The sequence below is a fragment of the Chryseobacterium sp. sg2396 genome, from assembly GCF_042610505.1.
In the GTDB taxonomy this organism is placed as follows: domain Bacteria; phylum Bacteroidota; class Bacteroidia; order Flavobacteriales; family Weeksellaceae; genus Chryseobacterium.
Genome location: NZ_JBHGAQ010000025.1, coordinates 1 through 44,669, shown reverse-complemented (window position 1 = coordinate 44,669; position 44,669 = coordinate 1). Strand labels below are relative to the sequence as shown.

20 protein-coding genes, 1 pseudogene and 1 CRISPR repeat array are annotated in these 44,669 nt (G+C 38.4%); of the genes and pseudogenes, 15 read left to right on the top strand and 6 right to left on the bottom strand.

Translation table 11 applies throughout. The features are described 5' to 3' along the window. Window positions 1-80: 80 nt before the first annotated feature. Window positions 81-2,204, bottom strand: a complete 2,124-nt coding sequence (locus tag ACED20_RS19335; RefSeq protein WP_378106404.1) for a Tex family protein — start codon at window positions 2,202-2,204, stop codon at window positions 81-83. 38 nt (window positions 2,205-2,242) lie between these two features. On the opposite strand from ACED20_RS19335, the gene ACED20_RS19330 reads away from it, so the two are divergent. The 7 genes and pseudogenes from ACED20_RS19330 (at window position 2,243) to cas2 (ending at window position 10,990) form a co-directional block, all read left to right on the top strand. Then, complete coding sequence (locus tag ACED20_RS19330; protein WP_378106402.1) at window positions 2,243-2,455, top strand: hypothetical protein; 213 nt, start codon at window positions 2,243-2,245, stop codon at window positions 2,453-2,455. A 233-nt stretch (window positions 2,456-2,688) separates the two neighbouring features. Then, window positions 2,689-3,366, top strand: coding sequence for a YceI family protein (locus ACED20_RS19325; protein ID WP_294239030.1), 678 nt, complete (start codon window positions 2,689-2,691; stop codon window positions 3,364-3,366). A 464-nt stretch (window positions 3,367-3,830) separates the two neighbouring features. After that, on the top strand, window positions 3,831-8,810 hold the full coding sequence (cas9, locus tag ACED20_RS19320) for a type II CRISPR RNA-guided endonuclease Cas9 (protein ID WP_378106399.1): 4,980 nt from the start codon (window positions 3,831-3,833) through the stop codon (window positions 8,808-8,810). A 13-nt stretch (window positions 8,811-8,823) separates the two neighbouring features. Further along, window positions 8,824-9,087 (top strand): annotated as a pseudogene (locus tag ACED20_RS19315) (type II CRISPR-associated endonuclease Cas1); the annotation flags it as partial. A gap of 81 nt (window positions 9,088-9,168) precedes the next feature. Further along, complete coding sequence (locus ACED20_RS19310; protein WP_345765852.1) at window positions 9,169-9,687, top strand: DUF6155 family protein; 519 nt, start codon at window positions 9,169-9,171, stop codon at window positions 9,685-9,687. A 19-nt stretch (window positions 9,688-9,706) separates the two neighbouring features. Beyond that, complete coding sequence (cas1, locus tag ACED20_RS19305; protein ID WP_378106397.1) at window positions 9,707-10,600, top strand: type II CRISPR-associated endonuclease Cas1; 894 nt, start codon at window positions 9,707-9,709, stop codon at window positions 10,598-10,600. A gap of 51 nt (window positions 10,601-10,651) precedes the next feature. Beyond that, on the top strand, window positions 10,652-10,990 hold the full coding sequence (gene cas2 / locus ACED20_RS19300; RefSeq protein ID WP_294231888.1) for a CRISPR-associated endonuclease Cas2: 339 nt from the start codon (window positions 10,652-10,654) through the stop codon (window positions 10,988-10,990). A gap of 986 nt (window positions 10,991-11,976) precedes the next feature. Then, window positions 11,977-25,876: direct repeats of the CRISPR family, unit length 27 nt; unit sequence TACGGATAAATGAAAGCAATTCACAAC. Window positions 25,877-25,965: 89 nt separating this feature from the next. On the opposite strand, the gene ACED20_RS19295 is transcribed toward cas2, so the two are convergent. Beyond that, on the bottom strand, window positions 25,966-27,285 hold the full coding sequence (locus tag ACED20_RS19295; protein ID WP_378106394.1) for a hypothetical protein: 1,320 nt from the start codon (window positions 27,283-27,285) through the stop codon (window positions 25,966-25,968). Between the two features lie 404 nt (window positions 27,286-27,689). On the opposite strand from ACED20_RS19295, the gene ACED20_RS19290 reads away from it, so the two are divergent. Further along, window positions 27,690-28,085, top strand: a complete 396-nt coding sequence (locus ACED20_RS19290) for a GIY-YIG nuclease family protein (protein ID WP_345765850.1) — start codon at window positions 27,690-27,692, stop codon at window positions 28,083-28,085. Between the two features lie 134 nt (window positions 28,086-28,219). Here the strand turns inward: ACED20_RS19290 and ACED20_RS19285 are convergent, their stop codons facing one another. Further along, window positions 28,220-30,328: an alpha-L-fucosidase gene (locus ACED20_RS19285; protein ID WP_378106392.1), complete on the bottom strand. Its 2,109-nt coding sequence runs from the start codon at window positions 30,326-30,328 to the stop codon at window positions 28,220-28,222. Beyond that, the gene (locus ACED20_RS19280) at window positions 30,325-32,166 is read right to left on the bottom strand and encodes a beta-galactosidase family protein (RefSeq protein ID WP_378106390.1); all 1,842 of its coding nucleotides are present in this window, start codon (window positions 32,164-32,166) and stop codon (window positions 30,325-30,327) included. Before ACED20_RS19280 ends, ACED20_RS19285 begins: the two co-directional genes overlap by 4 nt. Window positions 32,167-32,760: 594 nt before the next feature. Between ACED20_RS19280 and ACED20_RS19275 the strand changes: the two genes are divergently transcribed. Genes ACED20_RS19275 through ACED20_RS19255 form a run of 5 tightly spaced genes read left to right on the top strand, consistent with a single transcriptional unit; the run spans window position 32,761 to window position 41,965 of the window. Then, on the top strand, window positions 32,761-35,217 hold the full coding sequence (locus tag ACED20_RS19275) for a hypothetical protein (RefSeq protein ID WP_378106388.1): 2,457 nt from the start codon (window positions 32,761-32,763) through the stop codon (window positions 35,215-35,217). Continuing rightward, a complete protein-coding gene (locus ACED20_RS19270; protein WP_378106386.1) occupies window positions 35,217-37,841 on the top strand; it encodes a hypothetical protein in 2,625 nt (874 codons plus the stop codon). Before ACED20_RS19275 ends, ACED20_RS19270 begins: the two co-directional genes overlap by 1 nt. 19 nt (window positions 37,842-37,860) lie before the next feature. Continuing rightward, window positions 37,861-39,819 carry an AAA family ATPase gene (locus tag ACED20_RS19265; protein ID WP_378106384.1) on the top strand — a complete coding sequence of 653 codons (1,959 nt, stop codon included), beginning with the start codon at window positions 37,861-37,863 and terminating at the stop codon, window positions 39,817-39,819. Continuing rightward, window positions 39,809-41,194 carry a restriction endonuclease gene (locus ACED20_RS19260; RefSeq protein ID WP_378106382.1) on the top strand — a complete coding sequence of 462 codons (1,386 nt, stop codon included), beginning with the start codon at window positions 39,809-39,811 and terminating at the stop codon, window positions 41,192-41,194. Before ACED20_RS19265 ends, ACED20_RS19260 begins: the two co-directional genes overlap by 11 nt. Window positions 41,195-41,203: 9 nt before the next feature. Next, the gene (locus ACED20_RS19255) at window positions 41,204-41,965 is read left to right on the top strand and encodes a LytR/AlgR family response regulator transcription factor (RefSeq protein ID WP_378106380.1); all 762 of its coding nucleotides are present in this window, start codon (window positions 41,204-41,206) and stop codon (window positions 41,963-41,965) included. Here ACED20_RS19255 and ACED20_RS19250 read toward each other — a convergent pair. Then, window positions 41,946-42,281, bottom strand: coding sequence for a hypothetical protein (locus ACED20_RS19250; protein WP_294323928.1), 336 nt, complete (start codon window positions 42,279-42,281; stop codon window positions 41,946-41,948). The genes ACED20_RS19255 and ACED20_RS19250 overlap by 20 nt on opposite strands. A 14-nt stretch (window positions 42,282-42,295) precedes the next feature. On the opposite strand from ACED20_RS19250, the gene ACED20_RS19245 reads away from it, so the two are divergent. Next, window positions 42,296-42,436, top strand: coding sequence for a hypothetical protein (locus tag ACED20_RS19245; RefSeq protein ID WP_378106378.1), 141 nt, complete (start codon window positions 42,296-42,298; stop codon window positions 42,434-42,436). Window positions 42,437-42,472: 36 nt separating this feature from the next. Here ACED20_RS19245 and ACED20_RS19240 read toward each other — a convergent pair whose 3' ends face one another. Then, a complete protein-coding gene (locus tag ACED20_RS19240) occupies window positions 42,473-42,877 on the bottom strand; it encodes a helix-turn-helix transcriptional regulator (RefSeq protein WP_294323930.1) in 405 nt (134 codons plus the stop codon). Window positions 42,878-43,045: 168 nt separating this feature from the next. Between ACED20_RS19240 and ACED20_RS19235 the strand changes: the two genes are divergently transcribed. Then, on the top strand, window positions 43,046-43,570 hold the full coding sequence (locus tag ACED20_RS19235) for a hypothetical protein (protein ID WP_294323931.1): 525 nt from the start codon (window positions 43,046-43,048) through the stop codon (window positions 43,568-43,570). Window positions 43,571-44,669: the final 1,099 nt, after the last annotated feature.

Here is a 44,669-nt window from a genome sequence, read left to right as displayed (position 1 = left end):
ATAGTGAATTTTGCTACGCAAGTCAATGGTGAATTAAGTAAAATTGAAAAGCGCAGCGAATTGACCATTCACCATTCACTTTAAATGATCATGCTCAGCTGAACCCTTTTCCTCGCTTCATCCACATCCGTTACTTTTACCTGTACGTGCTGGTGCAGTTTCACCACTTCATTCACATCGGAAACAAAGCCTTCTTTAAGCTGGGAGATATGGACCAGTCCGCTTTCTTTGATGCCCAGGTCTACGAAACATCCGAAAGCCGTGATATTGTTTACTATTCCCGGGAGAATCATACCGGTTTTGAGGTCTTTGATGCTTTTTACTTTCGGATCGAACTCGAATACCTTCGCCGCTTTTCTCGGGTCCAGTCCCGGCTTTTCCAGCTCTTTCAGGATATCTTTAATGGATAAGATTCCGATTTCCCCGGTAATGTACTGTTCCGGGCGGATCAGTGCGATCTTCTCTTTGTTGGCAATAAGTTCGTTGGTTTTTATTCCGAGGTCCTTTGCCATTTTCTCTACAATGCCATAAGCTTCAGGGTGAACGGCGGAATTGTCCAGCGGATTCTTAGCATGGTGGATCCTGACGAATGCCGCTGCCTGCTGAAAAGCTTTCTCTCCTAACCTGGGAACTTTCTTCAGCTGCTTCCGGTCTTCAAAAGCGCCGTTTTCCGCGCGGTAATTCACGATATTTTCTGCCATCTTTTCACCGATCCCCGAAACGTAGCTCAGCAAAGCTTTGCTGGCTGTGTTGAGGTTGATGCCTACTGAATTCACGCATTTCATCACCGTTGTATCGAGTTCGTTTTTCAGTTGAGTCTGGTCGACATCATGCTGGTACTGTCCGACTCCGATGGATTTCGGGTCTATTTTTACAAGCTCAGCCAGCGGATCCGCCAGCCTTCTTCCGATCGAGACGGCACCTCGGACGGTTACATCATAATTCGGGAATTCGTCGCGGGCCATTTTACTTGCCGAATATACCGAGGCTCCGGCTTCCGACACCACGAAAACCTGGAGGGGTTTGTCAAAGGCAATTTTCTTGATGAAAAACTCCGTTTCGCGGCTGGCGGTTCCGTTCCCGATGGAAATCGCTTCAATAGTATAGGCATTGACCATTGAGCGGATCTTTTTCATCGCCATTCCGCTTTCGTTCTGCGGCGCATGAGGGTAAATGGTTTCGTTGTGAAGAAGATCGCCTTTTTCATCAAGGCAAACTATTTTACAGCCGCTTCTGTACCCCGGATCGATGGCCAGGATCCGCTTTTCGCCCAAGGGTGGGGCGAGCAGAAGCTGTGATAAGTTTTCAGAGAAGATCTCAATGGCTTTTTTATCCGCTTTTTCTTTGGCTTCCTGCAAAGCTTCGTTGGAAATGGCAGGTTCCAGCAGCCTTTTATAGCTGTCTTTAATAGCAAGTGAAATCTGTTCCGCCGAATCGTTATTTGATTTGATGATGGCTTTTTCAATAAATTCAATGGCTTCTTCCTTATCGATCCCGATGTTCGTTTTTACGAAGCCTTCCGCCTCTGCCCTCAGCATGGCCAACAGCCGGTGGGAAGGTGCCCTGTTCAGGCTTTCTTCCCATTCAAAATACTGCGAGAATTTCTGCGCCTCCTCTTCTTCCTTTTTAGCCTTTACGGCTTTGGAGGTAATCACCGCTTTCCGTTGAAACAGCCGCCGCAGGTTTTTCCGGACGTACATATTCTCATTGATCCATTCCGCCATGATGTCGCGCGCGCCCTGCAAGGCTTCTTCTTCGGATGAGACCTGATCGTTCAGGTATTTTGAAGCCGTAAACCGGATATCCTGTGCTTTCTGGCTCATGATGATCCTGGCCAGAGGTTCCAGTCCTTTTTCCTTTGCGGCATCGGCTTTCGTCTTTTTTCTTTTTTTGAAAGGGAGATATAGATCTTCCAGTTCCTGAAGATCGAAGCTTTCCTGTATTCTTTGGTGCAGCTCCGGGGTGAGCGCCTGTTGCTCTTCAATCGATTTTAAAATGCTTTCCTTTCGTTTTACCAGGTCCTCAAACTGCTTGCTGAGTTTAGCAATCTGTTCGATCTGCGTTTCATCGAGGTTTCCGGTCCGGTCTTTTCGGTAGCGGGAAATAAAAGGAATGGTGCAGTCTTCCGCCAGCAGGTCCAGCGTGGCGCTGATGCTTTTTTCGGATATATTGAGGGATTGTTGGATATACTTGATCGTGTTCATATGAAATTTTAAACGGCTAAAATACATTCTTTTTGGAAATGGCGGCGGTATTCCGTAAAAAAACAACAGATCATTGTATTGTTTCTTTTGATGATAAAACGTTACCTGATGGGGGTGAAGATGTCTTTCGGGAATATTGGAAATTTCGCAAAGACGCAGGAAATCGGACAGATACATTGCTTAATCAAGACGCAAATAATTTGGCGTTGTCAAATTTGTATGACGTTTGTACAATAATTATAGATAAATAAGCAGCTTTCAATTTAATCAAAGATAAAATCATTGCGCTTTTAAAACAGCATCTTTTAAGGTTTTGCGTCTTCGCGCTTTCCACCTTACAAAATCATACAGTTTTTAATTTATTGATGTAGGTCAAGATAAGAGAATGGGGAAGGTACTATCTTTGGTTTTTAAATGAAAACTCTTGCGGGATCTTTCATTTTGCTTATATTTAACGGAGAAACTTTTTAATAAAATAAATAATATGAAAAAACTTAGTGTTATTGCATTGGTAGCTGTAGGAATGCTTGCGGCATCTTGTAACAAAGACAAATCGGCTGAAAATGCAGCAACGTCTACCGAGAAAACCGTAGCGGAAAGCAAAGGGGAAGTATTGCCGGTAGATGTTACAGGATCGGTCGTAAACTGGAAAGCTTTCCACAAAGGAGGAATGGCGCCACGTTGGGGAACTTTAATGGTAAAATCCGGAGACCTGAGTATTGAAAACGGAAACGTAACCGCCGGTAACTTCGTGATCGATATGAACTCCCTGAAAGTAGACCCGGCTTCCGTAACCGAAAAAGACAAAAAATACACGGATCTTGAAGCTCACCTGAAGAATCCTGATTTCTTCGATACGGCTAAAAACCCAACCGCAGACTTCAAAATCACCAGCGTGACCGATCTTAAGGATCCTTCCAAAGACGCTGTAGCCGGAGCCAACAAAACCGTAAGCGGAAACCTTACCCTATCCGGAAAAACAATGAACGTTACCTTCCCGGCTAAAGTAGACGTGATGGAAAATGCAGCATCCGTACAGGCTAAATTTACCGTAAACAGAGCCGACTGGGGCATCAAGTTCGGAACTTCCGAAACCGATCCTGCAGAATGGATGATCAGCAAAGACATCGAAATCGCCGTAGACGTAAAAGCGAAAAAATAATATTGTTAGATCTAATCTTGTAGGCCGCTCCTTTTAGGGGTGGCTTTTTTGTTTAAGTCTTTAATAATAAAATAAAAAAAGCGACTTGCGCCGCTTTGAATGTTTTCACAACATTAAATATTTATTGTGAATTGCTTGATACAAATGTAAATAATATTTTTTTAATGAAAATATGGGAAACCGTAATTTATTGAAATACTTTCTTTTTATATTTAAAAAATAAAAACAAATGACAGAAATAAGTGAAAAAAAAAGCAATTCACAACTTGTTTCTCAAATTCTCTTAAATAAAATTTGAATAACTAATGATTTCTGTCATCTGACGAACAAGTTGTTAGTTTTGTTATCTGATGAGAATAATAAAACTCAACCATTTGATAAATGAGTTAGATAAATTGTTAACTTTGCTTAATGCAAATGTATAGAAAATATTTGAGAAACAACACTTCGATAAAACTATTATTATGGAAATAAAAAAAATTCTTGGATTAGACATTGGAACCACCAGCATTGGCTATTCCATTATTGAAATTAGTGACGAAAAAAATAAAAATTTTATTTCTGATAAACTAGCTGTTACGGATATTAATAATGACCGAATTGGAATTTTTAAAGATGCAGTAGGCGTCAGAATTATCAATCAAGATACTGATAGATTTGATAGAGGTTTAAAATTAAACGACCCGAAAGGAAGTACACTTACTCCGACGGCGAACCGAAGAAAGTTTCGTGGTGTCAGAAGAATACGGAATCGCTATAAATTAAGGAGAAATAAGCTTTATAAAGTGCTTTCAGTTTTGGGAATAACTCCGGATGAATCTTATTTTACCAACAAAAAAGGGAAAAGAGGAAAAGAGAATGATATTGGTAAAGCGCTTTACGGATTGCGGGAAAGGGCTACAAAAGAAAAAATCACACTGCCGGAATTAGCTCGAGTTCTTCTACATTTAAATCAGTTAAGAGGATATAGCAGTGACCGTTTTGCAAAAGATGAGGAAATAAAGTTTGATTATTATCTAACTGAAGTTGTTGAGTTAGATTGGGAAAACAGAACTCCAGTATTTGAAAAAGGAAGTACTGAAGAGGTTAAGTATTATCAATTTAAAGTGAAATTACGCTTTGTTGAGCCTTACATCATTATTGAAGATGATGAAAAGAATGTGTTTGAAGAAATTGAAGGCTACGTTTTTAAGAAAGAAATTGATTTTGTTTTAGGTGATTTTATTACCATTAAAGCTCCTGAATTTAAACAAAACAAAAAAGGTAAAGTTATAGTCGAAGAATATTATAAAATTACTCCAACAAAACCTGATGCAACAGATTGGAAATATAAATATCAAACTTTACACAAAAATCTTTCTGATTGGTGTAAAACCAGAGGAACAGTAGGCTCTTATTTTTATAGAAACTTTTATGAACTGTCAAACTTATCTCGAATAAGAAATAATGTTGTCAATCGAGAATGGTATGAAAAAGAATTTGATGCTATTTGGGCTTTACAATACGAATTTCATAAAGAGTTTTTTGACAAAATTGATATAAGTAATTTAGTTAAAGAAGTTTTTAAAGATTACAGCACTGTACTTAATGGTGTAATTACTAAAGATGGTAATAAAGAACAACTAAAAACTTTAATAAAAGATAAAATCATTTTTTATCAAAGACCTTGGCAACAAACCAAAAGTAAAGGCAGATGTGAATTCGAGAAAATAAAGGTTAAAAGAGAATTTGCTATTAAAGGAACTGGAACGAAAGAATTAAGAGAAGAGCATATTGGTAGAACGGTTGTCCCGAGAAGTCACCCTATTTTTCAGAATTTTAAGGTATGGCAACAAATCAATAATGTTAGATTAATTTGGAATACTGCTGATGAAAAAATAAACCTGTTTGAAAATGCGGAATTGTGTGAAAAACGTACAGGTAAAACTATTGAAGAAGTAAAACGACTTTTATTCAAAAAATTACAAGGAAGTAAAACTTTGAGTTGGCGAACTTTTGTTAAGGATGAATTAGGCTTGGATACTTATGACGAGATTGAAGAAAAAAGAAAAGCGAAAGTTTCTAAAAAACAAGGTTTAGATTTAGAGACAGGTGAGGTTGTAGAAGAATTCTTTTCGGTCAATTTTAGAAAAAGAAAAAGAGATGGAAGTTATGATGATATAAAACTGAAAGGTAACACTACAAAAGCTGAACTACGAAACATTCTGAAAGATAAATCAGCTGAATGGTTTGAGGAACTTCACCACCAAAATAAAAAAGTAACCAATCTTCAACTGCTTTGGGAGATAATTTATGATATTACGAATAGTGACGTTGTTAAAGTTGCTTCAATTATTAAAAGGCATTTTGCCTTTGATGACGAGATATGTTTGACACTTGCTAAGGTGCAGTTTGACGATGCGGGAATGGCTAATATATCGGCGAAAGCAATTCGGAATTTACTTCCCTTAATGAGTGATGGTATTAACTATTCAAAAATTACAAAAACGAAAGTTGATGAATTGATTTCATTAAATTCTTCAGAAACTGATGTTGATGAAGGTGAAAAATTGAGTGGATTAAAGGATTTTGTAACAGATAGGAAAGCAAGAATCAGATTGTCCAAATTTTCGAACGAAAATGATTTTAAGTATCTCAATTATTGGGAAGCTGCCGCAATTGTTTACGGTTCACATTCCTCTAAAAGGAGTTCCGTCATGAAAATAATGGAACGGTTAAAAAATCATTCAATGAATAATCCAGTAGTTGAAAAAATTGTAAATGAAACAATTTCAATTGTAAATCTACTTAAAAAAGAATATGGTTTTGATGAAGTAAGAATAGAGTTGAGCCGAGAGCTTCGTGCAAGCGCAGATGAACGTCAGCAAATGTGGGAAGGAATGAATAACAATACAGCAAAAAATGAATGGGCAAAGAAAATGCTCCGGGAAATAAAGCAGGCAATGCTAGAAGATGATAGAGATGTTTCTCAATTGGATACGGAAATTTCCGGAAGTAATTTGGATAAAATTAAAATCATAGAAGATGTAGTTAAGTACCAGAAACCGGTGGAATTTAAAACTAAGGAAAAAGAATACAAACTTACAGAGCCGACTAAAGCTGAGGTGACGAAATATCTTTTGTGGTTGGAGCAAAATTTTAAATGTCCATATACCAATCAGCCCATTCCGTTGACAGATGTTTTTGCGAGAGGAAAAGTAGTAGAAATAGAACACATCATTCCTAGACAAAGATATTATTCTAACGCTTACGCCAATAAAGTGATTACCTGGAGGGAAGTTAATCAGGAGAAAGGAAATAAAACAGCTTATGAATTTATTGTGAGCAAAAGAAATCCAGCCGGAACAGTAAAAGTCGGTAAGAAAGAAATTTCGCTTGTTTCTGCATCTCAATGGGAAAATCACGTGAAAGAAATGTTTCCAAAAAGTGGGAAAAGAAATAATCTTCTACGTAAAGAAATTCCCGAAGACCCAATAGAAAGAACGTTGAAGGAAACTCAATATATCAATAAAAAATTGAAAGAAAAATTGGGAGAATTAGTAGGTCCAGATAAAGTTTGGGTAACATCTGGAGCTATTACAGACATACTTAGAGAAAACTGGAAGCTAAATGATGTTTGGAAGGAATTAGTGGAAGAACGTTTTGTTAAATTCAATAACGGAGAAACGAAAGACAGATTAAACTTAAAATATATTACAAGGCATTTTAACAATAAAACAAATCAATATGAAGATGTTGAGAAATTTGCGGGAATGTCTAAAAGAATTGACCACCGTCATCACGCTTTAGACGCTATAATCATTGCCTGTACAAAACAAAATCATATTCAATACATCAATAATTTGAATGCAATTAATAGTGCAGATATTGAGAATGATGATAGTAAAAAAGCAAAATACAAACATATAAAAACCGATGTCTGTTTGGGAAACAGTAGTAGTAAATTCAAATTTCCTTGGGATGAAAGGAAATTTATCCCGGAAGTAAAAGAGGCTTTGAAAAATGTATTGATTTCGCATAAAAATTCAAATGTCTTAATCAGTCCATCAAAACATCGAAATAATAAAGATATTAATTCCGGCAAAGTAGCTTCTGTGAGAGGCGAATTGCATTTGCAAACCAATTACACAAAGAAAAAATATTTTGAAAACGAGAAAATTGATATTGTAAGAATTATTCCTTTATTATTTAAAAAGAAATTTGAGAACCAAAATCAAACATTGGTTCGCTTTAAATCTTTTAATGAAATCATTAAGGAGACAATACTGAAAGAAAAATATCAAAATGTTTTAATATCATTATTTGAGGAATATGATGCCGAAAAATTCAATTTGCAAACTGTAAAAGATTTTTCTAAAAAAGTTTTGAAAAGAATAGAAGATGAGAAGCTTTTTATTCATGAAAAATCGGGAGAGAAAATGACTTGGTTGTCAACTTTTACAAAAAAAAATGCATCGGTAAGACCAATGGGATTATCAATGGATTTGAACAATGAAAAGGAGATAAAAGACTTTGCCAATCCAAGATTAAGAAGAATTGGACTATTTCGTTTGAATTATGTCAACAAAAAAATTGCTGAAATAAAAGCGTTGAAGTTGCCTTTCAAAGAAGATGAGAACAATAGAATCAGGGAAGTAAAAGAAATTCCTCTATATAATAACGCCATTTACGAAGTTAGGATACGACAAAAAGATGGGAAACATAATTGGATTGAAATAAAAGATTTACAGCAATCAGATTTAGAAAACATCGAGTATGCAAAATCGGAAATGACTATTGCAATTAAAAATAAGCTATCAGAATTTTCGCTTGATGAATTGAAAGAAACATATGTTTCTAATCCAATTTTCTTATCGGATAGGCCTACTCCTGTTAAAAAAGCAAGACAAAAAAGCTTCTTCCAAGATTTATATGAACTAAAAGATGGTCGATATGTCTATTCAAGAGATGTATTTATGACTTATGTTTTAGTTCCAGAAGATACGAATAGGAAAGATGCTAAGCGAGAATTGGAATTTTTGAAGTTTTTTGATGCTGTAAAAATCGTTACTTTAGAAAAACCAGATAAAATTGATTATCGAACACTAGTAAAAAAGGAAGGCTGTAAATTGTTATTTACGTTATCTAAAAATGACATAGCTTATATTCCAGATGAGTTATTGACAGATGAGCAAATTCTAGAAATTAATTGGAATGATAAAAAAGAGATTATTCCGAAGCTTTTTGTCGTAAAAGAAATGACGCCAAGTAGAAATGAAATTGTATTCCAACATCTTTATAAGTCTGATTCCATTAGAGTAAATGGAGATGAAGCTGAAAACATTTTAAATACAGAAAAATTGGAAGAGCAAATTAAATATGGTGATACAAATATGTGGAAACGTTGTATTAAGGTTGAGATTGATAAATTAGGTAAAGGTATAAAACCATATTGGGAAAAATAAGACAATTTAGTTTATGATAATCCGCTCTATTTACATATGCAATCCCGCATACCTCAAGCTCAAGGATGAGCAAATGAAAATCCTCTCTCCCGAAATGAAAACGGAAAAAGGAAGTGTACCTGTTGAAGATTTAAGGCTTCTGATGTTGGACCATTATCGGATTACCGTCTCGCACAAACTGATCCAGAAAATGATGGGAGATAGTTTCGTAGTCATAAGCTGTGACGCTCATCATCTGCCGCACGGAATTATGATTCCGTTATATAGACATACCGAGAATTAGGACAGGGTAAAGTTTTTTTAGAAATTAAAGTAGACCGTCTCGGAAACATTTCAAAAGCATAAAAAAATTATTAAAATGTCTAAAACAGACCTCAAAAAAGAGCTTCAAAAGCTTACAAAAGAAAAGCTCATCAAACATATCCTGGATCTGTATGAAAAAAATAGTTCAGTTCAGGAGTTTTATAAGTTTTATCTTAATCCGGCCAATGAAAAACTGCTGGCAGAAAAATATAAAAGGCTGATCCGCAAAGAATTCAATGTGGAAAATCCGATGAGGAGTACCGAAAAGTTTTCTGTGGCAAAACGGGCAATTTCAGATTTTAAGAATCTGCAGCCGTCCCCGGAATACCTGGCGGACGTCATGTTATATTTACCTGAGAGTGCCTGTGAATTGACTGCACTATTCGGTGATTATTCCGAACAATTTTACAATGGTACGTTTAATAATTACAAAGCGGCAATGGTATTTTTAAAAAAGAATAATCTGATGTACCATTTTAGAGCCCGTGCAGAGCGATGTGTCAAGTGGTCGGAAAACTGTGGATATGGTTTCGCCGATGATATGAAGGATATCTTTGATGAATTTTATAATTAACCCTTAAAAACTAAAAACCATGATCACCCGCTCAGTTTATATCGGCAATCCGGCTTACCTTAAGCTCAAAGACGAGCAGCTGAAAATTCTCTGTCCGGAAACGAAAGCGGAAAAGGGGAGTGTTCCCGTGGAAGATCTGGGGTTGCTGATGCTCGACCATTTCCAGATTACCGTCTCACACAACCTGATCCAGAAAATGATGGGAAATAACGTCGTAGTCGTAAGCTGCGATGCCCATCACCTGCCGCATGGAATCATGTTGCCGCTGTACGGCCATACCGAACATTCGGATCGGGTTAAAGACCAGCTGGAAGCCAGTGAGCCTTTAAAGAAGCAGCTGTGGAAACAGACCGTGGAGTGCAAGATCGAAAATCAGAAAAATGTCCTGATGAAATTGGGAAATTACTATGAGCCGATGATTGAGTATCAGAGAAATGTAAAATCCGGTGATATGACCAATATGGAAGGGATTGCCGCCCAGCATTACTGGAAGTACCTCATCAGCCTGGATTTTCTCAGACAGCGTTTTGGTGATTCACCCAATCAATTTTTTAATTTCGGTTATGCGGTACTCCGGAGCATTGTTGCCCGGGCAATCGTTGAAACAGGACTGCTCCCGGTTCTTGGCATTTTTCATAAAAATAAATACAATCCTTATTGCCTGGCGGACGATCTGATGGAACCTTACCGTCCTTTCGTAGATTTGCTGGTCATGCAGTGGCTTAAACTGCATCCTGAGAATGATGAACTGTCGAAAGATTTCAAAGCCTATATGCTGCAGATTGCGACCAAAGACGTACGCATCGACGATAAAACAAGGCCATTAATGGTGGCGGTAAAAACCACGGCCTCATCTCTTTACAAATGCTATACCGGAGAAAAACGGCTGATCTCTTATCCTGAACTGATCTGATGAATTAAATTACTTTTTACTTTTTACATTGTACATTTTACAAATAAAAATATGGACGCCGAAAGGTTTAACGCATACCGGATTATGTGGGTAATAGTATTATATGATCTCCCGACCGAAACGAAAGCCAATATGAAGGATGCTAACCGTTTCCGGAAAGCTCTGATCGATGATGGCTTTACGCTGTTCCAGTTTTCCATGTACGTACGTCACTGTCCGAGCCGTGAAAATGCGGAAGTGCATATAAAGCGCGTCAAATTTATGCTGCCTAAAGCCGGAAAAGTAGCGATTATGTGCATTACAGATAAACAGTTCGGCGATATCGAAATCTTCTTTGCCAGGAATAAAGAAGAACCGCCACCAACCTTCCAACAGCTCGAACTATTCTGATTTTTTAAATCCTAATTAATAAATAAACCCACTGCAATTCAGTGGGTTAAATGTTGAGGTTGTGTTGTATCCCAAAGATACGGATAAATGAAAGCAATTCACAACTGGAGTTGAGTATGCAACTGCAGAAAATGCAGTTGTGTTGTATCCCAAAGATACGGATAAATGAAAGCAATTCACAACTGGAGTTGAGTATGCAACTGCAGAAAATGCAGTTGTGTTGTCTCCCAAAGATACGGATAAATGAAAGCAATTCACAACTGGAGTTGAGTATGCAACTGCAGAAAATGCAGTTGTGTTGTCTCCCAAAGATACGGATAAATGAAAGCAATTCACAACTGGAGTTGAGTATGCAACTGCAGAAAATGCAGTTGTGTTGTCTCCCAAAGATACGGATAAATGAAAGCAATTCACAACATCTTGATGCCCAAACCAGTTACCAACTTGGTTGTGTTGTATCCCAAAGATACGGATAAATGAAAGCAATTCACAACAAGACTGACGAGTAGAACACGTTCAAGTATGTTGTGTTGTATCCCAAAGATGCGGATAAATGAAAGCAATTCACAACAAGACTGACGAGTAGAACACGTTCAAGTATGTTGTGTTGTATCCCAAAGATGCGGATAAATGAAAGCAATTCACAACAAGACTGATGAGCACACCATGTTCAAGTATGTTGTGTTGTCTCCCAAAGATACGGATAAATGAAAGCAATTCACAACAAGACTGATGAGCAAACCATGTTCAAGTATGTTGTGTTGTATCCCAAAGATACGGATAAATGAAAGCAATTCACAACATGCTGAAACCATGAAAATTCATTGGAATGGTTGTGTTGTATCCCAAAGATACGGATAAATGAAAGCAATTCACAACACGCCGGACACTGTTAAATATATATTAAAGGTTGTGTTGTATCCCAAAGATACGGATAAATGAAAGCAATTCACAACACGCCGGACACTGTTAAATATATATTAAAGGTTGTGTTGTATCCCAAAGATACGGATAAATGAAAGCAATTCACAACACGCCGGACACTGTTAAATATATATTAAAGGTTGTGTTGTATCCCAAAGATACGGATAAATGAAAGCAATTCACAACACGCCGGACACTGTTAAATATATATTAAAGGTTGTGTTGTATCCCAAAGATACGGATAAATGAAAGCAATTCACAACAAGATTGAAGAGCAAGAGTTCATTAATATGGTTGTGTTGTATCCCAAAGATACGGATAAATGAAAGCAATTCACAACGAATCGAACGCTGATACCACAGAAAGTGGTGTTGTGGTGTATCCCAAAGATACGGATAAATGAAAGCAATGCACAACACGCCGGACACGGGTAAATATATAGGAAAGGTTGTGTTGTATCCCAAAGATATGGAGAGGGGAGAGAGGTTAGAAGTGGATCTGGCACAGATACCACAGAAAGTGGTGTTGTGGTGTATCCCAAAGATACGGATAAATGAAAGCAATTCACAACTGCTTATACATCCTTATAATAAGTCTAGAAGTTGTGTTGTATCCCAAAGATACGGATAAATGAAAGCAATTCACAACCGCTTATACATCCTTATAATAAGTCTAGAAGTTGTGCTGTATCCCAAAGATACGGAGAAATGAAAGCAATTCACAACCGCTTATACATCCTTATAATAAGTCTAGAAGTTGTGCTGTATCCCAAAGATACGGAGAAATGAAAGCAATTCACAACCGCTTATACATCCTTATAATAAGTCTAGAAGTTGTGCTGTATCCCAAAGATACGGATAAATGAAAGCAATTCACAACTGTGGAATGGCTGGGAGCAATTCATCGCTCGTTGTGTTGTATCCCAAAGATACGGATAAATGAAAGCAATTCACAACCGCTTATACATCCTTATAATAAGTCTAGAAGTTGTGCTGTATCCCAAAGATACGGATGAATGAAAGCAATTCACAACCGCTTATACATCCTTATAATAAGTCTAGAAGTTGTGCTGTATCCCAAAGATACGGATGAATGAAAGCAATTCACAACCGCTTATACATCCTTATAATAAGTCTAGAAGTTGTGCTGTATCCCAAAGATACGGATAAATGAAAGCAATTCACAACCAAACAATAATTAGTCCGGTAACTGAAGGAGTTGTGTTGTATCCCAAAGATACGGATAAATGAAAGCAATTCACAACACAAAAAACCAAAGCCCCGTCCGAAGCAATGTTGTGTCGTATCCCAAAGATACGGATGAATGAAAGCAATTCACAACACAAAAAACCAAAGCCCCGTCCGAAGCAATGTTGTGTCGTATCCCAAAGATACGGATGAATGAAAGCAATTCACAACACAAAAAACCAAAGCCCCGTCCGAAGCAATGTTGTGTCGTATCCCAAAGATACGGATAAATGAAAGCAATTCACAACGAAAGTAACGCCGATACCAGTGCTATGTCTGTTGTGTTGTATCCCAAAGATACGGATAAATGAAAGCAATTCACAACATTAATCTTAAAGTCTATGTTATCCATCATGTTGTGTTGTATCCCAAAGATACGGATAAATGAAAGCAATTCACAACTTAGAGTTCCACGGTAATTTTTAAAAGACGGTTGTGTTGTATCCCAAAGATACGGATAAATGAAAGCAATTCACAACACTCCGGACACTGTTAAATATATATTAAAGGTTGTGTTGTATCCCAAAGATACGGATAAATGAAAGCAATTCACAACAGCGGCGAAGGCGACCCCGGCTTCCAGCGAGTTGTGTTGTATCCCAAAGATACGGATAAATGAAAGCAATTCACAATAGCGGCGAAGGCGACCCCGGCCTCCAGCGAGTTGTGTTGTATCCCAAAGATACGGATCAATGAAAGCAATTCACAATAGCGGCGAAGGCGACCCCGGCCTCCAGCGAGTTGTGTTGTATCCCAAAGATACGGATCAATGAAAGCAATTCACAATAGCGGCGAAGGCGACCCCGGCCTCCAGCGAGTTGTGTTGTATCCCAAAGATACGGATAAATGAAAGCAATTCACAACTAACGGTTCAAACTCTTTCCACATTCTATGGTTGTGTTGTATCCCAAAGATACGGATAAATGAAAGCAATTCACAACTAGAACAGGCCAGACATCTTTAGAAACTCAGTTGTGTTGTATCCCAAAGATACGGATAAAGGAAAGCAATTTGCAACTAGAACAGGCCAGACATCTTTAGAAACTCAGTTGTGTTGTATCCCAAAGATACGGATAAAGGAAAGCAATTTGCAACTAGAACAGGCCAGACATCTTTAGAAACTCAGTTGTGTTGTATCCCAAAGATACGGATAAATGAAAGCAATTCACAACTAGAACAGGCCAGACATCTTTAGAAAATCAGTTGTGTTGTATCCCAAAGATACGGATAAATGAAAGCAATTCACAACTAGAACAGGCCAGACATCTGTAGAAAATTAGTTGTGTTGTATCCCAAAGATACGGATAAAGGAAAGCAATTCACAACTAGAACAGGCCAGACATCTGTAGAAAATTAGTTGTGTTGTATCCCAAAGATACGGATAAAGGAAAGCAATTCACAACTAGAACAGGCCAGACATCTGTAGAAAATTAGTTGTGTTGTATCCCAAAGATACGGATAAATGAAAGCAATTCACAACGGTACTAATGTTACGCAGGATACAATTAAGGTTGTGTTGTATCCCAAAGATACGGATAAATGAAAGCAATTCACAACTAGAACAGGCCAGACATCTGTAGAAAATTAGTTGTGTTGTATCCCAAAGATACGGATAAATGAAAGCAATTCACAACTAGAACAGGCCAGACATCTGTAGAAAATTAGTTGTGTTGTATCCCAAAGATACGGATAAATGAAAGCAATTCACAACTAGAACAGGCCAGACATCTGTAGAAAATTAGTTGTGTTGTATCCCAAAGATACGGATAAATGAAAGCAATTCACAACCAGAAAGCTATTAGAATGGTGATGGCAGCAGTTGTGTTGTATCCCAAAGATACGGATAAATGAAAGCAATTCACAACGATAGCCGGGATTGGCAGAAGTAGCGCCCGGTTGTGTTGTATCCCAAAGAGACGGATAAATGAAAGCAATTCACAACGATAGCCGGGATTGGCAGAAGTAGCGCCCGGTTGTGTTGTATCCCAAAGAGACGGATAAATGAAAGCAATTCACAACCAGAAAGCTATTAGCATGGTGATGGCAGCAGTTGTGTTGTCTCCCAAAGATACGGATAAATGAAAGCAATTCACAACCGGTGGTGGTCTATATATGGAGACTATGAAGTTGTGTTGTATCCCAAAGATACGGATAAATGAAAGCAATTCACAACCGCTAACGCTAATCGATCAAGAGAGAAAGCGTTGTGTTGTATCCCAAAGATACGGATAAATGCAAGCAATTCACAACCGGTGGTGGTCTATCTATGGAGACTATGAAGTTGTGTTGTATCCCAACGATACGGATAAATGAAAGCAATTCACAACCGCTAACGCTAATCGATCAAGAGAGAAAGCGTTGTGTTGTATCCCAAAGATACGGATAAATGAAAGCAATTCACAACGATAGCCCGGATTGGCAGGAGTAGCGCCCGGTTGTGTTGTATCCCAAAGATACGGATAAATGAAAGCAATTCACAACCGCTAACGCTAATCTATCAAGAGAGAAAGCGTTGTGTTGTATCCCAACGATACGGATAAATGAAAGCAATTCACAACGATAGCCCGGGTTGGCAGGAGGAGCGCCCGGTTGTGTTGTATCCCAAAGATACGGATAGATGAAAGCAATTCACAACCGCTAACGCTAATCTATCAAGAGAGGAAGCGTTGTGTTGTATCCCAAAGATACGGATAAATGAAAGCAATTCACAACCGCTAACGCTAATCTATCAAGAGAGAAAGCGTTGTGTTGTATCCCAAAGATACGGATAAATGAAAGCAATTCACAACTCAGGAGTTGAACCTGAGCTAATCCAGAGCGTTGTGTTGTATCCCAAAGATACGGATAAAGGAAAGCAATTCACAACCGCTAACGCTAATCTATCGCGAGAGAAAGCGTTGTGTTGTATCCCAACGATACGGATAAATGAAAGCAATTCACAACTCAGGAGTTGAACCTGAGCTAATCCAGAGCGTTGTGTTGTATCCCAAAGATACGGATAAATGAAAGCAATTCACAACTTCTATGAACCAGGTGAAGATGAGGAAGAGTTGTGTTGTATCCCAAAGATACGGATAAATGAAAGCAATTCACAACTCAAGACTTGCACCTGAGCTAATCCAGAGCGTTGTGTTGTATCCCAAAGATACGGAGAAATGAAAGCAATTCACAACTCAAGACTTGCACCTGAGCTAATCCAGAGCGTTGTGTTGTATCCCAAAGATACGGAGAAATGAAAGCAATTCACAACTCAAGACTTGCACCTGAGCTAATCCAGAGCGTTGTGTTGTCTCCCAAAGATACGGATAAATGAAAGCAATTCACAACTCAGGATTTGAACCTGAGCTAATCCAGAGCGTTGTGTTGTATCCCAAAGATACGGATAAATGAAAGCAATTCACAACGCAGGATTTGAACCTGAGCTAAGCCAGAGCGTTGTGTTGTCTCCCAAAGATACGGATACATGAAAGCAATTCACAACGCAGGATTTGAACCTGAGCTAAGCCAGAGCGTTGTGTTGTCTCCCAAAGATACGGATACATGAAAGCAATTCACAACGCAGGATTTGAACCTGAGCTAAGCCAGAGCGTTGTGTTGTCTCCCAAAGATACGGATAAATGAAAGCAATTCACAACGGGACCCGGGATCATACGATGTACAGCCTGGTTGTGTTGTATCCCAAAGATACGGATAAATGAAAGCAATTCACAACTCCGGCTTTGAACCTGAGCTACTCCAGAGCGTTGTGTTGTATCCCCAAGATACGGATAAATGAAAGCAATTCACAACTCCGGCTTTGAACCTGAGCTACTCCAGAGCGTTGTGTTGTATCCCCAAGATACGGATAAATGAAAGCAATTCACAACTCCGGCTTTGAACCTGAGCTACTCCAGAGCGTTGTGTTGTATCCCCAAGATACGGATAAATGAAAGCAATTCACAACGAATCCAAATATAGGTGCGTAATACACTATGTTGTGTTGTATCCCAAAGATACGGATAAATGAAAGCAATTCACAACTGTCATTAAGAAATCCATTTTTTCATATGCGTTGTGTTGTATCCCAAAGATACGGATAAATGAAAGCAATTCACAACGAATCCAGATATAGGTGCGTAATACACGATGTTGTGGTGTATCCCAAAGATACGGATAAAGGAAAGCAATTCACAACGAATCCAGATATAGGTGCGTAATACACGATGTTGTGGTGTATCCCAAAGATACGGATAAAGGAAAGCAATTCACAACGAATCCAGATATAGGTGCGTAATACACGATGTTGTGGTGTATCCCAAAGATACGGATAAATGAAAGCAATTCACAACTATTCAGGGCTTCCGGTACCGTAAGGCCGGGTTGTGTTGTATCCCAAAGATACGGATAAATGAAAGCAATTCACAACTGTCAATAAGAAAGTTAGCTGTGCAGATGCGTTGTGTTGTATCCCAAAGATACGGATCAATGAAAGCAATTCACAACTGTCAATAAGAAAGTTAGCTGTGCAGATGCGTTGTGTTGTATCCCAAAGATACGGATCAATGAAAGCAATTCACAACTGTCAATAAGAAAGTTAGCTGTGCAGATGCGTTGTGTTGTATCCCAAAGATACGGATAAATGAAAGCAATTCACAACTTTTCAAACTGATCTGCTTTAGTTTTCAAAGTTGTGTTGTATCCCAAAGATACGGATAAATGAAAGCAGTTCACAACTGTACTTTCCTTCATTTCCTCTTCTAAACCGTTGTGTTGTATCCCAAAGATACGGATAAATGAAAGCAGTTCACAACTGTACTTTCCTTCATTTCCTCTTCTAAACCGTTGTGTTGTATCCCAAAGATACGGATAAATGAAAGCAGTTCACAACTGTACTTTCCTTCATTTCCTCTTCTAAACCGTTGTGTTGTATCCCAAAGATACGGATAAATGAAAGCAATTCACAACTGTACTTTCCTTCATTTCCTCTCCTAAACCGTTGTGTTGTATCCCAAAGATACGGATAAATGAAAGCAATTCACAACAGTACCAAGTGATACTTCAACACTTACGTTGTTGTGTTGTGTCTCAAAGATACGGATAAAGGAAAGCAATTCACAACAGTACCAAGTGATACTTCAACACTTACGTTGTTGTGTTGTGTCTCAAAGATACGGATAAAGGAAAGCAATTCACAACAGTACCAAGTGATACTTCAACACTTACGTTGTTGTGTTGTGTCTCAAAGATACGGATAAATGAAAGCAATTCACAACAGTACCAAATGACACTTCAACACTTACATTGTTGTGTTGTATCCCAAAGATACGGATAAATGAAAGCAATTCACAACATCTATCTGAGCTTCTACCAATTTACTTTGGTTGTGTTGTATCCCAAAGATACGGATAAATGAAAGCAATTCACAACAGTACCAAATGACACTTCAACACTTGCATCGTTGTGTTGTATCCCAAAGATACGATAAATGAAAGCAATTCACAACAGTACCAAATGACACTTCAACACTTGCATCGTTGTGTTGTATCCCAAAGATACGATAAATGAAAGCAATTCACAACATCTATCTGAGCTTCTACCAATTTACTTTGGTTGTGTTGTCTCCCAAAGATACGGATAAATGAAAGCAATTCACAACCAAAAGTTTTTGAAGCGTTTGAGAAAACGTGTTGTGTTGTATCCCAAAGATACGGATAAATGAAAGCAATTCACAACATGAAAGCGGTTGGTTATACTAAATACTTAGTTGTGTTGTATCCCAAAGATACGGATAAATGAAAGCAATTCACAACATGAAAGTGGTTGGCTATACTAAATACTTCGTTGTGTTGTATCCCAAAGATACGGAGAAATGAAAGCAATTCACAACATGAAAGTGGTTGGCTATACTAAATACTTCGTTGTGTTGTATCCCAAAGATACGGAGAAATGAAAGCAATTCACAACCACTGTAAAGAATACAACACAATATCAAAAGTTGTGTTGTCTCCCAAAGATACGGATAAATGAAAGCAATTCACAACCACTTTAAAGAATACAACACAATATCAAAAGTTGTGTTGTATCCCAAAGATACGGATAAATGAAAGCAATTCACAACCACAAGTTTTTAAAGCACTTGAGACAACATGTTGTGTTGTCTCCCAAAGATACGGAGAAATGAAAGCAATTCACAACCACAAGTTTTTAAAGCACTTGAGACAACATGTTGTGTTGTCTCCCAAAGATACGGAGAAATGAAAGCAATTCACAACCACAAGTTTTTAAAGCACTTGAGACAACATGTTGTGTTGTCTCCCAAAGATACGGATAAATGAAAGCAATTCACAACAACGGAATGTTAGCAAACTTTAATCAAAGTGTTGTGTTGTATCCCAAAGATACGGATAAATGAAAGCAATTCACAACAATCCCAAATGACACTTCACCCCTTACATCGTTGTGTTGTATCCCAAAGATACAGCTAAATGAAAGCAATTCACAACAATCCCAAATGACACTTCACCCCTTACATCGTTGTGTTGTATCCCAAAGATACAGCTAAATGAAAGCAATTCACAACAATCCCAAATGACACTTCACCCCTTACATCGTTGTGTTGTATCCCAAAGATACGGATAAATGAAAGCAATTCACAACATCAATATCACCTGCTATAATGATGATTTTGTTGTGTTGTATCCCAAAGATACGGATAAATGAAAGCAATTCACAACAATCCCAAATGACACTTCACCCCTTACATCGTTGTGTTGTATCCCAAAGATACAGCTAAATGAAAGCAATTCACAACAATCCCAAATGACACTTCACCCCTTACATCGTTGTGTTGTATCCCAAAGATACAGCTAAATGAAAGCAATTCACAACAATCCCAAATGACACTTCACCCCTTACATCGTTGTGTTGTATCCCAAAGATACGGATAAATGAAAGCAATTCACAACGCGTCTAACGGCATGGTAAAACTTCGGAAAGTTGTGTTGTATCCCAAAGATACGGATAAATGAAAGCAATTCACAACAATCAAGGATGGAGGTTGTTATATTCATACGTGGTGTTGTATCCCAAAGGTACGGATAAATGAAAGCAATTCACAACAATCAAGGATGGAGGTTGTTATATTCATACGTGGTGTTGTATCCCAAAGGTACGGATAAATGAAAGCAATTCACAACATCAATATCACCTGCTATGATGATGATTTTGTTGTGTTATATCCCAAAGATACGGATAAATGAAAGCAATTCACAACAATCAAGGATGGAGTTTGTTATATTCATACGTTGTGTTGTATCCCAAAGATACGGATAAATGAAAGCAATTCACAACTCTGCCGAGGCGAGGTATTTAACGTGACGGGTTGTGTTGTATCCCAAAGATACGGATAAATGAAAGCAATTCACAACACGCTGATAACATCCATAAGATGTGGAAAGGTTGTGTTGTATCCCAAAGATACGGATAAATGAAAGCAATTCACAACACGCTGATAACATCCATAAGATGTGGAAAGGTGGTGTTGTATCCCAAAGATACGGCTAAATGAAAGCAATTCACAACACGCTGATAACATCCATAAGATGTGGAAAGGTGGTGTTGTATCCCAAAGATACGGCTAAATGAAAGCAATTCACAACATCTAGATGCCCAACCTAGCTCCCACTCAAGTTGCGTTGTATCCCAAAGATACGGATAAATGAAAGCAATTCACAACATTACTTCTGACATGACTTTGGGTTTTGGCGTTGTGTTGTATCCCAAAGATACGGATAAATGAAAGCAATTCACAACATTACTTCTGACATGACGTTGGGTTTGGGCGTTGTGTTGTATCCCACAGATACGGATAAATGAAAGCAATTCACAACATTACTTCTGACATGACGTTGGGTTTGGGCGTTGTGTTGTATCCCACAGATACGGATAAATGAAAGCAATTCACAACATTACTTCTGACATGACGTTGGGTTTGGGCGTTGTGTTGTATCCCACAGATACGGATAAATGAAAGCAATTCACAACATCTAGATGCTCAAACTAGCTATCAATTGGGTTGTGTTGTATCCCAAAGATACGGATAAATGAAAGCAATTCACAACAAAAAACGTCAGGTTAAACAGCAGCCCTTGGTTGTGTTGTATCCCAAAGATACGGATAAATGAAAGCAATTCACAACAAAAAACGTCAGGTTAAACAGCAGCCCTGGGTTGTGTTGTATCCCAAAGATACGGATAAACGAAAGCAATTCACAACAAAAAACGTCAGGTTAAACAGCAGCCCTGGGTTGTGTTGTATCCCAAAGATACGGATAAACGAAAGCAATTCACAACAAAAAACGTCAGGTTAAACAGCAGCCCTTGGTTGTGGTGTATCCCAAAGATACGGATAAATGAAAGCAATTCACAACACAACTATCTTTAATAATGAAGTAGAATCCGTTGTGTTGTATCCCAAAGATACGGATAAATGAAAGCAATTCACAACAAAAAACGTCAGGTGAAACAGCAGCCCTTGGTTGTGGTGTATCCCAAAGATACGGATAAATGGAAGCAATTCACAACAAAAAACGTCAGGTGAAACAGCAGCCCTTGGTTGTGGTGTATCCCAAAGATACGGATAAATGGAAGCAATTCACAACAAAAAACGTCAGGTGAAACAGCAGCCCTTGGTTGTGGTGTATCCCAAAGATACGGATAAATGAAAGCAATTCACAACTAGAATAGGTTTTTCAAAGAAATACTTCACGTTGTGTTGTATCCCAAAGATACGGATAAATGAAAGCAATTCACAACATATAAGTACAAGGCGGGAAGCCTATTAACGTTGTGTTGTATCCCAAAGATACGGATAAATGAAAGCAATTCACAACATATGAGTACAAGGCGGGAAGCCTATTAACGTGGTGTTGTATCCCAAAGATACGGAGAAATGAAAGCAATTCACAACATATGAGTACAAGGCGGGAAGCCTATTAACGTGGTGTTGTATCCCAAAGATACGGAGAAATGAAAGCAATTCACAACATATGAGTACAAGGCGGGAAGCCTATTAACGTGGTGTTGTATCCCAAAGATACGGATAAATGAAAGCAATTCACAACATTCTTCCGGATTTCTTCAAAAATGCAGTAGTTGTGTTGTATCCCAAAGATACGGATAAATGAAAGCAATTCACAACATATGAGTACAAGGCGGGAAGCCTATTAACGTGGTGTTGTATCCCAAAGATACGGAGAAATGAAAGCAATTCACAACATATGAGTACAAGGCGGGAAGCCTATTAACGTGGTGTTGTATCCCAAAGATACGGAGAAATGAAAGCAATTCACAACATATGAGTACAAGGCGGGAAGCCTATTAACGTGGTGTTGTATCCCAAAGATACGGATAAATGAAAGCAATTCACAACTTTGGCGATCGTTATTATAGTTTTTCGCAGGTTGTGTTGTATCCCAAAGATACGGATAAATGAAAGCAATTCACAACGCGCACCGATTAATCTTCTTCCGGAACATCGTTGTGTTGTATCCCAAAGAGACGGATAAATGAAAGCAATTCACAACGCGCACCGATTAATCTTCTTCCGGAACATCGTTGTGTTGTATCCCAAAGAGACGGATAAATGAAAGCAATTCACAACGCGCACCGATTAATCTTCTTCCGGAACATCGTTGTGTTGTATCCCAAAGATACGGATAAATGAAAGCAATTCACAACTCAAAATGTGAAGGTTCTATAAGATTAAGAGTTGTGTTGTATCCCAAAGATACGGATAAATGAAAGCAATTCACAACGCGCACCGATTAATCTTCGGCCGGAACATAGTTGTGTTGTATCCCCACGATACGGATAAATGAAAGCAATTCACAACGCGCACCGATTAATCTTCGGCCGGAACATAGTTGTGTTGTATCCCCACGATACGGATAAATGAAAGCAATTCACAACTCAACATGTGACGGTTCTATAAGATTAAGAGTTGTGTGGTATCCCAAAGATACGGATAAATGAAAGCAATTCACAACGCGCACCGATTAATCTTCTTCCGGAACATAGTTGTGTTGTATCCCAAAGATACGGATAAATGAAAGCAATTCACAACGCGCACCGATTAATCTTCTTCCGGAACATAGGTGTGTTGTATCCCAAAGATACGGCTAAATGAAAGCAATTCACAACGCGCACCGATTAATCTTCGGCCGGAACATAGTTGTGTTGTATCCCCACGATACGGATAAATGAAAGCAATTCACAACTCAAAATGTGAAGGTTCTATAAGATTAAGAGTTGTGTGGTATCCCAAAGATACGGATAAATGAAAGCAATTCACAACTATAAACGTGAACAGGCTAATTTGGCCCGCGTTGTGTTGTATCCCAAAGATACGGATAAATGAAAGCAATTCACAACGTACTTCAATTGCGAGAAGACAACGCCGATGTTGTGTTGGATCCCAAAGATACGGATAAATGAAAGCAATTCACAACGTACTTCAATTGCGAGAAGACAACGCCGATGTTGTGTTGGATCCCAAAGATACGGATAAATGAAAGCAATTCACAACGTACTTCAATTGCGAGAAGACAACGCCGATGTTGTGTTGGATCCCAAAGATACGGATAAATGAAAGCAATTCACAACGTACTTCAATTTCTAGAAGACAACGCCGATGTTGTGTTGTATCCCAAAGATACGGATAAATGAAAGCAATTCACAACTATAAACGTGAACAGGCTAATTTGGCCCGCGTTGTGTTGTATCCCAAAGAGACGGATAAATGAAAGCAATTCACAACTATAAACGTGAACAGGCTAATTTGGCCCGCGTTGTGTTGTATCCCAAAGAGACGGATAAATGAAAGCAATTCACAACGTACTTCAATTGCGAGAAGACAACGCCGATGTTGTGTTGGATCCCAAAGATACGGATAAATGAAAGCAATTCACAACTTAGAATAAGTTAAACCAGCTGAATCTCCGGTTGTGTTGTATCCCAAAGATACGGATAAATGAAAGCAATTCACAACAGAAAAGGAAACCTCGTCGAAGACGACGGAGTTGTGTTGTATCCAAAGATACGGATAAAGGAAAGCAATTCACAACAGAAAAGGAAACCTCGTCGAAGACGACGGAGTTGTGTTGTATCCAAAGATACGGATAAAGGAAAGCAATTCACAACAGAAAAGGAAACCTCGTCGAAGACGACGGAGTTGTGTTGTATCCAAAGATACGGATAAATGAAAGCAATTCACAACAGAAAAGGAAACCTCGTCGAATACGACGGAGTTGTGTTGTATCCCAAAGATACGGATAAATGAAAGCAATTCACAACAGAAAAGGAAACCTCGTCGAAGACGACGGAGTTGTGTTGTATCCAAAGATACGGATAAAGGAAAGCAATTCACAACAGAAAAGGAAACCTCGTCGAAGACGACGGAGTTGTGTTGTATCCCAAAGATACAGATAAATGAAAGCAATTCATAACATGAAGGCTGTTGGTTATACCAACTATCTGGTTGTGTTGTATCCCCAAGATACGGATAAATGAAAGCAATTCACAACATGAAGGCTGTTGGTTATACCAAATATCTGGTTGTGTTGTATCCCAAAGATACGGATAAATGAAAGCAATTCACAACATGAAGGCGGTTAGGTATACCAAATATCTGGTTGTGTTGTATCCCCAAGATACGGATAAATGAAAGCAATTCACAACAGAAAAGGAAACCTCGTCGAATGCGACGGAGTTGTGTTGTATCCCAAAGATACGGATGAATGAAAGCAATTCACAACATGAAGGCTGTTGGTTATACCAAATATCTGGTTGCGTTGTATCCCAAAGATACGGATAAATGAAAGCAATTCACAACCCCACTTTATCTTTTCCGAATACATCATGTGTTGTGTTGTATCCCAAAGATACGGATAAATGAAAGCAATTCACAACCGAAAAGGAAACCTCGTCGAATCCGACGGAGTTGTGTTGTATCCCAAAGAGACGGATAAATGAAAGCAATTCACAACCGAAAAGGAAACCTCGTCGAATCCGACGGAGTTGTGTTGTATCCCAAAGGTACGGATAAATGAAAGCCATCCACCACATGAAGGCTGTTGGTTATACCAAATATCTGGTTGCGTTGTATCCCAAAGATACGGATAAATGAAAGCAATTCACAACATCAAACAAGGAAACATTATTGCTGATACAGTTGTGTTGTATCCCAAAGATACGGATAAATGAAAGCAATTCACAACCCCGCCTGATATCCCCCATATGACCGACTCGTTGTGTTGTATCCCAAAGGTACGGATAAATGAAAGCAATTCACAACCCCGCCTGATATCCCCCATATGACCGACTCGTTGTGTTGTATCCCAAAGGTACGGATAAATGAAAGCAATTCACAACCCCGCCTGATATCCCCCATATGACCGACTCGTTGTGTTGTATCCCAAAGATACGGATAAATGAAAGCAATTCACAACTCTCAAGCGTTTGAGAAAACGTCAAGACAAGTTGTGTTGTATCCCAAAGATACGGATAAATGAAAGCAATTCACAACTCCGCATGATAGCCCAAATATGGCAGAATAGTTGTGTTGTATCCCAAAGATACGGATAAATGAAAGCAATTCACAACACAGCACTTAAACGATGATTTATATTTTATGTTGTGTTGTATCCTAAATATACGATTAAATGAAAGCAATTGGCAAATCCAAATATTCTGCATTACAAAATTCTTATGACAAAACCACCCGCCGCATCCGGCAGGTGGTTTTATTTTGGTAAAAATAGTTTTTATTTTAAACTTCTGCCAGTGGTTTTACAACAGACAGTGCACGGGAGGCGACCCAGCTGGCAAACTGGGCACAGGTGGTTTCAACCAGTTCGTCGCGGGTAACTTCCCGTAGGCCCGGGACCAGATCCGATTTTGGAGGCTGTGGCAAAGGCTGGGAGAGGATCAGACCGGGAACAACCGGATCAAAAGAAATATCACGGTAAAGGTCAACGTGCTGAATAAAAAGCTGTGACACATAATCTGTAATTGTTTGCGGAGGAACGTTGATTGCCTTCTTTCCATCCGAAGTCTGCGGAGTTCCTTCTAAAGAACTGTTCCGGATCCTGGTATAAAGGACACCTGATTGCGTTGCATCATAAACAGCGACCCCCTCCAGGGCATCCAGAAAAACAGCCGTCCGGAAGTCCGGGGATTTCCCATAGATTTTGGCCACTTTCAGCAGGTCCGGAAGATCCCAGGCGTGGGGTACCACATCAATCGAATTCCAATGCATTGTGTTCCAGCTCTGGTATGGGAGCGGCTGCGGCTCCCATCCGGATGGCAGTGCGGGGAAAGTGGTGTTGAAAAGTTCCGCAAAGTTGGCTTCACCGGGCGTTGGTCCGGCGGTAGGATAGACCAGCGTAAGCGCAAAGTGATCAAGGTAATTTTTCTGTTTCAGGTAAAGCGCAAGGGTCGGGGACAGGGCACCGCCCAGGCTGTGGCCGCAGAAAATAACAGCCGTGTCCTCCGCAGGTTTTGTACCGGTCAGGAACTGTTCAAGGCTGGTGCCGGGAGCGGCTGCCGTATCCGGGGAGACCATTCCGAGAAGGTTCTGAATGCCGGTCGCCGTTCCTTTGGAGATAAATGGGGTGTCTTCCACATAAGGCGACGGAGTAAAACCGGACGGATCATAAGTGTTCCAATTCACCACCTTGGAAACGGAAAAATCCTCATCACCCCAGTCATAAAGGGAATCGGGATTGGTTCCGGCTACCGCCACCACATAGGCGGGCATTACCGGACCACCGGGAAATGCGACGGCATCGCATTCGGCCACAAACAGTGAATTATCGGCCACACCGGTCGGAATGCCTTCAATCACTTCTTCAAGCACTACCGGGCCCCAGACCAGTTTCCAGTTGCCTAACACCGGCGTTACTGCAGAATCAGCAACAGAAGCTGTCTGCGCAGAGTCCAAAGGCGGAACGTCGCTGAGATAAAAAGAAAGGTCTTTCTGAAGCTGTTGCTGGAGTAAGCTTTCCGTGCCGTGATAACCGGCGGCACGTCCTACGATGCAGGCCATTGCAAATACCTGCTGATAAGCGTCTAAAGTGGGGTTCTTCATGAGATAAAAGTTTTTTGTTGGTTAAAGATTGTTCTTACCGGTACCGTCTTACCTGCGATAAAATGTTCCGGGGAACTAATGTAAAGGAAGGAAGAAAAATTAAATAAGGGTTACGTAAAAACAACCAAAGTAGGGAGTAGGTGTTTGTACTCAAAAGTGGCTTCGAGGTCCTCAGCCACCGTGTTTTGATTTGGATGTTATCTGTGTTGTGAAGTTCCGATGCATGAGGCTCTTGAGCGGAAGATATACCTTCGGGTGGCCTCAGCTATCTTCGAATACCATTTCGACCAGGATATTTTTCCTACAGCTGATTTTAATATTTGCTCTCCCACTGGATCATGCTCGTGCCACTTTTACAACTTCCTGCTACCTCCGGTGGCTGAGCGGAGCCGAAGCCATCGTGTATGGTTCTGACTGCTATTATTTTAAACACCGTTCAGGATATCGAACTTTTCTTCAGAAAAATCATTATTTTTATTCCTGAAAAAACATTGACGATGAAAGGATTTCTCTATATTCTCCTTTGCTCCGACGGCAGTTATTATACCGGAAGCACCAATAATCTTGAATGCAGACTGGCCCAGCATCAGTCCGGGAAAGGAGCTAACCATACCAAAAAGCGGCTGCCCGTCCGGCTGGTCTATTATGAAGAGTATGACCGTATTGATCTTGCTTTCTGCCGCGAAAAGCAGATTCAGGGTTGGAGCCGGAGAAAAAAGGAGGCATTGATTAAAGGTATGCCGGAACTTCTGCCCGAACTTGCCATAGCATACCGTGATCTAAGAGAGTCCGATGCCTGAGGCTCTCGAAGGCAGAGGGGGGTGGCTTCGAGGGCCTCAGCCACCGGATTTCGATTTGATTGTTGTCTGTTTTGTGACGTTCCGATGCCTGAGGTTCTCGAAGGCAGAGGGGATGTGGCTGAGCAAAGCCGATGTCATTGGATTACTCCGATCTCAGCCACGGTACACGAATTTCCTGAAATCAGTCTTTCAGCGGTAAAACGGATAAACCGTGCCGGAACAGGTTGTTTAAAAAGAATCTGTTGTTCCACCGGATTAGCTTTGATGTTGGAAAATTCGCCTTCCGTAACGGGCTGCCACTGGGAGCCGTCGGTACTGGTTTCGATACGGTAATGGCTTGCCGTGCCTTCTGATTTTCCGTCCTGTCGGGGCAGGTAAACAAAACCTTTCAGGGAAAGCTGTTTTTTCAGATCCATAATAATTTCTGACGGAGATGAATTGGTGCTTAGCGGACTTTGCCAGAAGGTTTCCGGGTTGTCATCAATGGCGTAAGCTGAAGGATGGGCCGTATCAGTATCTTCGGGACTGATGATTTCCCAACCGGATTTCACAGGACCGAACCGGAGAACGGCGGTTTCGCTTTGCTGACCGTTGCTGACGGAGATCGCCTTTACGATTCCGTCATCAGGCCGTTTGAAAGGCTGATGGTATCTTAAGGATTTCCGGGTAGGAGGGCTGCCGTCGAAGGTATAGTAAATGGTTGACGTAGTGTCTGCGGAGGACAGGACGATCGTTCCTTCAGGATTTCGTCTGATCAAGGGTTTACCGGTCATCACTGGTTCATTATATAGTCCGAAATCGCTTAAAGCCACAGCTACCGGCGATTGGGTAATGGTAAGACGTATTTTATCGGTGGTAATCCTTTCAGGGAGACGGATCAGACGGTTCGGACCGATGCTGGTGGCCGATGCGATTTTCTTCCAGGTTCCGTTGAGAAAAGCTTCCACCTCAAAAGCTTCGATCCGCTGGCCCAGTTTTATATTTTCCCGTAAACGGATGACATTAAAGGTTTTTTCACCAGGAAGGGTAACGGTAAGCTGAGGGGTAGTGACCTCATCATCCGTGGCCCAGTAGGTATACCGGTCCTGATCAAGCAGATGCTGTGGACCATATTTGGAAGGGTTGTTTCCGCGGACATTGCTTGCCTGTAAAACAGCCCCCTCTGCAAGATTGACGGCAAAAGTCTGTTTCAGCAGCCTGCCGAATTGCTGAAGCGAACTGACATCTTCAGGGTCCAGCTGTCCCTTGGGATTGGGAGACAGACCCAGGTCCAGATTAGCGCCCCGGCCTACGCTTTTGTAATAAAGATCCAACAGTTCTGCCGGTGTTTTTACTTTGCTGTTTTCGCGGGCATGATAAAACCAGCCCGGGCGAAGTGAGACATCACATTCTGCGGGCATCCAGTACTTGCCGTTCCGGGTGCCTTCAATGCCCAGTTCATATTTCGTAAAACCATTGGACGGCTTTTTTCCTTCTTCAGGAGCCTGAGGTTCGTAGGTTGCCCAGCAGGTTTCACCGGCATGGCCTTCTTCGTTGCCTACCCATCGAATATCCGGCCCGACGTCCCCGAAAATCACGGCTTCCGGCTGTATCTTGCGGGTAATGGCCCAGGTAGCCGGCCAGTCGTAATAGGTTGCCCGGTCGATTTTCCGGGTCTCGCGGGCATTTCCGTAGTAGCCGTCTCCGCCGTTGGCCCCGTCGTGCCATGAGGTAAACAAGTTCCCATAATGGCTATACAGCTCCTGAAGCTGTTTCCTGTACATTTCAACATAAGCGGGCGTACCGTAGAGCGGACTGTTGCGGTCCCAGGGAGAGCAGTAAATGCCCATTTTCATGCCCAGCTTCTCACAGGCTTTCCGGTATTCTTTTACGATATCGCCTTTCCCGTTTTTCCACGGGCTTTTTTTGATGCTGTAACCGGTAGTTTCAGTAGGCCAGAGGCAGAGCCCGTCGTGGTGCTTCGCCACAACAATGATGCCTTTGAATCCGCCGGCTTTCGCTGCCGAAACAATTTGTTGCGCATCGAATTTAGCCGGATTGATCAGCGCGGGATCTTCATCCCCGTAACCCCATTCTTTATCGGTATAAGTAGCGCTGCCGTAATGGACGATGCAGTACATTTCCATTTCATGCCACTTCAGCTGTGCTTCGGTCGGAAGAGCTCCGTAAGGCTGCAGAGGTTTTTGCGCATGCCCTGAGATCATGGCTAAAATGATTCCGAAGGTCAGGATCCGTTTCTTCATTTCTCAGTCTTTGTGTTTTGATCTAAAATCGAATGGTCCAGGGAGGGAAGTGCCGTATGCCCGCCTTGAAGTTCATCGAAAACAATCACTTCATTCCTTCCTTTTTTCAGCCAGCATGCCGGAACGTAAATCGTCTGTTGCGGACCGATATTCCAGTATTTCCCCAGGTTACGGCCGTTCAGGAAGACAAAGCCTTTCCCGAAAGTGCGCAGATCCAGATAGGTATCTCCCAATTGCTGAAGGGTAAAACTTCCTTTGTACAGGGCAGGATGGCCGGTCTTCTGATTCCCATTTTTGCTGAAAGAAAACCTCCCTGTGGTTTTAAAAGGGAAACGGTACATGTTCCAACCGGAAATAGCCCGGCCGTCAATGGAAACCGACTCGGTAATGCCGTGCCGGTTGTCGTTCAGGAACGGACCGTAATTGATCCGTCCGTTGTTTTCCACCCAAATGTCGAGAACGGCATCCCGGGAAATTCCGGTCAGGTTCATCGAGTCCTGTTTCAGCCTGCGGTCGAGGCTTCCGATGTATTTTCCGTCGACATATACCTGCGCATAATCCCTGAGTTCTTTCAGCTTCAGCAGGCCTCCTTTTTTTATTTTGTTCCGGTATAAAACGAAACCGTAAGCCTGGTCCAGATCCTCAAAGGATAAGGGCTGTTCAGCCGTTTGCGGTTTCGGGAGCTGACTAAAAACATCAGCGTACTGCTCCAGGGCAATATCCGGAATCTTTATCGCAGGCTTTGCCGGAGGAACCGGCGGTAAAGTTTTCCCTGCCGGAAGATGGCCGGCGATCACTTTTCTGAAAGCATAAAATTTTTCCGTCGGGTTTCCGGCTTCATCCAGCGGGGCATCGTAATCGTAACTGGAAACCTGAGGTGAATAAGGATTATCCTTATTCATATTCGCGCCGTTCATAAATCCTCGGGTTGTTCCGCCGTGAAACATATACATATTGACGGAAATGCCGGCAGCCAAAAGTTTGTCAAGAGTCTTTGCCGACTGTTCCGCAGATACGTCCGCATGCTTCTTGCCCCAGTCGTCGAACCATCCCGGATACCATTCCGCCACATAATACGGACCTTTGCCGTTGTGGTATTTGTTGATCAGGGTTTTAACCTGTACCGGATCTTCGAGTCCGTTAACAGCCGGAAGGTAGCCGGGCAGATACCCGTCCGGCATTTTCTCGGCACCGTCGCAGGTGAAAAGGATGCCGTCGAAACCGGCTTCCCTGAAAATTTTCCGGTTGAGGTCCAGGTATGTTTTATCGTTGCTGTAGGATCCGTATTCGTTTTCGATCTGGATCATCAGGATGTTGCCGCCGTGGGTGATCTGAAGCGGGATCAGCTGTTTTGCCAGGGCTTTGATGTAGCGGGTGTAGGCGGAGATAAACTTCGGATCGGTGCTTCTCACCTGCATGTCCCGGTCTTTCAGCAGCCACCACGGATACCCGCCGAATTCCCATTCCGCACAGACATAAGGACTCGGCCGTAAAACCACCCAAAGGCCTTCCTCCCGGGCCACCTTCACAAATTCCGCGATATCGTTGTTTCCGCTGAAATCATAGACGCCCGGTGTTTCCTCATGCACATTCCAGAACACGTAGGTTCCGATGGTATTCAGTCCCATCGCTTTGGCCATCTTCATCCGTTCCCGCCACAATTCCCGTGGAATGCGGGGATAATGCATCTCGCCGGAAATCATCTGCAGCGGTTTTCCGTCCAGTAAAAAATCAGCATCGCCCAATGCAAAACTATGCCGGACCGGCTGCTGGGCCCAAGAAAAAAATCCTGCCCCGTAAAGAAAAAAGACACTCAAAATAGCGTAAAGTCTGCTCATCTCGGATCACTCATTTTAGAAACGCTTAAATTAATCCAAAACCGGCAATACCACAAATTGAAGTGGCGATTTGTGGGAATTTGTAATAAGGTGGTTGGCTGGGCCTATGCCATCATTTGAAGTTTTGATTACTGAATGTTCCCGAAGGAGGAGAAATTTGACCTTAGTCACTTATTACAAGGACCTTAATAATTATTTTATGGTTTCCCGTAAGAGTGAAATGATTTTTTTATCTATATTTGACAAAACTTTTGACCGTGAAAAAACTGTTTTTCCTGACTGCCTTGTGCGGTGTCCTTTCCTTCCTGCACGCGCAGACCATTCCCAAATTTGTATACGCTGAGATCGTCGGTGAATCCAGATTTCTCAGCAATAAGGTGACCGTGTCTATTGATTACGGGCAGACGACGTCGTATTTGATTAGGTTGCAATATAATCTTAAGAGCTAAACTAATGAATAAGACGATCTTTTGAAGAATAAATAAATTTCAATAATTCTACAATAATATTTTAAGTAAATCATCAAGAGAAAGTAAAAAAAATACTCTTAACTAATATTAAAATATAAATATAATTAATAACTGAAAACTATATATGAGTGATAAACCTATTTTAGAAATTAATCTAAATGATGAATATAAGATAAGAATTGAGACAGGAAATGATTTTGAAGATTCGATTTTCAAAGAAGTTTATAAGGAAGCTTTAAAAAATGTCATAGAAATCGTTAGACATCATGACACTTATAAAAATTTGAAATACGATGATTTTAATAATATTATTGCGTTTACTGGAGAAAGAGGAAAAGGCAAGTCATCATCAATGATTTCATTTCGTGATGCTTTAGTGAATAAAGAATGTGATAGTAATAAAATTTTTTTTGACAGAAAAAATGATCCTGAACAATATTTAAAAAGTAAATCTTTTGCAGAGATAGATATTATCGATCCCTCATTATTTAGAGGAGGTGAAAGTCTATTTGAAATTATCTTGGCAAAAATGTTTAGAAAATTTCATGATGTTATAAATGAAAAGGATAATAAAATCGATCAAGCCCATAAAAGAGAATTGATACAGCATTTTCAGAAAACTTTTCAAAATTTACAAATCATAAATTCTGATCGAAAAGATATATTTAAAAAGGATTCTATTGAGGCATTAAGTAAGCTAGCAATAAGCAGCAATTTAAAAGAAGATTTTGATAATTTGATTAAATATTATTTAGAAAATTTTGATAAAAAAAAGTTTTTAATTATAGCCATTGATGACTTTGATGTAAATATTGAAAATGCATACAGGATGCTTGAAGATATTCGACAATTTTTAATACAATCTAAAGTCTTGCTTTTAATATCTTGTAAACTTGAGCAGCTCAATGAAGCAATTTCAATCCAATTTGAAAAATTAGGTATTGAACACAATATTGAAGATAAAGCTAATAGATATATAGCTAAACTGATACCTTTTAATAGAAGAATTTATTTGCCAGATGTTCAAAAACTAAAAGATATTGACGTAGAATTATATGATGAAAAGAAATTATTATTTAGTAGTAAAAAATTAGACTTTAATACATCACTAATTAAATTAATTTTTGATAAGAATTCTACTTTACTTCTAGAAAATATACTTGGTACTAATTCTATTTTACCCGAAACGATTAGAGAAACTCAAGCTTTTATAGGTACATTTTCGGATAAAGACAACTTATCAAGTATAAAAAATTATCTAATTGATGAGATATACAAAAAAAATATTAAAATTGAAGTCTTTAAAGAGTTCGAGAATACATCTCTTCAGTGGTTTAACTTGATAGTATTTAAAAGAGTATATTCATTATATGAACATTACTTTAAACTTGAGGAACCTAGACGTCGAATAAATAATTTGGAAAGAATTTCATTTTCAACTGTACAAAATGCGATTTCATACGGCGATATTTATTATTTACTACAAGAAATTGAGAAGAAATCTGAAATTAATGACTATGATACTATTAGGTTCTTAGATTATTTTAAAGCATATTATACAATTAAATTATTATTATTTAGTGAAAATACACCAGTAAATCTTTCAATGACTAAATATGGTTTTATAAACTATTACAGTGATGCCCTTCCTAAAGATGAAGGTAAAAATTCAAGAAGTATAATTGAATTTCCAGCTGAACTTTTAGAAGATCTTGAAAGTAATGATGATAAATTTTTTTTAAGTCAATTTATATTATATTTAGGTGTAGGATATAGAACATATAGATACAACGAAGATGAAGATATTTTTGTTAGTACTTATGAAAAAGCTATATTTAGTCCATTTGCTATTTTCCACAATTTATTTAATATTGATATACTTTCTAAAATTTTAAAATACGATAAAGAAACATCATTTATTAAAAAAAATCTTCTTTGGTTTAATCAATCGGTATTTATAAGAAATTTATATAATCCATCTTTTGTGTTAAATGTTTATAGCAATTTAAAAAGGTTTAGAAATAAAGAAGTAAAAAGTACTCTCCCACCTACATATCTAGATGATTTATGTCTTCTGTTTGTTTATGGTATTATATATTCACTTGATGAAATTGAAAAAAAATATAATATAGATGGGTTGATTTCTGATTTTGTAAGTTTTCCAATAATACAAGCTTTAATCAAGTATTTTACAAGTGTTGAGTATAAATCTGCTATCGTTAAAGAACTAAATGAAAAGTATGACATTCTTGCGTTGCTTAAATCTGATTATGAAATAAGTGAAAACTTGATTGAAATAATGAACAGTATTTTTGAGGGACCTAAAAATTTAAGTAACGATAAAATATTACCTGAAGATGTAAGATTTTGGTTACGAAGAATTTTGATTAAAATAAATAGTAGACCTACTTTTACGAGTGCTTTTTATTATAACGAATTAAACAACATGGATAAATTAGAGGGCACTAATCAAATTACTCAGATCATAAGGTCTTTTAAACATAGAATAAATTCTAAGAACGAGAGTATTAAAGTTATTGCTATTGATGAATTAAGAAATTATATAATGTCTTTAATTTAATGGACAATCTAAGAAAATCTATACGTTTACTGTTTGCTGATTATTGTTCTGATTTTATCTTATCTGAAAAAGATCTAAATGATTATATAAATGAACAAAATTTCTTAGAAAGGGGTTTTAGAACTTTTTCAAATTATTCTTTAGACGAAATTCTAAATGTATATCAGAAACTTGATTCAGATTGGTTTCACGACGTACATCAGGAAAAAAACAAAAACTATTTTCATGTTTTAAATCATTTTACTGCAAAAGTTTTAGTTGAACAGGATCTGGAACCATTTGTTGTCTATGAACATTTGCTTAAATGGAGAGAGTTATCCTATTATATTGGAGAAGATATACTTACTACCTCGTTTTTTGCATGTTTAGATAACAGGTCCCGAAGAAAACGAGATTTTTTTGCATGGAGGGCGACAGCATTTTCTGATAATAAAAGGCTTCATCAATTGCTAAAAAAAGGCTTAGCTGAAAATCATTTTCATTTAAAAGGTTCAGGCCCAGTTTTCGATCTAAGTTGGATTAATATAATGAATCATCCAACTTCTTTTGAAAAAGCATTTGATGACCTAAAAAAAGAAATAAGTCTCTTAACTAAAACATCTAACGCTTCACAAAGTTCAAAAAAAGAACTTAAGATACTTGTTTATAAAGCTGTATATATACGATATGAATTATTTAGATTAATTAACAAAATTAAAGAAGGCGAAAAGTTTACTATTGATCTTTCTCAGGAAAGTAATTCTCATGAATCTTTTGATTTATTGCTGAACATACATAGAATTTCTGATAATATTGAAGTTTTAAGATATGATGTAGGACATCAATTTGAATATAAAGGGAACGCTGAAGTGATTGATTATGCGGTTCCTAAAAATATTCATCCATACAATCTCGAAAAATCTTATGTATTTTATGGAGAAAGAAAACTGTTGTATGACTGTTTTAAATTAATTTATGCAGGAAATAAAGATTTTCAACCTTATATTCATTTATTTCATGCTTATTTATTAATTAAAGCACAGTTTAGGGCTGAACTCATTCAGGTTAATGATAAAGTAGGATTTGGTAATTTTTCCATGTATCAGGATCGAAAAGAATTTTTCTTACCTGATAATTCTATCTATCATACTGCCTTTTTGAATTTAGCGGTGCATGATACCAAATCACATAGTGAAATTAGTTCTTTTGAGTTGAGGATCGCTCCAAAAGATGATGTGATAAAGTTAAAATCAAGCTTAGAAGGATATAAGGAAGCTTTGCATGATCAAGCTATATTATCAAAACAATTAAATCAATCATTACCTGCTGGTAAAACATTTGATTTAAAGGAGCATAAAGTATTTTATACTATACACTACATTAAAAGAGAAGATACAAAAGAATATTCTGATTTATCGCAGGAAGTGCTATGCAGACATCATGATTTAAGATTAGAAGTTAAGAAACAATCCATAGCAATAAGTCAACTAAGGGAAAGCTATTCCAAAGTTTCTGATTTTATTAAAGGAATAGATGCTGCTTCCAGCGAATTCAAAGCAAGTCCAGAGATATTTGCACAAGGGTTTCGGTATTTAAAGAATCATAAATTAAAAGGAGATTTTAATCATTTGAAAGACAAATTGAAAGAACCTAAGATATATGCGACTTATCATGCCGGAGAAGATTTTTATGATTTGGTTGATGGTTTAAGAGCAATTGATGAGTGCATTCGTTTTTTAAATCTCACTCAGGGAGATCGAATCGGACATGCATTAGCTCTAGGAATTGATGTTAAGGAATATTACAACTTTAAACAATTGAAACTAATGTTACCAAAACAGATTGTATTGGATAATATCGTTTGGCTATTAGCTAAGATTAGAAAATTTGGCATCAGTATTCATCGAAATGAGGTAAATAGACTCGAAAAATTATATGAAAATCTTTTCTATGAGTTATACATTTCAAATTTTAGCGAAGGGAGTTTATTGTGGCAAAAATATATACCACATTCAACTTACTTCGATGCATGGAAATTAAGAGGTGATGATCCATATTTATATTTAAATAATCTAAAAGATGATATATATAAAAAATCAAATCTGACTTATTGGGAAAGATGTCGTATTAATGAAGAATATCCAAAAAATAAAAATACCAGAGATAATATTGATATAAAAGCATTATATCAGGAATATCACTTTAATCCGAAGATAAAGAAAGCAGGATCACAGATAAAACAATTTGAAATTTCTCATGCTTACATGGAACTGGTAGAAGCGGTACAATTTAATTTAATGCATGATCTAAAGAATAGGAATATTTCTATTGAGACAAATCCTACATCCAATTATCTTATCGGGACTTTTAAGAGATATGCCAAGCATCCAATAACAAAGTTTTTCAATTTAGGATTGGAATTAGATCATGAGAAAATCAGGAATTGTCCTCAACTTTCAGTATCTATTAATACGGATGATCAAGGAATCTTTTCTACTTCCTTAGAAAATGAATTTGCATTGATGGCAATAGCCTTAGAAAAAGAGAAAGATGAGAATGGTAATTTAAAATACAATTCTTCCATGATTTATGAATGGCTGGAAAGAATTAGATTGATGGGAATTGGGCAGAGCTTTAAAAATTAAAATTTAAACAATAATTAAAATGAAGGGATATTATAAGCTACAAATGAAAAATGATAGCACAAAAGTTAATCATGTCGATGAAGTTATTGCTGATAACCGAATAACATCACATATTGATTATGCGGGACCGGGATTCGAAAATTTAAGTAAAGGAGATATTGTCTTAGTTCATAAAGGCAGCTATCCACATAGTTTAGTAGAAGTTTTGTATAAAATATCTGATGAAAATGAGATAAGTGGTGCCAGTTTCGGAATTGATTATAGAGTGGATGTAAAATCACTTTTTTCTGAATTAGATAATACTTTAGATTTTAAGAAGCAGAATAAACAAATAGGATATGATGGAACATTTAATCCATTACATGATAATACTTCAAAGACGTTTTTATTTATAAAATCCTGGTATGACTATATTGAAAAAAGGAACTATATCAGTGAATTAAAAAAAATAATATTTTACAAAAAGCAAATTATCTTACAAGGCCCTCCAGGAACTGGTAAAACAAGATTGGCAAAACAAGTTGCGGATAATATCATTAATAATAACCCTCAAAATTTATCGCCAAAAGAATTAATTGAGAATTTTTTTAAATCAGGTAGATCGGATGAGAAATATAATGAAAATTTTAAAAGTAGGCTTGAAGAATTTTATGAGTACTTTCCTAAAAATCAATTTTCTAAAATGGATATAGATGATTATTGTATTGGAAGAAATAATAGTACTAATTTCTGCTGGTGGATAGAGAGAGGTTTGGATAAATATGGAAAATTTACACCCGGCAACTCTGGTAATTATTTAATCTACTATAGCAAAGAAGATGAAGATTATAGGCTAACTAAATTCCCTGGAAAAAGTATTTCTGATATACTACCTCTTATAAAAGATGCATTAAATAAATTATCTGAAAACGAGGACATTGTTCAAGTGTCAAAATTGTTTGGGGATAGTTTTATTATTAAAATTCTTAATTCATATTATCCAGAGAAGTATTTCCCAATTAATGGCAGAACTTCATTAGTCAATTTAATGAAAATTTTTGATAAGCCATTTAAAAAGATTGCTACAATTGAACTAAATAAATCAGTTCAAAATATTTTTGATGAATATAAAAATAAATATCCGTCAGATATAACGACTTTAGATTTCATGCATTTTTTATATTCTAGATTTGACCTGAAAAATGACGGAAATTTATATGAAGATTCAAAAAAAGTTGATGTTTCCAGAAAACCTACTTTAATTCAATTTCATCCAAGTTATACCTATGAAGATTTTGTAAAAGGAATTGTTGCAAAACCTAATGAAAAAGGAGGTGTAATCTACAAAGCAGAAAATAGAATGCTTGCAAAATTGGCAAATGATGCAATAGATTATCCTGATAATAATTATGTTCTCATAATAGATGAAATCAACCGCGCTAATCTTTCATCTGTTTTGGGAGAACTTATATATGCTTTGGAGTACCGTGGAGAAGAAGTAGAATCTATGTATGAAGTTGATGGTTCACAAAAATTAATTCTTCCACCAAATCTTTTCATCATCGGTACCATGAATACCGCAGACCGAAGTGTCGGGCACATTGATTATGCAATCAGAAGGAGATTTGCATTTGTTGACATTTTACCGAAAAACTTAACAACGGAGCTTGGAACTGACTTTAAAAAAGATATTTTCACCAAAGTATCAGAATTATTTATTGAAAATTATAATCCGGAAATTGAGTATGGACATGAAGAAAGCAGATTGAACAGGTCACAGTATCTTTCAGAGGAATTTGAACCGAAAGACGTTTGGTTAGGCCATTCTTATTTTATTCAGCATTATGAACATGATGCTAATGGGATTAAGGATGTCAATCAACCTGTAGATTTTACATTGAGGCTTGAGTACGAAATAAAACCCATTCTTCGGGAATATGTAAAAGATGGAATTTTAAAACCGGGTGCTTTAGAAATAATTGAAAATCTTGGAAAATAAAATACTGGTTCTTAAAGAGCACAATCATTTTTATTACAGGGGATGTTGTCAGGAATATCTGAAGGAAGTTTATGATTGGAAAGATGATTTAGTTACTCCAAAATCATTTCATTTTAGGAATAATGAAAATGCCGTATGTTTTAAGGTTTCAGCAGAGGTAAAAGAAAATCAGATTAACTTCTTACAATTTGAAACGTCCTATTACATCGGATTGCAATATATTGATGAGTGGGATATTCCTGTACTTGTTGAACCCAAGATGAATAATAACAGTCACCAGCTTAATTTTATCAAAATATTGACCGAAGCATTGAAGGAACCAGAGAACTTTAATCACTTGGATGGATTAATGGAAGTGGATTTCAATTCTGAATGGATTGAAGTGCCGTCAAAACACAGGGTTGAACTGACTCCTTTTCTGATCATTCAGTTTTTAATGGCAGTCAGACAGATTGTCAGAAAGGGTTTAAAGAAATCATATTACCAAAAAACTGAGAATCTCAGAAGCAGAGTAAAAGGTAAAATATTGGTGGGTCAGCAATTAAAACAGAATATTTTTAAACACCGACTTACTCATACGGTCTGTTCTTTTCAGGAATTTGGCTTTGATACGGAAGAAAATCAGTTTCTTAAATATGTTTTGCAGGTAATTTATTCATACGCCGGAAACTTAGAACCTATTCTCAAAGCTCAGGTATTGGAATTGATACATTATAATTTTGCTGCTTTTCAACAGGTCAAAGATCAGAAATTTATATCTTATGACAAAGTAGAAAGTAATCCCTTTTATAAGGTTTACAACAATGCATTCGGCTTAGGAAATCAAATTTTGAAACTAATAAGTCATAGCTATGGAAGTATAAATGGTGATAACAAAAAACATCCGCCGCACTGGATCGACATGAGTAAGTTATTTGAACTGTATGTTTTTAAAAAACTTAGGGAAAGATTTACCGCAGATGGTGAAGTGGAATATCATGTAAAAAAGCATTATCAGGAACTTGATTTTATCATCAATGAGAAAAAAGAAAATGGGATAAAAGCAGTAGTCGATGCTAAATACAAACCCCGTTACAAAAATGGAAGTCCTACTAAAGAGGATGCAAGGCAATTGTCTGGATATTCCAGATTGAATAGTGTTTACGAGAAGTTAGGAATTACTGGTGATCAGATCATTCCGGTATATTTTATCTATCCGAAAGGATTAGGAGAAATAAGAGAAATCGATAAGCAGGATGTCGAAGATATTGAAAATGCTCCGGAAAAAAGTGATATTGCTATTTTACAATCTTCAGGTATCACTGAAGTAAAAGCTTACAGAAAAATGTATATGCAGGAAGTCCCTTTAGAAGTTTTGTCGTCTGTCAATCCATAATAATTAAATATGTCAAATTCGTACTCTCTCGCCCTACTCGAAGACAACCCCAAACAGCTCGAAAAGCTGGAATCCTATCTTCTTAAGATTTCTAATGTTGAAATTGTACTAAAAAGCAGAAGTTCGGAAGATTTCTTTGAGCAGCTGAAAACAGTAAAGCCGGATATCCTGGTGGCAGATCTGGATCTGGGCAATGACAGTATGACGGGAATGGAGATTGCTCAGGAACTTAAAATCCCCGTATTTTTTGCAAGCATCAATACAGCGGATTACATCGAGGATATTGAAGACCTTAAAAGGGAAGCCGATATCTGTGTTAACCACATTACCAAACCATTTACGGGAGAACAGTTCTTTAAAAGTTTCAGCAGATTTTTAAAGGAAGTGTGCTTATTTTCCGAACTGCAATATGTTTATCTTGATTTCAACAAAACCAGAGGAAACAGGATTGCATTGGATGATATTGTATACCTCTGTGCCGACAAACAGGCCGGTTCTGAATCCAATAACAAGCAGATCCATTTCATCAACCGCAGTCATGAAAACCTAATCGATTTTTCTTTCTCCAGAATGCAGGAAAAAGGATTTCCGAAGAGTCATTTTATTACCATTCACAAATCGTTCAGGGTAAATAGAAAATATATTAAATGTTATCATAAGAAAACAGAGACCGTTGAGGTCTTTCTGTATGATGATCAGGGTAAGATAAAGAGCCATCATTTACCGGTGTCCGAAAATTACCAGAGCGAGATCAGACGGTTTCTTGGCTGACCGCTTTCATTCCCCGAAAAAAAGCTTTTGTTCCTACGCTTCCGATCTTGTTTCCGGAGGCGTATTTTTTTTGTTTTTTGGATTTGAGTTTGATGGATAATGAATGTCGACAAATTAAAATGCGGAATCCGAAAAGCAAATAGAGTAGGAATTTAAAAACAAACAATTTACACATTATGAGTAATTCAAAACCAGCTGCAAAGCCAGCTTCAACATCAAATAAACCTGTGGTTCCAAACGGACCAAGTACAACGGGTAAACCATCAGGTAAAGGAAGAGGAAACTTACAGCCAAAAAAGAAATAGTTACTAATCATTAAAGAACAAAATTATGTCAGAAAAAATAACACCCAAAAATAATGCTGCCAACATGCAAAATGCAAACAGAGGAAGTTTAGGCACCAACCGACAGTACGACCAAAATCAAGGCAACAGAGGCAAACAGCTTAATACTAACAGTAAGCGCAAATAATTATGAAAAATCCTGAGATCACTCTCAGGATTTGTTTTATTTGATAAGCTTTTCAAGCCTCGCCATTATCTCATCTTTCTCCTTCAGCATGCGCTCATATAGAGCAATTTTTTCTTCGTGAAGTTGAATCAATTTATCAATTGGATTTACATTAAAAGTTGGAGCATGTCCTGTGTTCAAAAAAGAACCATCATTAAAAGTATTTGAAATAATATTCACCGCCTGCTCCTCATCAAAATTCTGAAACGCCTCCACGGGAATGTTCAGCACTTCGGAGATTTTTTGCAGCAGGGCTTCTTCCACGACGCTTTTCTGTTCGAGGAGGGAGATTTTCTTCTGGTTCCAGTCTTCGCCGAGGTCGAAGGCGAGGGCTTCCTGCTTGATGCCCAGCATTTCCCTGAATCGTTTGATGTTGCGTCCCTGGTGTATTTTCTGTTCCATATGTGTTGTTTTTTTAGATGCGGTAAAGATACGGCGCTTCCGTGAAAACCGGAAGGGTAAAACTAACAATTATCCGGTAAAAATCCTAATCCTGCAGCTACAATATCCGTTTCGGGAATAGAATACCTGAGCGCAGCTATCGTACTTCGTCCCTGAAAACATACAGATATGAAAAAGAAAAAACCGGATTTCGATGCCGCGTTCTGGGCAGGACGTACCGGAAGCAATCCGCTCCAATTGTTCGATGCATTTATCAGTTCCTATCCGCTCAGCGAGGCGAAAGAACACCTGTCTTCGATGATGCGGTATGCGGTGAAACGGAAGGTGCTTTCGGAAAAAGATCCTTCGGTGATCTTTCATTTTTATCTTTCGCTGCGGTCCTTCATCCGGGCGGCTGATCACCTCAGCCGAACCTCCGGGAAATACAGGCTCAATCCTCCCAAAGAACATCCGTCCCAACTGAAACAGGGAAGTTTGTCGGAGGCGGAATATACAGACCCGTTCCTGGTTTTCCGGAAAGCGTTTGCTGACCACCGCCTGGCAGCATTCGATCATTTCATCACCGGGATTGCCTATTTTTCCTTAGGACCTTACGGGGATTACCCGAAAGGAAATAGCATCTCCCGTTTTCTCCATCTTCAAAAAATGCTGGATGCCGCACAGCTCATATTGGAAAGGGAAAAGGCCGGGTGATGGGAGATGGATGATGGAAGTTCCTTTCGGTCGGTAGTATTGCGCGAGGTCTTTACGGTCAATGAAATAGGATGCTCTTCCCTTAATGCGATCTATGTCGTGATGGGAGCGTCAACTTTCCCATACCATTTTCTAAAGCTATTTAACCCTGACCATGCCGGGTGACGGAAACCGGCGGATGAAAATTCGTGTATCGATACATAGGGCTATCAGAGTTTACCGGTTCCCGATACAAAATTCTTTTCAGGACTTTACTCGGACCAACTGCTGTGATTCATTGCAAGATTTTGATTGATTTAATTGAAGAAAATCTGCGCCATCTGCAAAATCTGCGCGAGATTTTTCAACGCAAAGGTTTAGTATAAATCTGCATATGGTAAGTGAGCAAAGAAAGAATCAGCAAGCTGATCGATGAAGCGTACAGGTGAGCTTCGCGAAGCAAATTATTTGCCTTTGCCTCCTAAAAATCAGCGGGATTAGAAATCATCTTTGCGTTGAAAATCTTACACATAAAACCTGCAAAATCTGCGCGAGATTTTTCAACGCAAAGGTTTAGCTTAAGTTTGCATAGGTCAAGTGAGCAAAGAAAGCATCAGCGAGCTGATTGATTAAGGATATGTCCGAGCTTCGCGCAGCAATTTATTGCCTTTGCCTCTTAAAAATCAGCGGTATTAAAAATCATTTTTGCGCTGAAAATCTTACATAAAAAAACCTGCAAAATCTGCGCGAGATTACTTAACGCAAAGATCCGTTTGAACTTGCCTACTTTAAGTGAGCAAAGAATGATCAGCGAGCTGATGGATGAAGCGTACGTGTGAGCTTCGCGCAGCAATTTATTTGCCTTTGCCTCTTAAAAATCGGCGGGATTAGAAATCATTTTTGCGCTGAAAATCTTACACATAAAACCTGCAAAATCTGCGAGAGATTTTTCATCGCAAAGGTTTAGTATAAATCTGCATATGGTAAGTGAGCAAAGAAAGAATCAGCAAGCTGATCGATGAAGCATACAGGTGAGCTTCGCGAAGCAGCAAATTATTTGCCTTTGCCTCCTAAAAATCAACGGTATTAGAAATCATCTTTGCGTTGAAAATCTTACACA

Coding starts and splice junctions, on each gene's coding strand:
- ACED20_RS19335 (WP_378106404.1), bottom strand. CDS start 2,204: ATGAACACGATCAAGTATATCCAACAATCCCTCAATATATCCGAAAAA.
- ACED20_RS19330 (WP_378106402.1), top strand. CDS start 2,243: ATGGCGGCGGTATTCCGTAAAAAAACAACAGATCATTGTATTGTTTCT.
- ACED20_RS19325 (WP_294239030.1), top strand. CDS start 2,689: ATGAAAAAACTTAGTGTTATTGCATTGGTAGCTGTAGGAATGCTTGCG.
- cas9 (WP_378106399.1), top strand. CDS start 3,831: ATGGAAATAAAAAAAATTCTTGGATTAGACATTGGAACCACCAGCATT.
- ACED20_RS19310 (WP_345765852.1), top strand. CDS start 9,169: ATGTCTAAAACAGACCTCAAAAAAGAGCTTCAAAAGCTTACAAAAGAA.
- cas1 (WP_378106397.1), top strand. CDS start 9,707: ATGATCACCCGCTCAGTTTATATCGGCAATCCGGCTTACCTTAAGCTC.
- cas2 (WP_294231888.1), top strand. CDS start 10,652: ATGGACGCCGAAAGGTTTAACGCATACCGGATTATGTGGGTAATAGTA.
- ACED20_RS19295 (WP_378106394.1), bottom strand. CDS start 27,285: ATGAAGAACCCCACTTTAGACGCTTATCAGCAGGTATTTGCAATGGCC.
- ACED20_RS19290 (WP_345765850.1), top strand. CDS start 27,690: ATGGTTCTGACTGCTATTATTTTAAACACCGTTCAGGATATCGAACTT.
- ACED20_RS19285 (WP_378106392.1), bottom strand. CDS start 30,328: ATGAAGAAACGGATCCTGACCTTCGGAATCATTTTAGCCATGATCTCA.
- ACED20_RS19280 (WP_378106390.1), bottom strand. CDS start 32,166: ATGAGCAGACTTTACGCTATTTTGAGTGTCTTTTTTCTTTACGGGGCA.
- ACED20_RS19275 (WP_378106388.1), top strand. CDS start 32,761: ATGAGTGATAAACCTATTTTAGAAATTAATCTAAATGATGAATATAAG.
- ACED20_RS19270 (WP_378106386.1), top strand. CDS start 35,217: ATGGACAATCTAAGAAAATCTATACGTTTACTGTTTGCTGATTATTGT.
- ACED20_RS19265 (WP_378106384.1), top strand. CDS start 37,861: ATGAAGGGATATTATAAGCTACAAATGAAAAATGATAGCACAAAAGTT.
- ACED20_RS19255 (WP_378106380.1), top strand. CDS start 41,204: ATGTCAAATTCGTACTCTCTCGCCCTACTCGAAGACAACCCCAAACAG.
- ACED20_RS19250 (WP_294323928.1), bottom strand. CDS start 42,281: ATGATTAGTAACTATTTCTTTTTTGGCTGTAAGTTTCCTCTTCCTTTA.
- ACED20_RS19245 (WP_378106378.1), top strand. CDS start 42,296: ATGTCAGAAAAAATAACACCCAAAAATAATGCTGCCAACATGCAAAAT.
- ACED20_RS19240 (WP_294323930.1), bottom strand. CDS start 42,877: ATGGAACAGAAAATACACCAGGGACGCAACATCAAACGATTCAGGGAA.
- ACED20_RS19235 (WP_294323931.1), top strand. CDS start 43,046: ATGAAAAAGAAAAAACCGGATTTCGATGCCGCGTTCTGGGCAGGACGT.